Source organism: Microbacterium sp. F2, assembly GCF_052274505.1.
Taxonomy (GTDB): Bacteria; Actinomycetota; Actinomycetes; order Actinomycetales; family Microbacteriaceae; genus Microbacterium.
This window is the reverse complement of record NZ_JBNVBV010000002.1, coordinates 189,667-247,337: the sequence shown is the minus strand read 5'-3', so window position 1 is coordinate 247,337 and position 57,671 is coordinate 189,667. Positions and strand designations below refer to the sequence as shown.

At 68.0% G+C, this 57,671-nt stretch carries 46 protein-coding genes and 1 pseudogene (1 of these 47 running past the window's edge); 27 read left to right on the top strand and 20 right to left on the bottom strand.

Features of this window, described 5'->3' with window-relative positions:
- A protein-coding gene (locus ACQVDU_RS06250; protein ID WP_443476562.1) for an Lhr family ATP-dependent helicase crosses the window boundary here: on the bottom strand, positions 1-2,880 show its 5' portion. It extends 1,881 nt beyond the left edge of the window; 2,880 of the gene's 4,761 nt are visible here — the first part of the coding sequence; its start codon is at positions 2,878-2,880; its stop codon lies off the left edge, out of view.
- A 272-nt stretch (positions 2,881-3,152) separates the two neighbouring features.
- Between ACQVDU_RS06250 and ACQVDU_RS06245 the strand changes: the two genes are divergently transcribed.
- On the top strand, positions 3,153-3,632 hold the full coding sequence (locus ACQVDU_RS06245; protein ID WP_331790775.1) for a cupin domain-containing protein: 480 nt from the start codon (positions 3,153-3,155) through the stop codon (positions 3,630-3,632).
- A gap of 80 nt (positions 3,633-3,712) precedes the next feature.
- Positions 3,713-5,191, top strand: a complete 1,479-nt coding sequence (locus ACQVDU_RS06240) for a thioester domain-containing protein (RefSeq protein WP_443476561.1) — start codon at positions 3,713-3,715, stop codon at positions 5,189-5,191.
- 112 nt (positions 5,192-5,303) lie between these two features.
- Here the strand turns inward: ACQVDU_RS06240 and ACQVDU_RS06235 are convergent, their stop codons facing one another.
- From ACQVDU_RS06235 to ACQVDU_RS06215, 5 genes are all read right to left on the bottom strand, one after another.
- Positions 5,304-6,326: a zinc-binding metallopeptidase family protein gene (locus ACQVDU_RS06235; protein WP_363497440.1), complete on the bottom strand. Its 1,023-nt coding sequence runs from the start codon at positions 6,324-6,326 to the stop codon at positions 5,304-5,306.
- Positions 6,327-6,508: 182 nt separating this feature from the next.
- Positions 6,509-7,387 (bottom strand): transglutaminase family protein, encoded by an 879-nt coding sequence (locus ACQVDU_RS06230; RefSeq protein WP_443476560.1) that lies wholly within the window; start codon positions 7,385-7,387, stop codon positions 6,509-6,511.
- A 10-nt stretch (positions 7,388-7,397) separates the two neighbouring features.
- Entirely contained in the window at positions 7,398-9,914 is a 2,517-nt protein-coding gene (locus tag ACQVDU_RS06225; protein ID WP_443476559.1) for a circularly permuted type 2 ATP-grasp protein, read from the bottom strand.
- Entirely contained in the window at positions 9,911-13,183 is a 3,273-nt protein-coding gene (locus ACQVDU_RS06220; RefSeq protein ID WP_443476558.1) for a transglutaminase family protein, read from the bottom strand. Before ACQVDU_RS06220 ends, ACQVDU_RS06225 begins: the two co-directional genes overlap by 4 nt.
- 72 nt (positions 13,184-13,255) lie before the next feature.
- Positions 13,256-13,912 carry an alpha/beta hydrolase gene (locus tag ACQVDU_RS06215; protein WP_300591394.1) on the bottom strand — a complete coding sequence of 219 codons (657 nt, stop codon included), beginning with the start codon at positions 13,910-13,912 and terminating at the stop codon, positions 13,256-13,258.
- Between the two features lie 22 nt (positions 13,913-13,934).
- On the opposite strand from ACQVDU_RS06215, the gene ACQVDU_RS06210 reads away from it, so the two are divergent.
- From ACQVDU_RS06210 to ACQVDU_RS06195, 4 genes are all read left to right on the top strand, one after another.
- Entirely contained in the window at positions 13,935-14,603 is a 669-nt protein-coding gene (locus ACQVDU_RS06210) for an NUDIX hydrolase family protein (protein ID WP_443476557.1), read from the top strand.
- A 13-nt stretch (positions 14,604-14,616) separates the two neighbouring features.
- Positions 14,617-15,459, top strand: coding sequence for an AlbA family DNA-binding domain-containing protein (locus tag ACQVDU_RS06205; RefSeq protein ID WP_363497427.1), 843 nt, complete (start codon positions 14,617-14,619; stop codon positions 15,457-15,459).
- A gap of 68 nt (positions 15,460-15,527) precedes the next feature.
- Positions 15,528-16,799: a cell division initiation protein gene (locus ACQVDU_RS06200; protein WP_443476556.1), complete on the top strand. Its 1,272-nt coding sequence runs from the start codon at positions 15,528-15,530 to the stop codon at positions 16,797-16,799.
- Positions 16,800-16,829: 30 nt separating this feature from the next.
- Complete coding sequence (locus ACQVDU_RS06195) at positions 16,830-17,321, top strand: bifunctional nuclease family protein (protein WP_443476555.1); 492 nt, start codon at positions 16,830-16,832, stop codon at positions 17,319-17,321.
- Here ACQVDU_RS06195 and ACQVDU_RS06190 read toward each other — a convergent pair.
- Positions 17,275-18,339, bottom strand: a complete 1,065-nt coding sequence (locus ACQVDU_RS06190) for a LacI family DNA-binding transcriptional regulator (RefSeq protein WP_443476554.1) — start codon at positions 18,337-18,339, stop codon at positions 17,275-17,277. The genes ACQVDU_RS06195 and ACQVDU_RS06190 overlap by 47 nt on opposite strands.
- 90 nt (positions 18,340-18,429) lie before the next feature.
- Here ACQVDU_RS06190 and ACQVDU_RS06185 point away from each other — a divergent pair, with 90 nt between their 5' ends.
- Genes ACQVDU_RS06185 through ACQVDU_RS06170 form a run of 4 tightly spaced genes read left to right on the top strand, consistent with a single transcriptional unit; the run spans position 18,430 to position 22,892 of the window.
- Positions 18,430-19,614: a Gfo/Idh/MocA family protein gene (locus ACQVDU_RS06185; protein WP_443476553.1), complete on the top strand. Its 1,185-nt coding sequence runs from the start codon at positions 18,430-18,432 to the stop codon at positions 19,612-19,614.
- Positions 19,611-20,318: a ThuA domain-containing protein gene (locus ACQVDU_RS06180; RefSeq protein WP_443476552.1), complete on the top strand. Its 708-nt coding sequence runs from the start codon at positions 19,611-19,613 to the stop codon at positions 20,316-20,318. Before ACQVDU_RS06185 ends, ACQVDU_RS06180 begins: the two co-directional genes overlap by 4 nt.
- Entirely contained in the window at positions 20,291-21,373 is a 1,083-nt protein-coding gene (locus tag ACQVDU_RS06175) for a Gfo/Idh/MocA family protein (RefSeq protein ID WP_443476551.1), read from the top strand. The genes ACQVDU_RS06180 and ACQVDU_RS06175 overlap by 28 nt, the downstream gene beginning before the upstream one ends.
- Before the next feature lie 4 nt (positions 21,374-21,377).
- Positions 21,378-22,892 (top strand): alpha-N-arabinofuranosidase, encoded by a 1,515-nt coding sequence (locus ACQVDU_RS06170; protein WP_443476550.1) that lies wholly within the window; start codon positions 21,378-21,380, stop codon positions 22,890-22,892.
- Positions 22,893-22,912: 20 nt separating this feature from the next.
- Here ACQVDU_RS06170 and ACQVDU_RS06165 read toward each other — a convergent pair whose 3' ends face one another.
- Positions 22,913-23,977 (bottom strand): threonine aldolase family protein, encoded by a 1,065-nt coding sequence (locus ACQVDU_RS06165; RefSeq protein WP_443476549.1) that lies wholly within the window; start codon positions 23,975-23,977, stop codon positions 22,913-22,915.
- 42 nt (positions 23,978-24,019) lie between these two features.
- On the bottom strand, positions 24,020-25,435 hold the full coding sequence (locus ACQVDU_RS06160; RefSeq protein WP_443476548.1) for a DUF6421 family protein: 1,416 nt from the start codon (positions 25,433-25,435) through the stop codon (positions 24,020-24,022).
- Between the two features lie 110 nt (positions 25,436-25,545).
- Here ACQVDU_RS06160 and ACQVDU_RS06155 point away from each other — a divergent pair, with 110 nt between their 5' ends.
- Positions 25,546-26,028 (top strand): Lrp/AsnC family transcriptional regulator, encoded by a 483-nt coding sequence (locus ACQVDU_RS06155; RefSeq protein WP_443476547.1) that lies wholly within the window; start codon positions 25,546-25,548, stop codon positions 26,026-26,028.
- A gap of 70 nt (positions 26,029-26,098) precedes the next feature.
- Here the strand turns inward: ACQVDU_RS06155 and ACQVDU_RS06150 are convergent, their stop codons facing one another.
- The 7 genes from ACQVDU_RS06150 to ACQVDU_RS06120 form a co-directional block, all read right to left on the bottom strand.
- Positions 26,099-27,271 carry an ABC transporter substrate-binding protein gene (locus ACQVDU_RS06150; RefSeq protein WP_300590378.1) on the bottom strand — a complete coding sequence of 391 codons (1,173 nt, stop codon included), beginning with the start codon at positions 27,269-27,271 and terminating at the stop codon, positions 26,099-26,101.
- Between the two features lie 68 nt (positions 27,272-27,339).
- Positions 27,340-28,131, bottom strand: a complete 792-nt coding sequence (locus ACQVDU_RS06145; RefSeq protein WP_363498732.1) for an ABC transporter permease — start codon at positions 28,129-28,131, stop codon at positions 27,340-27,342.
- Entirely contained in the window at positions 28,128-28,940 is an 813-nt protein-coding gene (locus ACQVDU_RS06140; protein WP_443476546.1) for an ABC transporter ATP-binding protein, read from the bottom strand. The genes ACQVDU_RS06145 and ACQVDU_RS06140 overlap by 4 nt, the downstream gene beginning before the upstream one ends.
- Complete coding sequence (locus ACQVDU_RS06135) at positions 28,937-29,830, bottom strand: ABC transporter permease (RefSeq protein ID WP_443476545.1); 894 nt, start codon at positions 29,828-29,830, stop codon at positions 28,937-28,939. The genes ACQVDU_RS06140 and ACQVDU_RS06135 overlap by 4 nt, the downstream gene beginning before the upstream one ends.
- A 46-nt stretch (positions 29,831-29,876) precedes the next feature.
- Entirely contained in the window at positions 29,877-30,893 is a 1,017-nt protein-coding gene (locus ACQVDU_RS06130) for a TIGR03842 family LLM class F420-dependent oxidoreductase (protein WP_443476544.1), read from the bottom strand.
- Between the two features lie 53 nt (positions 30,894-30,946).
- Entirely contained in the window at positions 30,947-32,383 is a 1,437-nt protein-coding gene (gene hydA / locus ACQVDU_RS06125; RefSeq protein WP_443476543.1) for a dihydropyrimidinase, read from the bottom strand.
- On the bottom strand, positions 32,380-33,228 hold the full coding sequence (locus ACQVDU_RS06120) for a nitrilase-related carbon-nitrogen hydrolase (protein WP_443476542.1): 849 nt from the start codon (positions 33,226-33,228) through the stop codon (positions 32,380-32,382). Before ACQVDU_RS06120 ends, hydA begins: the two co-directional genes overlap by 4 nt.
- A 199-nt stretch (positions 33,229-33,427) precedes the next feature.
- Here ACQVDU_RS06120 and ACQVDU_RS06115 point away from each other — a divergent pair, with 199 nt between their 5' ends.
- The 5 genes from ACQVDU_RS06115 (at position 33,428) to ACQVDU_RS06095 (ending at position 39,178) form a co-directional block, all read left to right on the top strand.
- A complete protein-coding gene (locus tag ACQVDU_RS06115; RefSeq protein WP_443476541.1) occupies positions 33,428-34,846 on the top strand; it encodes an MFS transporter in 1,419 nt (472 codons plus the stop codon).
- Between the two features lie 70 nt (positions 34,847-34,916).
- Complete coding sequence (locus ACQVDU_RS06110) at positions 34,917-36,137, top strand: sensor histidine kinase (RefSeq protein ID WP_443476540.1); 1,221 nt, start codon at positions 34,917-34,919, stop codon at positions 36,135-36,137.
- Positions 36,134-36,802 carry a response regulator transcription factor gene (locus tag ACQVDU_RS06105; RefSeq protein ID WP_300594964.1) on the top strand — a complete coding sequence of 223 codons (669 nt, stop codon included), beginning with the start codon at positions 36,134-36,136 and terminating at the stop codon, positions 36,800-36,802. The genes ACQVDU_RS06110 and ACQVDU_RS06105 overlap by 4 nt, the downstream gene beginning before the upstream one ends.
- Positions 36,803-36,911: 109 nt before the next feature.
- On the top strand, positions 36,912-37,709 hold the full coding sequence (locus ACQVDU_RS06100) for an ABC transporter ATP-binding protein (protein ID WP_300594961.1): 798 nt from the start codon (positions 36,912-36,914) through the stop codon (positions 37,707-37,709).
- On the top strand, positions 37,706-39,178 hold the full coding sequence (locus ACQVDU_RS06095) for an FtsX-like permease family protein (RefSeq protein WP_443476539.1): 1,473 nt from the start codon (positions 37,706-37,708) through the stop codon (positions 39,176-39,178). The genes ACQVDU_RS06100 and ACQVDU_RS06095 overlap by 4 nt, the downstream gene beginning before the upstream one ends.
- 14 nt (positions 39,179-39,192) lie before the next feature.
- Here the strand turns inward: ACQVDU_RS06095 and ACQVDU_RS06090 are convergent, their stop codons facing one another.
- Complete coding sequence (locus ACQVDU_RS06090; protein WP_300594432.1) at positions 39,193-39,720, bottom strand: hypothetical protein; 528 nt, start codon at positions 39,718-39,720, stop codon at positions 39,193-39,195.
- Between the two features lie 40 nt (positions 39,721-39,760).
- Between ACQVDU_RS06090 and ACQVDU_RS06085 the strand changes: the two genes are divergently transcribed.
- The gene (locus ACQVDU_RS06085) at positions 39,761-40,288 is read left to right on the top strand and encodes a 2-phosphosulfolactate phosphatase (protein ID WP_300594429.1); all 528 of its coding nucleotides are present in this window, start codon (positions 39,761-39,763) and stop codon (positions 40,286-40,288) included.
- A gap of 6 nt (positions 40,289-40,294) precedes the next feature.
- Here the strand turns inward: ACQVDU_RS06085 and ACQVDU_RS06080 are convergent, their stop codons facing one another.
- From ACQVDU_RS06080 to ACQVDU_RS06070, 3 genes are all read right to left on the bottom strand, one after another.
- Entirely contained in the window at positions 40,295-40,783 is a 489-nt protein-coding gene (locus ACQVDU_RS06080; RefSeq protein WP_300594426.1) for a SprT-like domain-containing protein, read from the bottom strand.
- 36 nt (positions 40,784-40,819) lie between these two features.
- Positions 40,820-41,353: a tetratricopeptide repeat protein gene (locus ACQVDU_RS06075; RefSeq protein ID WP_300594423.1), complete on the bottom strand. Its 534-nt coding sequence runs from the start codon at positions 41,351-41,353 to the stop codon at positions 40,820-40,822.
- A 133-nt stretch (positions 41,354-41,486) separates the two neighbouring features.
- Complete coding sequence (locus ACQVDU_RS06070) at positions 41,487-42,362, bottom strand: spermidine synthase (protein WP_443476538.1); 876 nt, start codon at positions 42,360-42,362, stop codon at positions 41,487-41,489.
- A 33-nt stretch (positions 42,363-42,395) separates the two neighbouring features.
- Between ACQVDU_RS06070 and ACQVDU_RS06065 the strand changes: the two genes are divergently transcribed.
- The 10 genes and pseudogenes from ACQVDU_RS06065 to ACQVDU_RS06020 form a co-directional block, all read left to right on the top strand.
- Positions 42,396-43,151, top strand: a complete 756-nt coding sequence (locus tag ACQVDU_RS06065; protein WP_443476537.1) for a 5-oxoprolinase subunit PxpA — start codon at positions 42,396-42,398, stop codon at positions 43,149-43,151.
- Complete coding sequence (locus ACQVDU_RS06060) at positions 43,148-44,812, top strand: 5-oxoprolinase/urea amidolyase family protein (RefSeq protein ID WP_443476536.1); 1,665 nt, start codon at positions 43,148-43,150, stop codon at positions 44,810-44,812. The genes ACQVDU_RS06065 and ACQVDU_RS06060 overlap by 4 nt, the downstream gene beginning before the upstream one ends.
- A gap of 238 nt (positions 44,813-45,050) precedes the next feature.
- Entirely contained in the window at positions 45,051-48,545 is a 3,495-nt protein-coding gene (gene rpoB / locus ACQVDU_RS06055) for a DNA-directed RNA polymerase subunit beta (protein WP_443476535.1), read from the top strand.
- A gap of 46 nt (positions 48,546-48,591) precedes the next feature.
- Positions 48,592-52,464 (top strand): DNA-directed RNA polymerase subunit beta', encoded by a 3,873-nt coding sequence (gene rpoC / locus ACQVDU_RS06050; RefSeq protein WP_443476534.1) that lies wholly within the window; start codon positions 48,592-48,594, stop codon positions 52,462-52,464.
- A 292-nt stretch (positions 52,465-52,756) separates the two neighbouring features.
- Positions 52,757-53,497, top strand: coding sequence for a hypothetical protein (locus ACQVDU_RS06045; protein WP_443476533.1), 741 nt, complete (start codon positions 52,757-52,759; stop codon positions 53,495-53,497).
- A 132-nt stretch (positions 53,498-53,629) separates the two neighbouring features.
- Complete coding sequence (locus tag ACQVDU_RS06040) at positions 53,630-54,550, top strand: ABC transporter (RefSeq protein ID WP_443476532.1); 921 nt, start codon at positions 53,630-53,632, stop codon at positions 54,548-54,550.
- A gap of 15 nt (positions 54,551-54,565) precedes the next feature.
- A complete protein-coding gene (locus tag ACQVDU_RS06035) occupies positions 54,566-55,024 on the top strand; it encodes a hypothetical protein (RefSeq protein ID WP_443476531.1) in 459 nt (152 codons plus the stop codon).
- 67 nt (positions 55,025-55,091) lie between these two features.
- Positions 55,092-55,748, top strand: coding sequence for a spermidine/putrescine ABC transporter substrate-binding protein (locus tag ACQVDU_RS06030; protein WP_443476530.1), 657 nt, complete (start codon positions 55,092-55,094; stop codon positions 55,746-55,748).
- Positions 55,749-55,805: 57 nt separating this feature from the next.
- Positions 55,806-57,203, top strand: coding sequence for a DUF5684 domain-containing protein (locus ACQVDU_RS06025; protein WP_443476529.1), 1,398 nt, complete (start codon positions 55,806-55,808; stop codon positions 57,201-57,203).
- A 258-nt stretch (positions 57,204-57,461) separates the two neighbouring features.
- Positions 57,462-57,671, top strand: a pseudogene (locus ACQVDU_RS06020) (30S ribosomal protein S12); the annotation flags it as partial.

The window sequence follows — 57,671 nt, the reverse complement described above, 5'->3', positions numbered from 1 at the left end:
CTCGAGCCCGCGGACCCGGCGATCCGGCGCGAGGTGCTGCACCTCGGCTTCGAACTGGGCGATGACGTCGGGGTCGAGGAGCTCCCGCATCTCGACCGTGCCGAGCAGCTCCGCCAACAGGGCAGGGTCAACGGCGAGGGCGGCGGCCCGACGCTCGGCGAGCGGGGAATCCCCCTCGTACATGAACGCACCGACATATCCGAACAGCAGGTCGCGGGCGAAGGGTGAGGGCTGCGGCGTCTCGACCTCGATGAGGCGGATGCGGCGGTCAGTGATCGAGCGGGTGATCCGCAGTAGAGCGGGGACGTCGTACACGTCCTGCAGGACTTCGCGCAGCGTTTCGAGGATCACCGGGAACGTCGGATGCCGACGGGCTACCTCCAGCAGCTGGGCTGACCGTTGGCGCTGCTGCCACAGTGGGCTGCGCCGGTTCGGATTCGTCCGCGGCATAAGGAGTGCCCTCGCGGCGCATTCGCGGAAGCGTGACGCGAACAGCGCAGAGCCGCCGACCTCCTGCGTGATGAGCGGTTCGAGCTCATCCGCGTCGAACACGAAGAGCTCGGCGCCCGGAGGTTCACCGGTGGTGTCGGGAACGCGCGCGATGATACCGTCGTCGCTCGCGACAGCGGACCCTTCCACGCCCAACCGCTCTCGGATCCTCGCGTTGACGGCAAGGGCCCACGGCGCATGCACTTGCATGCCGTAGGGGGAATGAAGAATGACCCGCCAATCGCCGACCTCGTCGCGGCCACGTTCGACAGTGAGGCTTCGATCGGTCGGCAATGTCCCGGTGGCTTCGCGCTGTTCAGCAAGGTACGCGAGCAGGTTGGTCTTCGCATTCGCGTCGAGTCCGGCATCCGTCAGCCGCGCGTCGGCGGCAGGCGGTGTCGCGGTGGCGATCTCCCGAGTGAAGGCGCCAAGGGCCTCGCCGAGTTCCGCGGGCCTGCCGATCCCGTCGCCGTGCCAGAACGGCACGCGGCCCGGTTGGCCGTATGCGGGAAGCACGTTGACGCGATCGTGGGTGATCTCGACGATGCGCCAACTCGTCGTGCCGAGCGTGAAGACGTCGTTGACGCGCGACTCGTAGACCATCTCTTCGTCGAGTTCGCCGACTCGGGCATTCTGGCTCTCGCCGGCGACGAACACGCCGAACATCCCGCGGTCGGGGATCGTCCCGCCGCTCGTGACGGCGATGCGCTGGGCACCGGGGCGGCCTGTGAGGGTTCCGGCATCCCGATCCCACACGACGCGCGGGCGGAGCTCTGCGAACTCATCCGAGGGAAATCTGCCGGCCAGCAGGTCGAGCGTGGCTTCGAACGCCGACCGCGGCAGCGCGCGGAACGGAGCACTGCGCTTGACGGTCTCGAACCACTCCTCGACGCGGAGCGGGGCGAGGGCTGCGGCTGCGACGGTCTGCTGCGCGAGGATGTCGAGCGGATTCTGAGGCACCTGGATCGCCTCGATCTGACCCGCCAGCATCCGTTCGGTCACGATAGCGGTGTGCAGCACGTCGGAGCGGTGCTTGGGAAACAGCGAGGCGCGGCTGATTTCGCCGACCTGGTGGCCGGCGCGGCCGATGCGTTGCAGGCCGGATGCTGCGCTCGGCGGCGCCTCGACCTGGATGACGAGATCGACGGCTCCCATGTCGATGCCGAGCTCGAGACTGCTCGTGGCGACGACGCAGCGCAGTATGCCGGACTTGAGTTCCTCTTCGACGAGGGCGCGTTGCTCCTTCGAGACGGAGCCGTGGTGTGCCTTAGCTAGCACGGGCTCAGCCCCCGCGGTCTGGCCGCTCTGTGCGGGCATCGCTGCCGCGATCGACGGTTCGGGGAGGTCGATACCGAGCCGCTCGGCGTAGATCTCGTTGAGTCTCGCGGTGAGGCGCTCCGCCAGGCGCCGAGAGTTGGCGAAGACGATCGTCGAGCGGTGCTCGAGGACCCGGTCGACGATCGCCTCTTCGACATGCGGCCAGACCGATCCGGTCATCTCGGTGTTCTCGGGGCGCGCGGCGGCGCCGCCCGAGGGGGCGAACCAGTCCTCGCCTGGCCCGGAGGTCGGTGCTGTGGCATCCGTCGACCGCACGCCTGGCCCACCCGTGGTGGATGCCGCGGCCGGCGGTGGGTTGAGCATGTCTTCGACCGGGACCGTGACCCGCATCTCGAAGGTTTTGGATGCCGGCGGCGCGACGATCTCGACCGGGGCTGCGCCCCCGAGGAACCGGGCAACCTCGTCGATCGGCCGTACTGTCGCAGACAGTCCGATGCGCTGCACGGATGCCGCTTCCGGTCGCTCGGCGCGGATCATGGCGTCCAGGCGCTCGAGGCTGACGGCCAGGTGCGCGCCGCGCTTGGTCGCTGCCACGGCGTGGACCTCGTCGACGATCACGGTGTGAACTCCCGTGAGGGTGCGGCCCGCCTGACTCGTGAGCATGAGGTAGAGCGACTCGGGAGTCGTGATCAGGATGTCGGGCGGTGTCGCGACGAGCTTGCGCCGCTCCGCCGACGGCGTGTCGCCGGATCGGACACCGACCGACACCCCGGGAAGGCTGAGGCCACGGCGTCTCGCCGCCTGGTCGATGCCGACCAGCGGCGAACGGAGGTTCCGTTCCACGTCGACGCCCAGGGCCTTGAGCGGCGAGATATAGAGGATGCGGGTGCCCGCGGCATCCTTCGGGGCCTCCGCCTTCTCGCGGAAGACACGGTCGATTGCCCAGAGGAACGCCGACAGCGTCTTGCCGGACCCGGTCGGTGCGACCACGAGTGCGTGGCGACCCGCCGAGATCGCCTTCCACGCGCCGGATTGGGCGGGGGTCGGTGCGGTGAACGCGCCGCGGAACCAGTCCTGCGTGGCAGGACCGAATCTCTCGAGCACATCCGCCATCCCCCTATCTTCGCCCGCCCCACCGACATCCGGGGCGGTCTCGGTCCCAGCCCGCAGCGAACTCCTCAGGACGGGCGACGGATGCTGCGCGGGGCGCCTGCGGCCACGGTAGGTGGCCCGATCTTGAGGAGTTAGCGACGCTGTGCATCGCGGGGTTCGTCCCGGCCCCGACACAGAACGTCGACGCGAACGGGGCTGCCCCAGCGAGTTGACAGACGAACCGGGCGGCGCCGCCCCGAGGGAGTACCGTGACGGTGAGCAAAGGAGCGACCATGGCATTCGACCAGGTGGTGCACGGACGGCAGGACGATTTCGAGGCCCGGCACGGCGACCGTGGCCGGTTCACGTTCGCCAAGCACGTCGTTGTTCCCAAAGAGGGCACTCAGCTACAGGTCTCATTCATGGAGATCCCGCCGGGTCAGTCGGCGTACCCATATCACTGGCACGCTGGCGTCACCGAGGCCTACGTCATCCTGTCGGGAACGGGTCGGGTGCGTACCCCGGGTGCTGAATTCGACATCGGCCCGGGGGAGGTCGTCGTCTTTCCACCCGGGCCGGCGGGCGCGCACCGGATGACGGCTACCGGCGGTGAGCCGCTCCGGTACGTCGACCTGGACACGACAGCCGAACAGGACGTGATCGGCTACCCGGACTCGCGAAAGACGATGGCGTACACGACCGCCCGCCCCACGATGCTCTTCCGTGACGACGACGCCGTGGACTACTACGACGGTGAGCCTGACGCTGGGTGAGGGGCGAGACCGGGTGAGCGGGTGACGCGGAGCGCACACATGTGAGCGCGGACGTGCGAGAGTGACGTACGGAGGATCCCATGCGTACCACCCCAACCGTCCTCGCCGCGACTCTTCTCACCGCGTTCCTCGTCGGCCTCGGCGCCGCACCCGCCCTCGCGGAGCCCGGAACCGGCCCCGGCGTCAGCGATCCCCCGCGGGCTTCGACCGAAGCCACGGTCGTCGCGATGCGGCACCAGGGCGGCCTGTTCGGAGCCCAGGAGACGGCGATCACCGACCCGCAGACGCCCTACCCGACGACGATCACCGGCACCGGCAGGACGTTCTCGACGGCTCAGATCGTGCTCAACGACCCGAGCTCGAGCAGCCCGGGCGACATCCTCACCTACTGCATCGATCTGACTACCGAGACCGAGATCGGTGTGCACTATGAACTCGGCGACTGGTCCTCGGCGAACGTCCCGAACCTCGACTACGTCACCTACATCCTCAACAACTACTACCCGGTGGCGTCTGGAGCGCCGGCGCTGTCGACGGATGCCGAGAAGGTAGCCGCCGTGCAGGGGGCGATCTGGTACTTCACCGATCAATTCGTCGTGCCGCGTTTCGGCTATCCCGCGCAGCACGATGCCATCGCGGCGATCGTGGCGGCCACCCAGGCTGCCCTGGCCGGCGGATCGACCCCCGCGCCACCGCTTCCCACCCTGACGATCACGCCCGACACCGCGACGGCGCCGACGACCGGTGATGTGGTGGGTCCGTTCGCGGTCGGTGGGTCAGTGAGCTCATCGACGCTCTCGACACGGGGCATCGACGTGTTCTCGGATGCCTCCGGCACGGTCCCCGTCCCCGACGGCTCCTCGGTCGCGCAGGGCTCGTCGCTCTGGGCTCGCTACGCCGCGACGGTCGCCGATGAAGGATTCAGCCTGGAGACATCCCAGACCGTCGAGGCCGGAAACGTGTTCCTGTACGACGGCGGGAATCCCGGACGCACGAGCGCCCAGAAGCTGATCCTCGCCGCACAAGCCACGATCCCGATCCGCGCCAACGCGGCGATCACGCCGATGGCCGCCGGCCGGTTCGCCGCCGACGTGACAGTCACCGGTGCGGCCGCCGGCCTGCAGGGAGCCATCTCGGTGACGGCGCGGTGCGATGACGGAACGACGGTCGTCGAGGACTCGGGAACGCTCGCCGCGGGCACCCCGGCGGGAACGACCCGGGTGGTGACCCTGTCGGCTGTGCCCGCCGGCGCAACGTGCACCGTCACGCAGACCGCAGACGGGCACACCGCCGATGCGGTGCTGACCTCCACCACGACGGTTCCGGCATCCATTGTTGCTGTGGCGAACTCCACGGTGTCGGCGACGGTCACCGACACGTTCGCACACCCGACGCCCACTCCCACCCCGACGCCTACCCCGAGTCCCACCTCGACCCGGCTTCCCGACACCGGAGCCTCGGCGCCGCCGTCCTGGGGGATGCCGGCGGCTCTGCTCACCGCGGGGCTCGCCGTCATGGTTCTCGACCACGTTCGCCGGCGCTCGCGCGCATCACGCTAGCCAGGGTCGCCGGTGGCGAACTCAGCATGATCGGTGTCGTACAGCCGCCGCAGGAGCGGGAGAGCGGCGTCCTCGCGCCGAGATCGAGGAGTTAGCGACACGCCAGCGCCGGTCAGCTCTCCGGTGCCGCCGAGTCCTCGGCTGATCCGGGCGCTGCGGAGACTGCCGCAAGCTCCGCGACGAACTCGAGTTTGTCGAGCACGGGCGTGGACAGCACGAACGGATAGAGATCGTCGTAACCCATCGAGCGGTTCATCATGTTGAGAGCGGTCGACAGCGGCATCCACGTCTTCGCGACCCGTTCGCGGAACGAGGCGGTCGGTGCGGGGCGCAGCAGGCCGAACTCCTCGGCGGTCTGGATGCTGTCACTGATGTGCAGGTAGTGGGCCCAGGTTTCGGCGAAGTCCTCCCACGGGTGCATCGTCGCGTACTGCGAAATGAAGTGCTGTTGCCAATCCGCGGGAGCACCCTCGGCGTAATGGCGGTCGATTGCCGCCTGATAATCCTCGGACTCGTCGCCGAAGAGTTCCCGCGCCCGGGCGCGAGTGTGGTCATCCGTGACCAGGAAAGACTCGTAGTAGTGCCCGATCTCGTGCCGGAAGTGACCGAGCATCGTGCGGTATGGCTCGTCGAGCATCGCGCGTACCTTTTCGCGGTGCGCGTCCTCGGCCTCGGCGAGGTCGATCGTGACGACGCCGTCAGCGTGCCCGATCGTGACCGGTTCCGCGACGCTCGACAGCAGGTCGAAGGCGATCCCGCGAGGGTCCTCGGTGCGATCGAGAATCGGGATGCCGAGCTCGTCGAGCTCCGCGATGAGGTGACGTTTGGCCCGCTCCGCGGGAGCGTAGTTCGAGATCCCCTTGAGGTCAGCGTCGTTGGGCCGGGTGCGGGTCAGGCCGCAGCTGAAGCACAGCCCGCCGGCATCCGTCGTCAGCCACGTGCAGCCCGACAGCCCGAGGTTCGCGCACACGTGCCACACGGTGCCCGCGGCATCCGTGTAGGTGCGATCGTCGGCATCCAGCGGCACGATGTCGCGCTCGGCGCGCGAGTAGCCGAGGGGCGTTTCGCACGAGACGCAGACCGAGTTCTCGAAGAACAGGCGATTGCCGCAGACCCGGCACGTATAGGACTTCACGGGCGAATCCTCGCACACGAACGAGTCATCTCCGGAGGGGTTGCGCTCGCGCGATTCACTCTCGCGCGAATGTCGCAACGGCGCACGGATTCGGCGGCGCGCCGGGCGGAGGGGCTTGCTGCCGGGGCGTCGCGCACGATCTGCGCCGTTGCGACACGGCATCGGGCGGGGCGGGGCGGAGATCAGGATGCGGGGGCGACGTCGACGGAGACGCGCAAGGTCGAACGCTTCGCGGTGGTGAAGATAATGCCCTTGACGGGGGAGACGTCGCCGTAGTCCCGACCCCAGGCGACCGTGACGTAGCGGTCGTTCGCCCACTGGTCGTTGGTCGGGTCGATCGCGAGCCACTCGTCCGATCCCGGCAGCCAGACCGCGAGCCACGCGTGCGACGCGTCGGCACCAACGATCCGCTCGCGTCCGGGCGGCGGCTGGGTGGCAAGATACCCGCTGACGTAACGTGCCGCGACCCCGTGGCTGCGCAGGCAGGCGAGGGCGAGGTGCGCGAAGTCCTGACAGACTCCCGCGCGCGTTCGGAACACTTCGGCGACCGAGCTGGTGACGGTCGTTGCCGTCTTGTCGTAGTCGAAGTCGGCCTTGATGCGGTGCATGAGGTCGGTGGCAGCGTCTCCGATCGGCCGGCCCGGGCCCAAGGATGCCGCGGCGTAGGCATGGGCCTCGGCGACGTGTTCGGCCTTGGGAGAGGCCACGGCGAACTCCGCGGCGGCCCAGGCGCCTGGCGCATCCGGATGCTGCAGCGGGCGCGACAGCTCCCACGGCAGCTCCAGCGCCGCACCGTCGTAGCGGGGCGCCTCGACGGTGACGTCGGTGCGAGCGTCGACGACCAGACGGGTGTGGGGGGAGGTGACGTGGAAGTACGTCACGACATTGCCGAAGGCATCCCGTTCGTGGCTGACGTCGTTCGGCTCGGGATCGATGGTCACGGCGTGCGAGGCGATCTGCTGCCACGCGACCGGTCTCGGGGCGACGTGCGCGAGCCCGAGGCTGTTGCGCACATCGTCGCTGTACTCGTAAATCGTTCGGTGCGACACCGCGTACTTCATGCGTCGCTCCTCACGAGAGTGCCCCGGTGAGCTCGGTCAGCGATAGTGACGCATAGGTCTGCAACGGCGGACCCGCGGAGAAGTGCAGCGCCTCGATGGCCCGTGCAATCTCGCGCAGCTGAGCGTCGGCATCCGTGAGGGTGTCGTGCAGCACGGACCGGCGATCATCGACAGCCATCGAGAGGTCGGCAACCTGCACTTCCGCGAGCTGCGCCTCGAGCTGATCGAGCAACCGCTCGGGACGTGTCGATCCGGTCGACAGCGGCTGGGTGGCGAGGTGCTCTCGGATGCGCGCGACGGCGAACCGCAGCGAACGCGGGTTCTCGGGATCACGCACCAGAAGATCGATCACGCCGCTCGCGTAGAGCGCGCCGCGGTACCGGCGGCGGTGTGTGACGACGCTTTCGCTCGCGCGCAGCACGGCTTCGAGCACTTCCTGTTCGACGTCGCCGACGAGCCGGTCGACCATCGTGGCACGAAGCAGGATGCCGATCTGCAGCGCCCGCTCAATCGCCCGTCCGGTCTCGATCATGTGCCAGCCGGCATCACGGATCATGTTGGCCGACGTGCCCTGCAGGGCCAGAAGCGCCGTGAGCATCTGCCCCGCCGCCTCGCCGATGCCGTGGGCGTGCGGGGTGATCCGCAGGGCGGCACCTGCGCGATCGGTGACGGCGAATACCCGCCACGTGTCGGCAGAAAGCTGGTCACGCACCCCCTCGAGGGTTGTGCGCAGGCGCGAGAGTGAATGCGCCACCGAACCGGGGCGCGTGCCATCGAGCAGCACGGACCGGAACTCGTCGTCGAGGTCGAGCCAGCGCGTGCCGCACAGCCGCTGTGTGGCACCCACGAGCACCTGCGTGCTCTGCGCCGCGGTCAGTCCCGGTGCGGTGAGTTGGTCGGCATCCGAGCGGATCGCGAGGACGAGCCGCAACAGGTCTTCGGCCCGTTCCGCGTAGCGACCCGACCAGAACAGGTCGTCGAGTGCCCGCGGGGCTACCTCGGGCACCGACTGGACAACGGCAACGGTTGTTGCGTCCGGCAGCCCCTGGTCGAGGTCTGACGGATCCGCCTTCAGGACCCAGACGTCCTTTGACGCCGTCGGCAGCGCGCCGTCGGCGACGGCGGTGGCAAGCCCGCCGATGAGCGGGCGGTAGGTCGACTGGTGCCGCAGCGCAAACGTCCGCAAGACCACGGGCCTCGCGTCCACCTGGCCCGGTGAACGCCAGGTCGGTGCCTGCGAGAGCGGAAGGAGCTCCTGCACCGCGAAACGGTGGGGGCTCTGTCGGATGCGCTCGACGAGCCGGGCAGGGTCGGATGCCTGCAGCGGCGTCCGTGGCCCGTCAATGGCCCGCACGACAAGTGTCGGGTCTGCTCCCAGCAGACGGGGCGTCACCTGGTCCAGCGCGCCCGGATCGCCGCACCACCAGGTCGGTGTCGACGCCAGGCGCAACTGTTCGCCGAGGAGGCGCTCGCAGAGGGCGGGAAGGAAGGGGAGCAGTGCGGGGTTCTCAAGTACGCCGGCGCCCAGGCCGTTCACGAGCCGCACACCGCCGCGGCGAACCGCCTCGGTCAGTCCGGCCACACCGAGCTGCGAGTTTCCCCGCAGCTCGAGGGGGTCGCACCATTCGGCATCCACGCGGCGCAGGATGACATCGACGCGCTCGCGTGGTGCCACCTCCGGCCAGCCCGCGGGCTTCATCCAGACCTTCCCGTCGCGCACCACGAGGTCCGCTCCCTGCACGAGCGGAAACCCGAGCATGCCGGCAAGGAATGCCTGATCGTAGGCGGTTTCCGACAGTGCGCCAGGGGTGAGGACGACGACGCGGGCATCGGGCCGGGCATCCGGGGCTGCCGCGATGAGCGCTTCACGCAGGGCATCGAAGTAGGGCTCGATGCGGTGAAGCGCGGCGCCGTGGAACAGTTCGGGAACGACCTGCGACACGATCCGGCGGTTCTCCATCGCATACCCGAGGCCCGAGGGAGCCTGCACGCGGTCGGAGATGACCCGCCACTCGCCATCGCCGTCGCGCCCGAGGTCGGTGGCGCTGAACAGCAGCGGGTGCGGGTCGGTGGAGCCGGTCCCGGCGACGGCCCGGATGTAGCCGGCGTGTCCCAGCACAGTCGCTGCGGGCAGGATGCCTTCGCGCAGCATCCGACGCTCGCCGTAGACGTCCACGAGCAGCGCGTTCAGGAGCTCGGCGCGCTGGGCCAGCCCGACATCGAGCTTCGCCCACTCGGCGCCGTCGAGCACGAGCGGAACCGGGTCCAGCCGCCACGGCTCGGGGTCGGAGTCGGCCGGGTTGTAGGTCACTCCCTCGTCGGCCAGGAGCCCTTTGACCTCGCGATTCAACCTGGACAGGTCATCGATCGTGAGAGTCAGGGCTCCGGGCGCCATCGCGCGCCATGCGGGCCGCAACGTGCCGTCGGGCGCAATGACCTCGTCGAAGCGCGCCGACGATCCCCGGGGTGAAGCGAAGGGCAGCGTGGGTTGGGTGACCGCGGCGGCATAGTCGCGGAGGACGCTCACGCCGGGGCGATCCTGCGCAGGTCGAGGGTGTGCGGGTAGTCAGCGGATGCCGCGCGGCGGCCGCGCTCGCGGAGGGCTCCGACGTCGACGCGGCCGGGGGTGTGCCCGTGGGCCTCGAAGCGGCTCGCGCGTCGCGCTTCGGCCTCGAACGCGTTCACGGGCGGGTGCTCGTAGGCGCGTCCGCCCGGGTGCACGACGTGGTAGGTGGCACCGCCCAGGCTCGCTTCGGCGCGGGTGTCGATCACGTCGAAGGTCAGCGGAGAGTGCACCTCGATCGAGGGATGCAGCGCCGACCACGGCTGCCAGGCGCGATAGCGCACGCCCGCGTAGAACTCGCCGGGCGTGCCGGTCGATGTGAGAGGCACAGGTACACCATTGCACGTCACGAGGTGTCGGCGCTCGTCGACGCCGCGCACCGTGACCTGAATGCGCTCGACCGAGGAGTCCACATAGCGGGCGGTGCCCGATCCGGTGGCCTCCTCGCCGAGCACGTGCCAGGGCTCGATGGCCTGGCGAAGCTCGAGTTCGATGCGGGCTCCGGGGGCAGAGATCCTCGTGAGACCGACGCGCGGGAAGCGGAACTCCGCGAAGGCGTCGAGCCACGACTGCTCGAACGGGATGCCGGCGCGATTCAGGTCGTCGACGACGCCTTCGATATCCACGAGAGTGCCGTGGGGGAGGAGGAACTCGTCGTGCAGCCGCGTTCCCCACCGCACGAGAGGCTCGTCGTAGGGCGTGTCCCAGAACCGTGCGATGAGACTGCGCACTAGGAGGGCCTGGACGAGGGCAAGCTCGGGATGCGGCGGCATCTCGAACCCGCGCAGTTCAAGCAGGCCGAGCCTCCCGCGGCTGGAGTCGGGGCTGTAGAGCTTGTCGATGCAGAACTCGGCCCGGTGGGTGTTACCGGTCATGTCGGTGAGCAGGTGGCGGAGGGCCCGGTCCACGATCCAGGGGCGGGCGGTGCCGCCGGATGCTGCAGCCTCGGCATCCAGCCGCCGCAGCTCCCGCAGCGCGACCTCCATCTCGTACACGGCCTCGGGTCGACCCTCGTCAAAACGTGGAGCCTGGCTCGTCGGTCCGATGAACCGACCCGAGAAGAGATAGGACAGGCTCGGATGCCGCTGCCAGTAGGTGATGAGGCTCGCCAGCAGGTCGGGGCGTCGCAGCAGTGGCGAGTCGATCGGCTGGATGCCGCCGATCGTGATGTGGTTGCCACCGCCGGTGCCGGTGTGCAGGCCGTCGAGGTCGAACTTCTCGGTGGACAGGCGAGCGCGCCGCGCGAGGTCGTAGAGCGTCGTGGTCAGCTCGCGCTGCTGCGCCCACGATGACACCGGCTGCACATTCACTTCGATGACGCCGGGGTCGGGGGTCACGACGAGCTGCTCGAGGCGGGTGTCAGGCGGGGCCGAGTATCCCTCGATCACGAGACGGATGCCGGTCGCCGACGCCGCCTGCTCCAGGACGTGCAGGAGGTCGGCATAGTCCTCCAGGTGTGCGACCGGTGGCAGGAACACGTGCACCTGGCCATCTCGTGCCTCGAACGCGATGGCGGTAGTCGCTGTAGCTGCGACGCCCTGCAGGGACACGTCGGGCACCGCCGGCTCACGAAGCGGGACCTCTTCGAGATAGGACGGTTCCGCCGTCAGCTCCTGTGGTGTCCACGACACCGAGTCCAACGGCAGGCGCAGGCCGATGGGGCTCGTGCCGGGGCTGAGCACGAGCCTGCCGCGGCGGAAGGTCCACACGGGGCTCGTCCAGTGCCCGTCGGTTGTGAGGGGTAGTACCCACCCGGTCGGGGTGTCGATGTCGCGGTCGAGCGCTGCGAGGTCGTGTTCGTCGAAACCCTCGACGTCGGTCGGTTCGCCGACGGGTTTGCGGACCTCTGCAGCCAGTGCCGCGAGCGGGTCTTCATAGGCGGGGAGGAGCCTGCTGTTCGGGATGCCGAGAGTCTGGGTGACGCGCCGCGCCAGGGTCTCGGCATCCGCCTGCGCGGTCGGCCTGGCCTCGTCAGACCACGGGTCGGCAAATAGCGACGGGTCGTTCCACAGCGGCACACCGTCTTTGCGCCACTGCAGCGCGATGTTCCAGCGGGGCAGCGGCTCGCCCGGATACCACTTGCCCTGGCCGCGATGCACGATGCCGCCGCCGGCGTAGCGCTCGCGGAGCTTCTCGGCGAGGGTGTCGGCGAGCTCTCGCTTCTGGTCGCCGTCGGCGTCGGTGTTCCATTCGGGTGCTGTCGCGTCATCGACAGAAACGAAGGTCGGTTCGCCGCCCATCGTCAGGCGCACATCTGCCGCCGTGAGCCGCTCGTCGACCGCCTCGCCGAGCGCGTCGATGCGCTGCCACTGGTCCTCGGTGTAGGGGCGGGTCGTGCGCGGGTCCTCGTGGATGCGGCGCACCTCGTTGTGGAACGAGAACTCGACCTCGACGGGCTCGGTGGCTCCCGAGATGGGTGCGGCCGAGGACGGCTCAGGTGTAGCGCTCAGCGGAATGTGCCCTTCGCCGGCGAACAGACCGCTCGTGGCATCCAGTCCGATCCAGCCGGCACCTGGCACGTAGACCTCGGCCCACGCGTGCAGGTCGGTGAAGTCGGCGGCAGGCCCACTCGGACCGTCGAGGGACTCCTGGTCGGGGGCGAGCTGGACGAGGTAGCCCGAGACGAAGCGTGCGGCCAGGCCGTACTGACGCAGCAGGCTTACGAGCAACCAGGCGCTGTCGCGGCACGAGCCGATACCGCTGCGCAGCGTGTGGTTCGGGGTCTGCACTCCCGCCTCCATCCGCACGCTGTATGCGACCCGCTGCTGCACCGCGCGGTTGAGGTCGGCGAGGAACGTCACTGTCGGTACCCCGTCATCGGGCAGCGCTGGCAGCGTCTCGCGCCACCGTTCCGCGCGCCCGCTGCCGGGAACGGGCCGGAGGTACGGGGCGAGGTCGGATGCCAGGTCGGGGCGGTAGGCGAAGGGGAACCGCTCCGCGTACTCCTCGATGAAGAAGTCGAGCGGGTTGATCACCATCATGTCTGCGACCAGGCCCACCGTGATCTCGAGCCGGTCGACCTTCTCGGGGAAGACCAGGCGAGCCACCCAGTTGCCGAAGGGGTCCTGCTGCCAGTTGACGAAGTGGTTCTTCGGGTACACCTCGAGCGAGTAGGCCTCGATCGGGGTTCGCGAGTGCGGGGCCGGCCTCAACCGAACGAGGTGCGGGGCGACCGAGATGGGCCGGGCGAACTCGTACGCGGTGCGGTGCTCGAGAGCCACCTTGATCGACATGCACACAGCGTGTCGGAGAACTGTTGCGTGCGGGTTACGGTTTGCCGACCAGTCGGACTCGACCCCGATCCTCTAGAGCGCAGCGAGCTGGGCGTCGAGGAACTCGCGAACGTCGGCCAACTCCTGCTCCGAGACGCTGTGGGTGAGCCCCGGGTACGCGCCGCCCGAGAGGGTGGCGTGGCCGGGAAGCCACTGCATCGTGTGCTCGACGAGCGCCGGGGGGATGACGTCATCGTGCGTTCCGCGGCCCCAGAACACCGGCGGCCGGCGCTCTGCCATCGCCGCATCGCCCTCGAGGTCGCCCGGGGCGACGTACCCGCTGAGGTTCACGGCGAAGGCGAACCGGTGCGGCTCCAGGCGCAGGGCTTGCATCGAGACGGCGGCGCCCTGGGAGAACCCGAGGAGCCCGACGGGGTCGTCGCCGGGGAGTGCGTCGACCCAGTCGATGAGGCGGCGCGCGGCATCCGTCACCCGCGACGGGTCGCGGCCATCCAGCCCCTCGATCGGGTACCAGGAGTATCCCGGGGCCGGCCATGGCGGTGTGAGGGGTGCGCGAACAGCGGCGATCGTGACATCGGCGGGCAGGTACGGCCTCAGCCCGAACAGGTCGCGTTCGTCGGAGCCGTAGCCGTGCAGCAGCACCAGCAGCGGCCGTCCTGTGCGGTCCTCGGGCTCGGTGGACCAGAGGACCGTGTCGTCGGCGAGTGCCGGCGTGTCGATGTCACTCATGGCCTCAGGGTATACAAGAGACATGCCGGTACGGACCCCAGACCCCGACCCCAACGAGCGTGACGACGAGGGAACGCCCCGCGATCCGCTCGGCGGGATCGGCGCTTCGTTCGGTCGCGCCGGGCATCCCGTCGGCGACGGGAGCTTCGGTTCTCCCGCACCCGACAGTGCCTCGAACCCGGGATGGCTCACCGACATCGAACTCGCCGAAGCGCGTCGGCGCCTGCCCATGCTCTACGTCGAGGCGCTCCCGGTACGGACGGATGGCGTTGGCCTGGTCACCGAGGTCGGCATCCTGCTGCGCGCCACCCCGCTCGGTGAGATCACCCGCTCGCTCGTCTCGGGGCGCGTCCGCTACGGCGAGACGGTTCGCGATGCGCTGTTCCGTCACCTCGAGAACGACCTCGGACCGATGGCGTTCCCGCTGCTGCCGCCGCAGCCCGTGCCGTTCACTGTCGCCGAGTACTTCCCGATTCCCGGCGTGAGCCCGTTCTTCGATGACCGACAGCACGCGGTGTCGCTCGCGTTCGTGGTTCCCGTGACCGGCACCTGCGAGCCGCGTCAGGATGCGCTCGAAGTCACGTGGATGTCGCCGGAGGAGGCGGCATCCGACTCCCTGGCCGCCGAGATGGAAGGTGGCAGGGGAACGCTCGTGCGCCTTGCGCTGGCGAGCGTCGGCGCGCTGCGCTGACGCGGGAGTGCCGATGCCCACCAACGTCCAGCTCGTCGAGTTCGCCGTCGGGCTCCCGATCGCTCTGGGAATCTCCTACCTCATCGCGCTCGCGATGCGGCGGCTGTTTCGAGAACGCCTCCCTCTGTCGCTCTCGGTCATGATCCTCACCTCGGTCGTGGGAACCGCGATCGGGCTGTTCATCGCCGGGTGGTTTGTCGTGGACGCGCGCCTGTGGACGCCGCTGACGTTGCTGATCGCGTTCGGCTCCAGCATCCTGGTCGCCTTCGCCGTTTCTGGGCTGTTCGTCGGTCTTCGACGCGACCCGGGGAAGGTCGACATCGCAGCGCTGCTGGCTGCCGGAGAGTCCGACCGTGTCGAGTTCAAAGAGACCGCGCGCTGGAACATCAGGGAGAACAAGAAGGACCCGCGGATGGAGCAGGTGGTCGCCAAGACCATCGCTGCTTTCCTCAACAGCGGGGGCGGAACGCTCGTGGTCGGCGCGAGCGACGACGGCGAGGCGTTCGGTCTGGATCGTGACCTCGCGACCCTTCGAACCCCGGATGCCGACCGCTTCGAGCTGTGGCTGCGCGACATGCTCTCCACGCTTCTCGGGCGCAACGCCGCGGCATTGCCGATGGTTCGATTCCCCACGGCACCCAACGGGGCGATGGTCTGCGCGATCGTGTGTCCGCCTTCTCCGCGACCCGTTTTCGTGACGCAGGCGAAGGACGGAGCCTCGACGGAGCTGTGGGTTCGGGTAGGTAATTCGACCCGATCTTTTGCAGTCGACGAAGCCGTCGAGTACGTCGCGCGGCACTGGGGTCGGGGGCGCGTACGGCAACGCTCGGCCGATCCCAAGCCTCCCGCTACCTGATCGTCATCTGAGCGCGGTATGGTGTGTGCGCTCGGGGGAGATTGATCCCGCATGTCCCGGAGGACCGGATGCCCGACAACGCTCCATCTGCTCACACCGACGCATCGCTCTCGACGCCGTTCGATGAGCTCATGAATGCAGCGCCGGACGCCAGCTTCTCGCCGTCGCAGGGCGCCGGCTTCGCGACCGTGTTCCGTGGCTATGACCGCGACGACGTGGATGCCGCGGTCTCGCGGCTCACCACGAACCTCGCCGCCGAATCGCAGCGTGCCGCCGAGAGTTCCGCGCGCGCTGACGCCGCCGCAGAACGCCTCGCCAGGCTCGAGGGAGACCTCACGGCGGTTCGCGCCCAGCTTGCAGAGGCCGAGGGGCGTATCGCCGCGCTCACGGAGGAACTCGCCGACGGCTCGGCTGCATCCCCGAACCGCCGCCACTTCGAAGAGGTGCTCCGGGTCGCCGAGGAGCAGGCGAGCACCATCATCCACAACGCCACGAACCAGGCCGACAAGCTGCTCCAGGCTGCCAGTGCCGAGGGTGACAGCCGTCGGGTCGAGGCCGAGGCTGATGCCGCACAGATCATCGCGCGCGCGAACAGCGACGCCGAGCAGGTCCGGCTTCGGATGCAGACGGAGTTGACGGCGCACACCGCTCGCCTCGAGCGCGAGGCAGCGGCGTCGGCGGATGCTGTCGTCCAGGCCGAGCAGGAGGCAGCCGCGATCCGCACCGAGGCCGAGAAGGCCGCCGCGACGACCCGAGCGACTGTTGCGCGGGAGACCGAGCAGTCCCGAGCCTCGGCTGAAGAGGCGGTGCGCGAGCTGCGGATGCGGGCTGCGGAGTTCGAGGAGTCGCTCACGCGTCGTCAGGATGACGCGCAGCAGGAGTTCCTGGTGCTGCACAATCAGGCTGTCGCGCACGCCGAGCGCATCACGACTGACGCGAACGCTCAGGTGGCTGCGGCGCTCGAGCATGCGCAGCGGATCACCGCGAAGGCTGACGACTTCGACAAGCTCATGCGCTCGCAGGCGCAGCAGATCGAGGCTGACGCGCGGATGCGAGCTGCCGAGCACCTCGAGCGCGCACGCGAGAAGGCGCAGCGCATCATCGACGCGGTGACGACCCAGGCCGATAGCGTGCTCCGCGACGCTGAGGATCGCACACGGCAACTGCGCTGGCAGCAGCATCAGCTCACGAGCTTCATGGCCGAGGTCAAGGAGATGATCCGTCCCGACGGGCTGAGCGCGCAGTCGGAAGCACCCGCGCTCGAGGCATCCGACGACGAGGGTGCGGCTGCGGAGACGGATGTCGCCCCCACCGGAGACGGCGGCGCCGAGCACGCGTAGTCTGGCCGAAGCCCGCGAGGGAGGTTCGGCATGGTCCAGGTACGCGTCGCCGGGGTGGCGATGGACTCGATGGGGCAGCACGTCATCCTGCTCAAGCCTCTGGATGATCCGCCCGGAACCGGCTCGATCGTTCCGATCTGGATCGGCGCTCAGGAAGCGACCTCCATTCTCGTCGCCGTCGAACACGCCGTGACACCGCGACCGCTTGCCCACGACCTCATGTCGGTGATGATCCAGCAGCTGCACGCCCGAGTGACGCGCGTCGAGGTGACGCGGATCACGGACGGCACGTTCTACGCCGAGATCACCATCATCCACGGCGACCAGGTTCTCGTCATCGACGCGCGACCCTCGGATGCCATCGCGCTGGCGTCGCGGGTCGGGGCGGCGATCTGGGTCGCGGACGCCGTCCTTGAGGAAGCAGGCATGCCCGACATGCTCGACGAGGATGACGCCGAGGTATCAGTCGACGAATTCAAACGCTTTCTCGACGAGGTCGATCCCGAAGACTTTCGCGGCTGAGCCCCTCGGGGCCGGCGGCCGGCATCCCTGTCGAGCCGCGCACCACCAGGGTCGTCGGCAGCTCGATGATGCGCGGCTGGGGGTCTGCGCCGGCGGCGATGGCGACGAGCTCATCGATCGCGGCTCCCGCCATGTCGCGGATCGGCTGGCGAACAGTTGTCAGGGCAGGCTGGACCCACTTCGCCCCGCGCACGTCGTCGAACCCGACCACGAGCACGTCCTGCCCCACGCGCAGGCCGAGGTCGGCGGCGGCGCGATACACGCCGATCGCCATCTCATCCGAGATCGCGAAGACGCCGATCGGCGCGGATGCCGCAGCCTCGCGCAGCGCCGGAACACTCGCGCGCCACGCGCCCGGGGAGCTCCAGTCCGCCCGAACCCGGTGGATGACGGCCGTCGGATGCCGCGAACGCACCGCGGTCTCGAAGCCCTCCACGCGCGCGCGTCCGAAGCGGTAGGACGGCGCTGCATCGACGACGACGAACCGCTCGGCTCCCGCCTCGTGCAGATGCTCGGCTGCCGCAGCGCCCCCGGCGCGGTCGGTCGTGCGCACGCTGGTCAGCGATGTTCCTGCCTCGGCCCGCGGATCCATCAGCACGATCGGGATCCCCGCGTCCCGCAGGACCGCGAGCTGGGCGGCGGTGGGCAGGATAAGGCCGAGCACGACACCCGCTGAGCCGCGAGCCCGGATCCGCAGGGGCCAGTCGTCGTCGGGAGTGTCTCGCTCTGCGGTGAGGACGAGATCGAAGTGGTGGCGGGCAGCGGCCAGGTGCGCGCCGGCGGTGACCTCGTCGGCGTAGGGGTCATGGAATCGCCCCAGCACGAGATCGAACAGGCGCGATGTTCCCGTTCGTGGGCGACCTCGGCGGACCCCGGTTGCGGAGTACCCGTGCCGCTGTGCCGCGGCGAGAACCCGCGCTCGCGTCTGCGCCGACATTTCGCCCTTGCCGCGCAGCGCGCGCGAAGCCGTTGAGACGCTGACCCCGCTCTCGGCGGCGATCTGGGCGAGAGAGCTCACGCTCCGATTTTTGCGCAAAAGTGAGAGCGCGCGCCACGACGCCTGGCATCGTGGTGCGCGGATCGCGAGAGAAGGGCGATGTCGATGGGGATGTCGAGTTCACCCGTCCTGAGGGTCGCCATTATCGGCACGGGTTTCATGGGCAGGATGCATGCCCATGCGTGGCGCACCGCGCATCGCTTCTTCAGCCTGGATGCCACCCCCGAGATCGCCGTCCTCGTCGGGCGGGACGCGGCACGCACTGCCGATGCCGCCCGTGAGTTCGGGGCGCTCGCCGCGTCGACCGACTGGCGAGAGGTCGTGGAGCGATCCGACATCGACGTCGTCGACATCTGCACGCCCGGTGATACCCACGCCGAGATCACGCTCGCGGCACTTGCCGCTGGAAAGCACGTGCTGTGTGAGAAGCCGCTTGCCAACAGCGTCGCCGACGCCGAGCGGATGGTCGCGGCGGCAGAGTCGGCATCCGACCTCGTTGCGATGTGCGGATTCAGCTATCGCCGCACTCCCGCGCTGTCGCTCGCGCGTGAGCTCATCGCGGCTGGGCGGCTGGGCGAGATCCGGCACGTGCGCGCGCAGTATCTGCAGGATTGGCTGAGCGACCCCGACGCACCCTTCACCTGGAGATTGGACAGGGGACGCGCCGGATCCGGCACCCTGGGTGATATCGGCGCTCACAGCATCGACACCGCCCAGTGGCTCACGGGTGAACCGATCACTGCCGTCTCGGCACTCACGCGAACCTTCGTCACCGATCGCCCCGAGCTCACGGAGCAGGTCGGGCTCGGGGGTCGCGCAGCCGACGGCGCGGCGCGACGTGAGGTGACCGTCGACGACGCCGCCGCGTTCACCGCTACCTTCGCAGGCGGGGCCATGGGGGTGTTCGAGGCAACGCGGATGGCGACCGGCAGGCGTAACGCCAACCGCATCGAGATCAACGGATCGCTCGGGGCGATCTCTTTCGACTTCGAGCGCATGAATGAGCTCGAGTTCTATGACGCCACCGATCCGGCTGGCGAGCAGGGCTTCCGTCGCATCCAGGTCACCGAGCCCGAGCATCCGTACGCGGCTGCGTGGTGGCCGGCGGGTCATGGCCTCGGATACGAACACGGGTTCACACACCAGATCGTGGACGTCGTGCGGGCGATCACCGCCGGCACGACGGCATCGCCCTCGTTCGCCGAGGCCGCTCAGGTCCAGCGTGTGCTCGCCGCCGTGGAAGACAGCGCGGCGCGAGGCAGCATCATGACGGCTGTGGAAGGAGCACCCTCATGACCACCAGACAAGCGCTCGTCGTCCGCGGCGGGTGGGACGGGCACCGGCCGGTCGAAGCCACGGACCTGTTCATCCCGTTCCTCGAGTGCAGCGGATTCGCGGTGCGGGTCGAGGACTCGCCCGAGGTCTACGCCGACCAGGCGACGATGCGGGCCACCGACCTCGTGCTGCAGTGCGTCACGATGTCCGAGATCTCGCAGGATGCCCTGAGCGGGCTGCGTGCGGCCGTGGTCGCAGGGCTCGGGCTTGCCGGCTGGCACGGGGGGATCGCGGATTCCTACCGCAACAGTTCGGACTATCTCCAACTGATCGGCGGGCAGTTCGCGACGCATCCATCCAAGAGTCCGAACCTGTGCACGGGCGATCAGAGCGACAACTACCTGCCGTACACGGTCGAGATGACAGCGCTCGGGCGCGAGCACGAGATCACAGCGGGAATCGCTGACTTCGAGCTGACCACCGAGCAGTACTGGGTGCTGCACGATGATCTCAACGACGTGTTGGCGACCACGACGCATCCGACCCAGCCCTACCACCCCTGGCATCGGCCGATCACCTCGCCCGCGGTCTGGACGCGGCTGTGGGGAGCGGGGCGCATCTTCGTCGCGACGCCCGGCCACAGCCTCGATGTCCTCGAGCACCCGGAGGTTCGCACGATCATCGAGAGGGGACTGCTGTGGGCAGCACGCACGGCGTCGGAGTAGTCGGACTCGGAGTCATCTTCGCGCAGTACCGGGAGACCCTCGTCGGGCTCGACGACATCGCGGTCGTGGCCGTGGCCGACCTCGATCGGGCCCGCGCTGAGGAGGTCGCCGCCACGATCCCCGGATGCCGCGCCCTGAGCGTCGCGGAACTCACGACAGACCCCGCCGTCGACACCGTGCTCAACCTCACGATCCCCGCCGCTCACGCCGAGATCGCGCTGGCCGCGCTCGCCGCAGGCAAGAACGTCTACGGCGAAAAGCCCCTCGCGGCGACGCTGGCGCAAGCCCAGCAGATCATGGCGGTCGGTGGGCAGGCGTGGGTCGGCGGTGCACCCGACACGGTGCTCGGCACCGGCATCCAGACAGCCCGCGAGGTGGTCGACGCGGGCCGGATCGGCCGGCCGCTCGCGGCGACGGCAACCTGGGTAGCTCCGGGGCACGAGGCCTGGCATCCGAACCCCGACTTCTACTATCGCGAGGGCGGCGGGCCGCTCATGGACATGGGTCCGTACTATCTGACCTCGCTCGTCCACCTCCTCGGGCCCGTCGAGAGTGTGAGCGGAGCCTCCTCACGCAGCCGTGGCACGCGAACCATCGCGTCGGGCCCTCGGGCGGGGGAAGAGATCCCCGTCGAGGTCGACACGTACGTCACCGGCACCCTGCGGCACGCCGGTGGCGCGATCTCGACCGTGGTGTTCAGCTTCGACAGCGTCGCCACGCACGCCGCACCCATCGAGGTCCACGGCGAGACCGGCTCGATCGCGGTTCCGGACCCGAACATGTTCGAGGGCGACGTGCAGGTACGGATGCTGGGAGCCCCCGACTGGGAGAGCGTTGCCCCGTCGGCCGGCTACGGCGACGCGGGGCGCGGCATCGGACTCATCGACCACGTCCGCACCGGCGCAGACCGCGCGAGCGGGGCCCTCGCCCTGCACGTCCTCGAGATCATGACCGGGCTCCTGCGATCTGCGCGAGAGAACAGTCCTTTCACCCTCACAACAACGGTGCAGCGACCGGCGCTGGTTCCGCTGACCCCCGCATCCGACTGGAGATGACCCCATGACCGAAACCGCACGAGCCGTCGTCGACCTCGACGTCACCGGCGCAACGATCAGCAGGCACCTCTACGGCCATTTCGCCGAGCACCTCGGCCGCTGCATCTACGACGGGTTCTGGGTCGGCGAGGACTCGCCGATCCCCAACGAGCGCGGCATCCGTCTCGACATCGTCGAGGCCCTGCGCGCTGTGAACATCCCGAACCTGCGGTGGCCGGGCGGATGCTTCGCCGACGAGTACCACTGGCGCGACGGCATCGGTCCGCATGATCAGCGTCCCCGGATGGCGAACACCCATTGGGGCGATGTCATCGAGAACAACCACTTCGGTACTCACGAGTTCATGGACCTGTGCGACATGCTCGGCGCGGAGCCCTACGTCAACGGGAACCTCGGCAGCGGCACGGTTCAGGAGATGAGCGAGTGGGTCGAGTATTTGACGCGCGACGACGACAGCCCGATGGCGCGGCTGCGGCGCGAGAACGGCCGCGACGAGCCGTGGAAGGTGCCCTTCTGGGGCCTCGGCAATGAGGCATGGGGATGCGGCGGCAACATGTCGCCGGAACACTACGCGCAAGAGGCCCGCCGCTACGCCACCTTCTGCCGCAACCACGGCGGCAACGAGCTCACGCGCATCGCCGCCGGCGCCAACGAGGGTGACTTGCGCTGGACCCGCGCCCTCATGGAGGCGGTGAACTGCCTCGGCTGCACGAAGGACGACAATCCCGTCTACCAGGCGATCTCGTTCCACTACTACACGCACTCGGGAACGGGCATCAACACCGAGGATGCCGCGGGCTTCACCGATGACCAGTACTACCGGACGATGGCGTACGCCGCACGCATCGAGCGGATCCTCGCTTCCCACGTCGCACTCATGGACGCCTACGACCCTCGCGGGCGCATCGACCTCGTCTGCGACGAGTGGGGCACGTGGTGGAACGTCGAGGAGGGCACCAATCCCGGATTCCTCTTCCAACAGAACACCGTGCGTGACGCCCTCGTTGCGGGCCTGCACTTCGACATCTTCCACCGGCACGCGCGCCGGCTGACGATGGCCAACATCGCTCAGACCGTCAACGTGCTGCAGGCGATGATCCTCACCGACGGCGAGAGCCTCGTGCTGACACCCACCTACCACGTGTTCGAGATGAACAAGGGACACCAGGATGCGCTGCAGCTGGGAACTCACATCCTCGAGGTGCCGAGCGAGAGGGTGGGGGATGAGGACCTGCCGTTGCTGTCGCTCTCGGCATCCATCAAGGACGGGGCAGCCCTGATCTCGCTCACCCACCTGGCGGCACACGACGACCTGGACGTCAGTATCGATCTGCGCGGCCGTGCAGCCTCGGTCGCCCGCGCGCGGGTGCTCACCGCCGAGACCGCATCGGACTTCAACGACCCGAGCGCGCCCGACCGGGTCGCGCCGGTGCCGCTGGAAGCGCGAATTGCTGACGGCGTGCTCTCGGTGCGGCTTCCGGCTCACTCCTTCGCAACCGTCGAGCTCGACCTCGCCTGACCGGCCCCGCGCGACGCGTCTCAGGCGTTCGTGGCGCGGGCGATTGCCTCGATCAGGGTGTCGATGTCGGACTCGGTGGTGTCGAAGCTGCAGACCCAGCGCACCTCGCCGACTGAGGCATCCCAGTCGTAGAACCGGAAGCTCTCGCGGACGCGGTCGGCGGCTCCCGCCGGCAGGGTCGCGAAGATTCCGTTTGCCTGGGTCTGCTGGGTGAACCCGACTCCGCGGATGCTTCCGGCGGCGATGGCCTCCTCGAGCCCACGCCGCAACCGCGCCGCCATCGCGTTGGCGTGCCGTGCGTTTCGTAGGAACAGATCGGCCTCATACAGCGCGATGAGCTGGGCCGAGACGAACCGCATCTTCGAGGCCAGCTGCATGTTCATCTTGCGCAGGTAGTGGAGCCCCACTGACGCCGAGTCGTTGAGCACCACGATCGCCTCGGCGGCAAGCGCTCCGTTCTTGGTGCCCCCGACGCTGACCACATCGACCCCGACATCCGTCGTGAAGGCGTGTAAGGGGAGGTCGAGGGCCGCAGCGGCGTTCGAGATGCGAGCGCCGTCCATGTAGAGCAGCATCCCGCGCTCGTGGACGTGGTCGGCGATCGCCCGGATCTCGGCCGGCGAGTAGAGCGTGCCGAGCTCGCTCGACTGGGTGATGGCGACCACCAGCGGCTGGGCGCGGTGTTCATCACCCCACCCCCAGGCCTCGGTGTCGATCAGCTCGGGTGTGAGCTTTCCGTCGGGAGTCGGGATCGTGAGCAGCTTGATGCCGCCGACCTTCTCGGGTGCTCCGCCCTCGTCGCTGTTGACGTGTGCCGTGGATGCCGCGATCACCGCTCCCCACCGGGGCAGCATCGACTGGAGCGCCGTGACGTTCGCGCCCGTGCCGTTGAAGACGGGGAACACCTCGACGGGCTTGCCGAAGTGACCCGCGAAGACGCCGCGGAGCCGCTCGGTCACCGAGTCGGCACCGTACGCGGGCTCGTGGTCGACGTTCGCAGCGGCGATCGCCGTGAGCACCTCGGGGTGGATGCCGGAGTAGTTGTCGGAGGCGAAGCCGCGGGCGTGGACGGGTGTGCTGGTCACCGTCTCAGCCTACGGTTCGCGCGGACAGGCCCGGTGAGTCGGTCATGCGTCGCCAGCCCGGATGCCGGCGGTGGACGCGATCACCGGGTGCATCTTCTTCTCGAGCGCCTCAAAGAACATCGACAGCGGGAATTCGTCGTCGAGGACGGCATCCGTGTAGCCCGAGAGGGGGCCGGCGAGGACGTCGTCGGGGAGTCCCCGGTTCCACTTCGAGGCGGGGTGCGGCGGGAGCGTCTGGCGGATGAGGTCGTAGGCCGCCAGCCAGTGCACCGGCTTGGGGCGGTCGATCGAGGCCCAGTAGAGCTCGTCGATGCTGTCGGCCAACGCGACCACCGCGGTGGGGACCGCGTCCCAGTCGATCGTGAGGGCGGTATCGGTCCAGTGCAACACGCCGCGCTGGTGCAGCCACGCGAACAGCAGCTGCCCGCCCAGGCCGTCGTAGTTGCGCACCCGGTTCCCGGTGATCGCGAAGCGGAAGATGCGATCGAACACGACGGCGTACTGCACCAGCCGCGCGTGTTCGAGTGTCTCCTCCTGGGTCGCGCTGAGGGATTCACCGCTCTCGCGGCGGCCCCGGAGTCGGTCGTGGATCCGCACACTCTCGCGGAAGGCGGTCAGATCGCAGCGGAGCTCCTCGAGGGCGTACAGGAAGTACGGCATCCGCTGCTTGATCATGAACGGGTCGAACGGCAGATCTCCGCGCATGTGTGTGCGGTCGTGGATGAGGTCCCACATGACGAAGGTGCGCTCGGCGAGCGCCGCGTCATCGAGCATCCGAGCCGCATCGGCGGGGAGGTCGAGCTTGGTGATCTCGGCAGCCGCGCGCACGACCCGGCGGTAGCGGGCAGCTTCGCGGTCCTGGAAGATCCCGCCCCAGGTGAAGGTCGGAATCTCGCGCATCGCGACGGTCTCAGGAAAGAGCACTGCTGAGTTTGTGTCGTAGCCCGACGTGAAATCGATCAGCCGCAGCGAAACGAACAGGGCATTGCCGTAGTCGGTGCTCTCGAGCTCGGCCACGAACTCGGGCCAGATGGCCTCGACGAGCACGGCCTCGACGTGGCGCTGCCTCGATCCGTTCTGTGTGTACATCGGGAAGACGACGAGGTGACGGATGCCGTCGACGCGCTGCTGCTGCGGCTGGAACTCCACGAGCGAATCGAGGAAGTCGGGAACGCCGAAGCCGCTCTCGCTCCAGCGGCGAAAATCGCCGGTCACCGCCTGAAGGTAGGCGGCATTATGCGGGAAGGCCGGGGCCAGCTCATCAATGGCGCGCACGATCGTCGCGACCTGCTCGCGGGCGGCAGCGTGGTGCGCGGCATCCGGAATCGAACCGTCGGTGACCTGCAACGGATGCAGCGCCTCGGCGGCGGTCTTCAACTGGTGCCAGGCCGGCCAGGTTTCGATCGACGCGGCCAGCTCGGGAGGAGCGAGGGGTGCGGGGGACGACAGGGTCGACATGAGGCCTCCGAACGGTTGGTCCTGACGATCCTAGATATTTCTCCGCATTCTCTGCCTGTGCGCAGGAATATTTCCGGTTTCGGAGGGTTGCGACGGCTAGTGTTGCCACTATGGTTGCGGAATCACTTCCCCCACGTCTGGATGACGACACCGATGCCCGCATCCTGCGCGCACTATCCGCTGATGCGCGTGCGACCCTCGCAGACCTTTCGGCGGCCATCGGACTGTCGGTGTCCGCGGTGCAAGCGCGGGTGCGCCGGCTGGAGAGCCGCGGCATCATCACGGGATACCGGGTCGTCGTCGATCCCGAGGCTGTCGGCAAGCCGCTCGCCGCCTTCGTCGAGATCACGCCACTCGACCCAGCTCAACCCGACACGGCACCCGAGATGCTCGCTCACCTGGAGGAGATCGAGGCGTGTCACTCCGTCGCCGGTGCGGCGAGCTACCTGCTGCTCGTGCGGGTCGCGACGCCCCGCCACCTCGAGTCCCTGCTTCGCGACATTCGGTTGGCCGCCAATGTCAGTACGCGAACGACCGTGGTGCTGCAGACCTTCTACGAGCATCGTCCGATCGCGCCGGCAGCCCGAGGCTGACGGGCGCGACATGCTCGACGCGAGAGGGGATGCCGGACCGACCGAGCGCCCTCGGCCGGTCCGGCGGGGACTACTGGCCGCCCTCAGTGAGCGTGACCTCGATCGGGGTGTACGTCGCTGAGACGTCGTACCCTTCCTCGACGAGCTCCGCGAGAGCTTGCTCGATGTACTCGTTGGAGTACGCCGACGCCGGCGGCTCAGCCGTGATGAGGTTCAGTCCGTCCTGGTTGACCGCCGAGAGGGCGCCGGCGACAGTCTTGTCCCAGGCTGCCGGGTCCATCACGCCGAACTCCGAACCGTTCCAGATGAGCTTGTTGACCTCGTTCATCATCCACTCCTGGTGAACAGGTCCGACCGGGAAGGCAGCTTCTGCGTTGATCGCGTAGTCGTAGGTGATCGCGGCAGCCTCGACGGGATTGTCGCGAGCGTAGATCCAGCCCTTCGCGATGGCCTTCAGGAACCGCACTGCCGCGTCGGCGTATGCCGGGTCGGACGCGAGGCGCTCGGTGTCTGCCCAGATCGCGTCCTGCAGCATCGCGCCCTCGGTCTCCTCGTACGAGATGACGTTCAGATCGTCGAGTGTGTACAGCTCGCCTGTCTCAGGGTTGACGGTCTCGAGCACCTGCGCGAGCTCGTTGTAGGTCATCGCCTGGGCCGCGTCCACATCGCCATCCAACAGCGCGTTCATGCTGAAGTCCTGCGTCGTGATCGACACCGTCGTGGAGTCGAGGTCATCGGCTGCCATCGCCGCGAAGATCTCCCACTCGTTGCCAAAGCCCCACGAGCCGATGCGCTTACCTTCGAAGTCGGCAACCTCGGTGATACCCGAGTCGGCCCAGGAGACCTGCGTCGTGCCAGATTCCTGGTAGACCTGCGCGATGTCGGTGAGTTCGACGCCGGTGGCCTCGAGGCTGCCGAGCACCTTCGGAACCCAGGCGATCGCGAAGTCGACGTCTCCCGCGATCAGGGCGTCCTGGGGGACGATGTCGCCGCCGGACGGGATGATCTCGACATTGTCGAAGCCCTCCTCCTCGAAGTAGCCCTGGTCGAGGGCGACGTAGTAGCCGGCGAACTGCGCCTGCGGGAGCCACTGCAGCTGCAGGCTGACGGTGGTGAGCGGTTCGAACTCACCGCTGTCTTCTGTCGTGGCTGGATCGGACGAGCCCGCGCACGCCGCCAGTGTGAGCGCGGCGACGGTGAGGGTGGATGCGGCGACAAGGCCGCGTCTGGTGCTGTGTCTCACGGTGTTCCCTTCTTCGGTGGGGGTGCTCTCTCGGTGGTGCGGGTGGTGCCGGTGGTGCTCGATGCCGGTCAGACCGGCATCCTTCGGGTCGCCAAGCGCTCCAAGAGCGAGGTGACCAGGAAGAAGACGAGGCCGATGATGATGCCGCCGAGGACGAACGCCCACGCCAGGGCCGCGCGCCCCGATTTCGCGTACGTCGCGATCGCGGTTCCGATGCCGTCGGCTGGCCCACCGAAGTACTCGGCCACGAGTGCCGCGATGACCGCGAGGGAGCTTGCGATACGCAAGCCCGTCATGAGGTACGGCAGGGCTGTCGGCAAGGTCAGCAGTCGGAAGGTCTGCCCGGGCGTTGCCGCCGAGGCCCGGAACAGGTCTCGGTGCACGGGCCGGCTCTGGCGCAGCCCGCGCAGCACATTGATGAAGACGGGGATGAACGCGGCAAGCCCCGCCACGGCCTGCCTGCCGAACTGGCTGGATGCTCCGAACATCGTGTTGAGCACGGGGGTGATCGCGACGATCGGAATGACCGCGAGGGCTGCAACGATCGGCGCAAGCATCCCGTCGAACTGTCGGATCGCCGCGGCCAGCGCCGCCAGCGCGATCGCGATGAGCGAGCCGACGAAGAGTCCGATCAGGGCGTTGGTGGCGGTGACCACCATCGCCTCCGTGATGATGTCGGCGTGTGCGATGAACTCTTGCACGATCGCGACCGGGCTCGGCAGCATCCGGGGCGCTGCAGCTGCCACATCCACATAGAGAATCCAGGCGGCAAGGCCGAGGATCCCGACACCGACGGGTGCAGCGATCCGTGCCCACCCCGGCAGGGGGCGGGCCGACATCGTCGTGTCGCGCAGACTCATCTCTCGTTCGCTCTCTCGACCTTGGCGCCGTGGAGGGCCTCCCGCACCGCCGTGACGCGCTCGAAGTACGCGGGTGACTCGCGGAGGTCCTCGCCTCGCGTCGAGTCCAGCCCGATGGGGACGATCTCGGTGATGCGGCCGGGCCGGGGACTCATGACAACGACCCGATCCGAAAGGAAGACGGCCTCGGGGATCGAGTGCGTGACGAACACGACGGCAGCGCCCGTCTCGCCGGCGATGCGCGTGAGTTCGGACTGCAGGTACTCGCGCGTCATCTCATCGAGCGCTCCGAACGGTTCGTCCATCAGCAGAAGCTTCGGACGTGCCGCCAGCGCCCGCGCGATGGCGACACGCTGCTGCATGCCGCCGGAGAGCTGGTCGGGATAGCGGTTGATGAAGTCCGAGAGCCCGACCAGCTCGGCAAGGTCCTTCACCCGCGCGTCGCGAGAGGACTTGGCGGTTCCGTGCAGCTCGAGGGGGAGTGCGATGTTTCCGGCTACCGTGCGCCACGGCAGGAGGCCTGCCTGCTGAAAGGCGATGCCGTAGTCCTGATCGATGCGGGCCTGGTGGGCGGCTTTGCCGAAGATCTGCAGCTCGCCCGTGGTCGCGACATCCAGGTCGGCGATCAGGCGCAGCAGGGTCGACTTCCCGCATCCTGATGGTCCGATGAGCGAGACGAACTCGCCCGGCGCGACATCCAGGTCGACCCCGGTAAGGGCGGTGACGTCTCCGCCCGAGGTTGGGAAGACCTTCCCCACGTCGCGGGCGAGGACGGCGGGTGTGTCTGGTGTTGTCGAAGGCGTACTCATGCGGTGGCCTCTCCTCGTCGGTAGCGGTGCAGACCCACGCCGATCAGCGCGACGGAGCCGGCAGCGATCAAGCCCAGCGCGACCGAGCCGAAGATGGGCCCCCACGGGGCGGCAGGGTCGCTGGATGCTTGACCGGCGAGCTGGATCAGCATCCGCCCGATGCCGCCGCGCATGCCGATCGAGACCTCCGCGACGACGACCCCGAGTACGGCGTTGGCAGCCGCGAGGCGCAACGCGGGAAGCAGATGGGGGACCGCTGCAGGAAGGCGCAGGTGACGGAGGGTCGCCCAATAGCCGACGGCGTAGGTGCGCATCAGGTCGACGTGGATGCGGTCGGGCGCTTCCAGGCCCCGCAGAGCCCCGATGGCAACGGGAAAGAATGCAAGATACGACGCGATGACGGCTACCGAGAGCCACTGCGGCCAACTCGTTCCGCCGCGATCGATCTGGTTGCCGATCGCGTTGATGACGGGCGCGAACGCGATGAGGGGGACCGTTTGGCTCACGACGATCCACGGCAGCAGGCCCCACTCAAGAAGCTGCCACCGTTGCATGACAAGAGCCAGCGCTCCGCCGACGGCGACGCCGAGCACCCACCCGACTGCGGCGATCCCGAGGGTGGTGAACGCGGCGATCGCGACGGTGGCGATCAGGGGCGGTGTGTCGCCGCCGCTGGTCGGGGCGAAAAGTCGCGCGACCATGTCCCACACGTGGGGCATCGCGCGATCGTGGGTGCGCGGCAGGATCATGAATCCAGAGCCGGTTTGCCCCTCGACAGCGCCGATCGTGACGCCGTCAGCGGGCCCGAGGAACTTGTACCCCTCCCACAGCAGGATGATCGCAAGAACGCCGAGGATGCCCCACCCGAGCCCCTCGATTCGTCCCCGCATGTCAGGTCGCCTCATTCGGCCGCGTCTATCTGATCCTGCCGGGCCGTCACGACTTGGCCGTGACCTTCTCGCGCAGGGCCGGGATCACGGTCTCGCCGTAGACGCGGAGCGTCTCCTCTTTGTTGTCGTGCTGCAGGTACCCCGCGAACTGCGTGACCCCGAGTGCCCGCAGCGCCTTCAGCTTGGCGATGTGCTCGTCGGGGGTGCCGAGGACGCAGAACCGGTCGACGATCTCGTCGGGAACGAAGTCCACGTGGTCGTTGTGGCTCTTGCCATGCGAGTTGTAGTCGTAGCCGGTGCGGCCGGCGATGTAATCGGTGAGTGCCTGCGGCACAGCACCATCGGTGCCGTACTTCGCGACGATGTCGGCGACGTGGTTGCCGACCATCCCGCCGAACCAGCGGCACTGGTCGCGCATGTGCTCCCGGTCCTCTCCGATGTACATGGGAGCGGCGACACAGAACGCGATCGACTCCGGGTCGCGGCCAGCTGCAGCGGCGGCATCCTTCACCGTCTGGATCATCCACGCGGCGATGTCGAGGTCCGCCAGCTGCAGAATGAACCCGTCGGCGACTTCGCCGGTGAGCTTGAGCGCGAGTGGACCGTAGGCGGCGACCCAGACATCCAACTCCGACCCTGTACTCCACGGGAACTGCAGCGTCGCGCCGTTGTATTCGACGGCGCGGGAGTTGGCGAGCTCCCGGATGACGTGGATCGACTCGCGCAGCTCCTTCAGCGTCGAGGGCTTGCCGTTCGTCACCCGAACCGCGGAGTCGCCGCGACCGATGCCGCAGATCGTGCGGTTGCCGTACATCTCGTTGAGCGTCGCGAACACGGATGCCGTGACAGTCCAGTCGCGCGTCGCGGGGTTCGTGACGAACGGACCGACGGTGACCTTGCGGGTCTCGGCGAGGATCGCCGAGTAGATGACGTAGGGCTCTTCCCAGAGCAGATGCGAGTCGAAGGTCCAGACGTGGCTGAACCCGTGGGCCTCGGCGAGCTTGGAGAGCTGGATCACCCGCGAGGCGGGGGGATTGGTCTGCAGGACGACGCCGAAATCCATGAGTTACCCCTGTTCCCGGTCGTTGAGTGAGCGAAGCGAAACGAAACGCATGATCACACCAGGTACTGGCTGAGGCCGCGCTTGACGAAGCTGCCGTCGCCCTTGCGGCCGAGGTACTGGCCGTCATTGACGATGACCTTGCCCTTGGAGATGACGGTGTCGACGTGTCCGTCGATCTCGAACCCCTCCCAGGCGGAGTGGTCCATGTTCATGTGGTGGGTTTTGTCGTAACCGATGGAGGTGTGACCGTTCGGGTCGTAGACGACGATGTCGGCATCCGCCCCGGGCTGGATGACGCCCTTCTTGCCGTACATCCCGAACATGCGCGCGGGGGTCGTGCTGGTGAGCTCGACCCAGCGCTCGAGGGTGATCTCGCCGGTGACCACGCCCTGGTACATGAGGTCCATGCGGTGCTCAACAGAGCCGATGCCGTTGGGGATCTTGCGGAAGTCCCCGAGGCCCAGGGTCTTCTGATCCTTCATGCAGAACGGGCAGTGATCGGTGGAGACCATTTGCAGGTCGTTGGTGCGCAGGGCCTGCCACATGTGGTCCTGGTGGCCTTCGGCGCGGGAGCGCAGCGGCGTCGAGCACACCCACTTGGCGCCCTCGAACTCTCCCCACTGCTCGCTCGATGCCCCCAGCTGTTCCTCGAGCGAGAGATAGAGGTACTGCGGGCAGGTCTCGCCGAAGACGTTGAAGCCGTTGTCGCGGGCCGCGGCGAGCTGTTCGACCGCTTGCTTGGCCGAGACGTGCACGACGTACAGGGGTGCTCCGGTGATGTTCGAGAGCATGATCGCGCGGTGGGTGGCCTCCTCCTCGGCCTGCCACACGCGGGCCTTGCCGTGGAAGTAGGGCGAGGTCTTGCCGGCGTCGACCAGCTGCTGGGCCAGGACGTCGATGACCGGCCCGTTCTCGGCGTGCATCATCGTCAGCAGCCCGGTGTCGGCGGCGACCTGCATTGCCTTCAGGATCTGGGCGTCATCCGAGTAGAAGACGCCCGGGTAGGCCATGAACAGCTTGTAGCTCGTGATGCCTTCATCGACCAGTTTCGGCAGGTACGCGAGCGAGTCGTCGTCGATGCCGCCGACGATCTGATGGAAGCCGTAGTCGATCGCGCAGTTGCCCGCGGCGAGCTCGTGCCACGCCGCGAGACCGTCGGGCACCTTCGTGCCGTACGTCTGCACGGCGAAATCGACGATGGTCGTCGTCCCGCCCCAGGCCGCAGCCCGGGTGCCGGTCTCGAACGTGTCCGAGGCTGACGTGCCGCCGAAGGGCAGCTGCATGTGGGTGTGGGCGTCGATGCCGCCAGGGATGACGTACTTGCCTCCCGCGTCGACGACGGTGTCGACGGATGCCGCCAGGTCCGTCCCGAGCAGTTCCGAGCCGGGCGTGAGAACGGCGACGATCTTCTCGCCGTCGACGAGAACGTCGGCTGCTGCCCGCCCCGTCGCGGAGACGACGGTGCCGCCGGTGATCAGTGTCGTGCTCATGGTGCGGAGATCCCTTCGTAGCTGTCGGGGCGGCGATCGCGATAGAACTGCCAGTCGTCGCGCATCTCCTGAACCATGTCGAGGTTCAGATCACGGATGAGGACCTCTTCGTGCTCGCTCGAGCCCAGCGCTCCGACGACATTGCCACGCGGGTCGATGACCTGGCTCGTCCCGTAGAAGGTGACCGCCTCGTCGCCGTACTCGTTGTCTTCCCGGCCGACGCGGTTGGGCTGAAGAACGAAGTAGCCGTTGGCGACAGCGGCGCAGGGCCCCTCGACTTCCCACAGGCGGTTGGACAGGCCGGGCTTTGTCGCGTTGGGGTTGAAGACCATGTGCGCGCCGTTCAGGCCGAGCTCGCGCCATCCTTCCGGGAAGTGTCGGTCGTAGCAGATGTACATGCCGACCTTGCCGACCGCCGAGTCGAAGACGGGGTAGCCGAGGTTGCCGGGACGGAAGTAGAACTTCTCCCAGAACTTCTCGACATGCGGGATGTGGTTTTTGCGGTACGTGCCGAGCACCGTGCCGTCGGCATCCACCAGAACCGCCGTGTTGTAGTAGACCCCGGTCTGCGCTTCCTCGTAGATCGGGAGCACCATCACGGTGCCGAGCTCCTTTGCGACATCCGCGAATCGCTGCACGATCGGGCCGTCGACCGGCTCGGCATAGCGGTAGTACTTCTTGTCCTGCGTGATCCCGAAGTAGGGGCCGTAGAACAGCTCTTGGAAGCACACCACCTGCGCGCCGTCGGCTGCTGCATCCCGAGCGAACTGCTCGTGCTTGTCGAGCATGGATGCCTTGTCGCCAGTCCACGTGGTCTGCGTGATGGCCGCTCTTACCGTCGTCATATCGGGTACTCCCTCCGTATCGGCGGGCGAGCCGACCGGCCCACTTCTCGCCATCCTGGGTCCTCGACGTTTCCCCACCGTTTCGTGTCATGTCGGGGTGGTAACCGTTCGGCTCGACGAGGTTGTCCTCGATCATGCGCCGTTCCGGGGCGGAAGGCGAGGGTTTTGGATGTCGGGGCCTCGCAGTACGCTTCCCGGCATGACGACTCCCGCCCCGGCGGACCCCACCGACGCCGCGCGCACGCGCCCGTTCGGCACCGCGAACGAGCGGACGTTCCTGCACGTGCTCGTGAATACGGCGGCCGCGAACATCACGACGAGCTACCTCTGGTTCGCCCTCACGTTCTGGGTGTACCTCGAGACCCGCTCCGTCCTGGCGACGGGGATCATCGGCGGCACGTACATGCTGCTGTTGGCCGTCTTCGCCATGTGGTTCGGCACGCTCGTCGACCGTCATCGCAAGCACCGCGTCATGGTCTTCTCCGCTGCGGCGACGCTGGTGGCTTTTCTTGTCGCCGGGGCCCTCTACCTCGCTCAGCCAGAGTCCGCACTCGTCGACATCACCGGACCGTGGTTCTGGATGTTCGCGGGCATCATCCTGCTCGGCTCGATCGTCGAGAACATGCGCAACATCGCGCTCTCGACGACCGTGACGCTCCTCGTCCCCGAAGAACGGCATGCGAACGCCAATGGACTCGTCGGAACCGTCCAGGGCATTGCGTTCATCATCACGAGCGTGTTCAGCGGACTGTCGGTCGGCCTGCTCGGCATGGGCTGGACGCTGCTTATTGCCATCGTTGCGACAGTCATCGCGGGTGTTCACCTGCTCCTACTCCGGATTCCCGAAGACCAGCCGACGGCATCCGTCGGGCGGGGTGTCGACCTGCGCGGCGCCATCGCGGCGGTGAGACTCGCTCCTGGGCTCTTCGCACTCATCATCTTCTCGACGTTCAACAACCTGATCGGCGGGGTCTACATCGCGCTGATGGACCCGTACGGACTGACGCTGTTCAGCGTCGAAACGTGGGGAATCGCGTTTGGGGTCGCCGCGACGGGGTTCATCGTCGGCGGTATCGTGATCGCCCGGTTCGGGCTCGGCCGCAATCCCATTCGCACGATGCTGCTCGTCGTGGTCGGGATGGGGATTCTCGGCGCTCTGTTCACGATTCGCGAGTGGTGGTTGCTCTACGCGGTTGGTATTTGGCTCTACATGGCTCTCGTGCCGGCCGTTGAGGCGTCCGAGCAGACCGTCATTCAGAAGGTTGTGGACTACGGATCGCAAGGGCGCGTCTTCGGCTTCGCCGCCGCGTTCGAATCGGCGGCGGCGCCCGTCACGGCGTTCCTCATCGCACCGATCGCCGAGTTCTGGATCATCCCGTACATGGAGTCGCCAAGCGGTCAGCAGACGTGGGGATGGCTCCTCGGCGACGGAGAGGCGCGGGGCATCGCGCTCGTTTTCGTCTTCGCCGGGCTTGCCATGGTCGTGATCGCCCTCCTCGCGTTCACGACGCGGTCGTACCGCCTCATCACCGAGCAGTATCGGGCCGCGCCCGATGCTGCGACCTCAGAGGCTGAGGAGCCCGAGCCTGAGGTCGCGGGACCGACGCCGTCGCCGTAGGCGGTCAGGCCCGAGCACATACATCTCGAGATGGACGCGGCCGAGGGGCCCGTTCCGTAGCGTGGGAGAGGTGAAGCGCCCCGGACTCTTTCGCGAACTCCTTCCCTACCAGGTGGCGACGGATGTCACCGTCGCGGGAGTCTTCGGGCTGCTCTGCATTCCGCTGGAGCTGACGGTCGGCGGCTGGGCAGCCGAGTCGGCGTTCGCGACAGTGGTTATGTGTGTCCTCTTCGCGGCGGCCCTCGCGCTGCGTCGGCTCTCGCCGCTTCTCGCGCTCGGTACGGCGTGGATCGCGGCGATCGTGCAGATGCTCCTGCTGCGTCCGCCATCCTTCGTGGATGTAGCGATCTTCGCGGTGCTCTACGCGACGGCGGCCTACGGGACTGTGCTGGTGTATTGGCTCGGGTTCTCGTCGGCGATCGTCGGAGCGGCAGTGATCACCGCGTACCTCTTCGGCACGCAACTGCTGAGTGTGTCCTCGTGGAGCGTTCTGCCCTTGGCAGCCGCTGTCTTGGTTGCGGCCGGGTTCGCACTGCTTCTGGCCTGGACCGTGGGAGCTCTCGTCCGAACGTCGTTGCGTGCCCGGCGCACGCAGCGCGAGCGCGAGCGCGCGGAACGGGAACGCGTCGAGGAGCAGGAGCGCGGCCGGATCGCCCGGGACATGCACGACGTCGTCGGTCATTCGCTCGCCGTCATCATCGCCCAGGCTGACGGGGCTCGGTACGCCGCCGATGCCGATCCGCAGGCGGCCAAGGATGCCCTCACGACAATCTCGACAACGGCACGCAGTGCACTCTCGGACGTTCGGCTGCTGCTCACGCAGATGCGCCACAGCGAAGGTGTGGCACCCCAGCCGATGCTGAACGATCTGGAGAGTCTGTACGCCCAGGTGCGAGCTGCAGGGCTCGCGGTTCGCGTGGATGTCGAGCCGATGCCTCCCGCAACCGTGCCCGCGGCTGTGCAGCTGGCGATCTACCGTGTGCTGCAGGAGGCTCTCACCAACGCCATCCGCCACGGCAACGGAGATGTCGAGGTGACGATGCGCTGGCTCCCGGACCGCCTGCACCTGTGGGCGTCGAATCCGGTCGATCGGCCGGTCGGTATGCCAGAGGCGGACGCACCTCGTCCGATCGAGTCGGCCGAAGTGCGCCACGGTATCGTCGGCATGCGCGAGCGTGCGCGGCTGGTCGGTGGGGCAGTGGAGGCCGGGATGGTCGGGGAGATGTGGGTCGTGCGTGCGACCTTCCCCTTCGCTGTGGAACCGGAGCGTCGAGAGTCGGCGGCACGATGACCGACCAGAGCAGTGCGGGTCGCGCCGTCATCCGCGTCGCTCTCGTGGATGATCAGGCGCTCTTTCGGGCCGGCATCCGCATGGTGATCGCCTCACAACCCGACATGGCAGTCGTCGGCGAGGCGGGAGACGGCCAGACGGCCCTGTCGATGGTGCGAGACACACGGCCGGATGTCGTGCTCATGGACATCCGGATGCCGGTCATGGACGGTCTCGAGGCGACGGCGCATCTGCTGCAGGACCCTGACGCGCCGCGCATCGTCATGCTGACGACCTTCGATCTGGATGAGGCGGCGGCTCGAGCGATCCGTGGCGGCGCGAGCGGCTTTCTGCTCAAGGATGCCGAGCCCGAGTTCGTCCTCGCCGCGATCCGCAGTGTCCACGCCGGTTCGGCGGTGATCGCGGCGGCGGCTACCGCACAGCTGTTCGCGCACTTCCGCGATGAGCAGACCCGACCCACGCCGCGGGCGTTCGGCGAGCTGACCGACAGGGAGCGCGAGATCTTCGCCCTTGCCGCCCGGGGGCTGTCTAACGCCGAGATCGCCACCCGCGAGTACCTCTCGGAGGCGACGGTGAAGACGCACATCAGTCGCGTCCTGGGCAAGCTCGGGCTGCGCGATCGCGTTCAACTGGTTGTCTTCGCCTACGAGCACGGGCTCGTCTGACCGTTCACACCTCGTGCGAGACGGATGCCGCGGAATCATCCTTCCGACGGATGACGGCGCGACTTCGGGCTGACGCGGGGGTCGGGGCCTGATTCCTAGCGTCGGAGACATGAAGATCACCACGACGCAGATGGGCTTGGCGGCCCGCGTAGAGAACCTCGACAAAACCTACGGCACCGGAAGCGGAACGGTCAGGGCGCTCGATGACGTCACTGTCGGCATCCGTCGCGGGGAGTTCACCGCGATCATGGGCCCCTCCGGTTCGGGCAAGTCGACCCTCATGCACATCATGGCCGGGCTCGATGCGCCGACCGCCGGACGGGTCTGGATCGGCGACACCGACATCACCGATCTCGGCGACCTTGAGCTCACAATCTTGCGTCGTCGCCGCGTCGGCTTCGTGTTCCAGTCCTTCAACCTCGTGCCGACTCTCGACGCCCTGGGGAACATCCTGTTGCCGTTCGACCTCGATGGCCGTGCGCCGAGCGTGCTTGAGAAGGCCCGCATCGACGGGCTCATCGACACGCTCGGGCTTCGATCGCGCTTGAGTCACCGGCCGCACGAACTCTCGGGTGGTCAGCAGCAACGCGTCGCCATCGCGCGAGCCCTGGCCACCGCGCCGGATCTCCTCTTCGCTGATGAGCCGACGGGTAACCTCGATTCGCGCTCGGGCCGTGAGGTGCTGGCGCTGCTGGCTGAGGCAAGCCGCACGCGCAGGCAGTCGATTGCCATGGTCACGCATGACCCCGTCGCTGCCAGCCACGCCGACCGCGTCCTGTTCCTCGGTGACGGGCGCCTCGTCGCCGACAAGCCCGCGCAGACCGCCGAGCAGATCTCGGCTCACATGCTCGCAGCTGACGCGGGCGACGCCCTCGTGCAGACGCGACGTGCGGAGGTCGGCGCATGAGCACCGTCACGGCATCCGTCGATCAGGCGCCGCTGCGCATGCCGCGCGCCGGCACGAGCTTCGCGTGGCTCCGTGAGCGCGGGATGGGGGCGAGCATCCTGGTCGCTGCAATCTCGACGGTGTTCGGGGTCGTGCTGATCGCCACCACCGACTTTCTGGCGGCGATGCTGCGCGCGGACCCCTACATCGGTGACAGTGGAACCCTCGCCTTCATCCTCGGATTCCTGACGCTGCTACTCGTCGCGCTCGCGGTCTATGTGGCCGGCATCGTCACGGCCAACACGTTCGCGACCGTCGTTGCCGGACGATCGCGCCAGATCGCCCTGCTGCGTCTGATCGGCGCGTCGGCGAGGTCGCAGCGAGCACGCGTGGCCTCCCAGGGGCTGATCGTCGGCGTGCTCGGCGCGGTGATCGGTACGGTACTCGGCATCGTCGTCTCTGCCGCGGGAGCGCAGATCGCGATAGTCCGACTCGGGTTGGATGCCGTCCCCGTGGCGCCGGTCACACTGTCGATGCTGCTGCCCGCCGTGATCGTGGCGCTCACCACGTGGCTCGCGGCGTGGATCGGTTCCCGGCGAGTTCTCACCGTCACCCCGCTGCAGGCAGTGTCGGGCTCGGTTCCCCTCGCCACCGATGAGGTCGTCGCCCGAAGGGGGAGACATGCTGTCGCCGGCATCCTGTTCGCCCTCGGGGCGGCCGCGCTTGCCGCGGGAATCCTGCTGGGACTCGTCTCACCGCTCGGTGTCGTGGTCGCCTTCGTCGGTGGAGCCCTCTCGTTCACCGGCATCACGATGGCAGCCCCGCTGGTCATGCCTCCGGCGCTGCGCCTGGTCGGCCGGGCGTTCGGTCGCTCCGCTCCTGCGCGGCTCGCGGTGCAGAACGCCTATCGGAATCCCGAACGCTCAGCTCGGACATCGATCGGCATCGTCATCGGCGTGACTCTCGTGACGATGTTCGCGGTGGCGATCGAGTCGGTGAAGGCGGTGCTCACGGCCAACGCGGGGGGCGAGCTCGACCCGGAGCTTGCGAGCATCATGGACACGTTCGCGGCGATCATGATGGGGCTCGTTGCGATCTCGGCAGTGATCGCGGGAGTCGGGCTCGTGAACCTCCTGACCCTCGGGATCATCCAACGCACCCGGGAGCTGGGGCTCCTGCGCGCCCTCGGCGTTTCCATCGCGCAGATCCGCCGCATGGTGCTGCTGGAGGCAGTGCACGTAACGGTGACCGCGACTGTCCTGGGAGTTCTGCTCGGTATCGCCTACGGCTGGGCCGGTGCGCAGTCGCTGCTCGGCAGCGTTCCCACCAACCCCGACGGGGTCACGCCGGCGGGCATCGTTTGGCCTGCCGTGCCGCTGGGGCCCCTCCTGGTGATTGTCGCGGCAACGGCGATCCTCACTGTCGCCGCATCGGTTACCCCCACACGCCTGGCGACCCGCGTCGCGCCGGTGGCGGCGCTGAGCGAGTAGCCGGGGCGTGGAGGTCAGGCCGTGGCGGCCGTGTCAGTCTCGGCTGGCTCGGCTGTCGCGGCATCCGGATCGTGCGCCCACGACGGCGCGATCTGACGGAGGCGGGCGGCCCGCCACTGCCAGACTGCCCACAGGCCAGGCCATAGCGCGGGTGCAGCGGCGCCACCGATCACGAGGCGCTCTCGCCACAGGGTGCGGCCGTCCGGCAGAGGAGACACCGCCATCTGGTGGTCCCAGACGTCGAGGACTGCGAGCGGGCCAGTCAGCGGCATCCCGGAGTCGCGGATGATCCGCACGCGCACCCCGTCCACCTCGCGTTCGGCATCCGTGATCGAGATGAGCTGACGGCCGACCGGGATAAGCCCGGCGACACTGAGCCCGACTGCAGCATTCTGGCCGTGCTCCCACTGTGTCGGCATCGCTTCCAGCGGCTGCATGTCGAGGAACGGGCCGTACACCTCGGCCAGCACCCGCGGCGAGTGCAGAGCGCGCCAGGCGGCGTCGGTGTCGCAATCGATCGTGAACTTGCTGAGCACGCGCATGCGGCAAGTCTCGCATCCGGTCTCGTTCTACGCTGGACGGATGCCGACACCGTCCGATCAGCATCGATACCAGGTCCGCTTCGACTGGGGAACTGCCGGGTTGGATCGGCTCGCGTCGGGTGAGATCACCATCGTGGTCGACGTCCTTCCCGACGCAGACTCTGACGCTGACGCCATCTCGGCTCAGGCCACGGCTGCGGGAAGTGTCGTGCTGCAGGGCGGGCTTCGTTCGGCGAGTGTCACCGCAGACGCCGCTCTCGCGGAGCAGCATCGTCGGGGTGCGCGAACGAGCATCGTCGTGATCGCGTGCGGGGCGACCGATGCAGCCGGGACCCGGTTCGCTGTGGAGGATATCCTCGGCGCTGGTGCTGTGATCGACGCGCTTGCGGTGCGGGGGATCGACCACACCTCGCCCGAGGCTGCCGCTGCCTGCGAGGCGTTCCGGGGGCTGCGGTCAGCCGCTCGCCACCTGCTCACCGCCAGCGCTACCGGGCAGGCCTGGCTTGAAGCTGGACGGCGTGACGACGTGCTCGCCGCTGCGTCGGTGGATGCCGATTCCCCGGTCTAGCGAACGTCAGCGCGGAGTCATCGCGGCGAGCCGTACCGACGCCGTGATCTCGCGCCTGGACCACGTGAGCAGGTAGCGCTCGTCGAAGCGGGGAGCGCAGCGGGCGCAGGATGTCTGACGGCTCGCGCGTCGGTGCCGGTAGGCGACGTGACCGGCAGGGCATACCCCCACCCAGGGCGCGAGCTCGGTCGCGGTCTCTCCGTGGTGCGTGGTGCCACCCACATAGCCGAGGTCTCGCGCGATGGCTTTCCAGCGCGGACCGTGCCCTGCTGCCGCGCCGGCGAGGGCGTGTGCCACTTCGTGAAGCAGTGTCTGGTGGTTGGTGTCATCGTCGTGGCGGGCCGCGAGGTACCGGGAAACCGTGATGCGCTTGCGAGTGAAGTCACACAGGCCTGCGCGCCGCTTTGCGTTGTCGAAACCGAACGACCACTCCGGGCTCAGGTGCACCGAAAGCAGTGCCTCGGCCCAGTGGCGAACGCGGTGCAACTCGGACATGACGACAGCGTAAGCGGGGCCTCAGACACCGACCGGTCAGCTGGCGACTGCCGCGCCGTTCTCGGCGCGGCGACGCTCGGCAGCGTCGATTGCGAGAAGAGTCGACTCGAGCTGGTCGTCGGGTGTTGCCGTGCTCTGGCGCGCGAAGAGTGCGCGCTTGAAGTCAGCGCGGGCCGCGTCGAAGTCTCCCGCGTCGTAGTGCACCTTGCCGCGGTGCTGATAGGCGAACGCGGCGATCGAAGCCCAACCCGCGCCCTCGGCCTCGAGAGCACAGGTGGTCAGCTCCTGCGCGGCGGCAGCGAGCGATCCGCGAAACTGCAGCACTGTGGCGTGAAGGATGCGCGCGCGCAGCAGATCTTTGCGCGTTCCCGCCATCCGCGCGGTGCGCACCGTCTGGTCGGCGATCTCGAGCGCGTCATCGAGCCGGTCGAGCACCTTCAACAGCCACACCCGTTCGAGGAGGGCGGGAAGCGAGCGCTGGTCGCCCAGCTCGTCGAGGCGTTCGCGGCAGTCGCGGGGGTTGACCACTTCGCGCAACGTGACGGGGTCGTAGCCGTGGATATAGCTCACTCGCGCTCCTTCCCGCAGAGCGGTGATCGCCGGGGTCAACCCGCCAGATCCCGCATCCTCGCCGCACCTCGCCCCATACGCGGTGCGCTCTTATTGTGGCGGCGCCGGCGAGCGGTGCCGACTTCCCACGCCGTCAGCGCTCGAACAGTGTTGCCGATGGCGCCGGGGATGGCGCTGCGTCGGCATCCGTGACGATGCGCGAACCCGCGATGAATGCGTCGATCTCTGCGCCCTGAGCAACCTTGGCCGGATGCGGTCCCGCGGCCATCAGCCGGGGGAGCCACGCGGTGGGAAGCGGATTGCGGGATGCCGCGATCACGATGTTCCCGAAGCGCCGGCCCTTGAGCACTTGAACCTCGGCAAGCAGAGCGACGTGGGGGAGCTCGCTGCGCACGGTAGCGGCTTGGCGGCGGGCGAAGGCGAGTCCCGCCCCGTCGGCGACGTTGACCAGGAGCACGCCGGTGTCGCTGAGGTAGCGTGCCGCGAGGCTGTAGAACTCGATGCTGGTTACGTGCGCGGGAGTGCGCGCGCCGTGGAAGATGTCGGAGACCATGAGGTCGGCCTGACCGCGCAGACCCGCGGGCAAGCGTTTCAGCACGGCGCGGGCATCGCCCGTCCGTGTGCGGATCGAGCCGCCGGCTCGTGCACTGGAGGGCAGCGGCAGATGTTCGCGGACGAGAGTCACCAACGCGGGTTCGAGTTCGATGACCTGCTGCCGTGATCCGGGCCGCGTCGCCTCGACATAGCGGGGGAGTGTGTATGCACCGGCACCGAGATGGATGGCGGTCACGGGCTCTCGGGGCTCCCCGAGCTGGTCGATCACGGCGCCCATCCGCGCGACGTACTCGAAGTGCAGGTGCGTGGGATCAGCGAGATCGACGTGCGACTGCGGCGTGCCGCCGACCTCGAGCTCCCAGCCGCTCGCAAATGCCGAGGGCACGATGCGCGCGAGAGATCCGTCCGACAGCCGCACCTGCGGCGGCGGGGCTTCGACGTGCGCTCGGGCCACGCTTCCACCGTAGACCGGGCGTACCGTGGTCGCATGACGACCATCGACCTGAACGCCGACCTCGGCGAGACTGTCGACGGCGTTCCGACAGCTGACGACGAGGCGCTGTTCGCCGTGATCTCCAGCGCGAATGTCGCGTGCGGCGGCCACGCCGGGGATGCACGGTCCATGGCCGAGGCCGTCGAGCGGGCTGCACGGTTCGGTGTGGCGATCGGCGCCCACCCCTCCTACCCCGACAGGCCGGGATTCGGCCGGCGGCCCCTGGCGATCGCCGCTGCCGAACTCCGTGCCGCGGTGTCTGCACAGCTGGATGCTCTCGTCGATGTCGGTGCCGACATCCGGTACATCAAGCCCCACGGTGCCCTGTATCACGCCGTCACGACGGATGCCGCGCACGCGACTGCGCTCGCCGAAGCCGTGTCGGATCTGTCCCACCGGCTGGGCCGCGGGCTGCCGATCCTTGCCATGCCCGGCGAGATATCCGGGGCGGCGCGCGAGCACGGTCTAGAGGTCGTGGCCGAAGCGTTCCTCGACCGCGGCTATACGCCCAGCGGCGAGCTCGTCCCCCGCGGCGAACCCGGCGCGGTCATCGAGGACCCTGACGCCGCAGCCGCGCGGGCCGTGCGCCTAGCACGCGAGCGCACCGTCGTCGCGGTCGACGGATCGAGCGTCGCCGTGGCAGCAGGCTCCCTTTGTCTCCACGGCGACTCGCCGGGGGCGGTGGCGGCCGCGCGGGCCGTGCGCGCCGCGTTGGACGCGGCATCCGTGTCGGTGCGGGCGCCGTGGTGACAGACACCCGGGTCCGAGCCTTCGGCGACACGGCTCTGCTCGCCGAGGTCGCCGAAGAACTCAGCGCCGCCGAGGCCTTGCGGGTGGTCATCGCGCTTCGCGAGCGCCTCGCGGACTCTCAGCCGGTGGGCGTGGTGGATCTCGTCCCCGCCGCGCGCACTGTGCTGGTGCGGTTCGCACCCCGCGAGGTCGCTGCCTCGGTCGTGCGGGCCTGGATCGCGAAGAACCTCGCCGCCGCGTTCGCCGCCGCGACGCCCCAGGCGGTGCTTCATCGTGTGTCGCCCGCTGACACGGATGTCGAGATCGGCATCCGGTATGACGGACCGGATCTCGACGAGACCGCCGCGCTGCTCGGCATCCGCCCCGCCGAGCTCGTCTCGGCTCACCTGGCGGCTACCTGGACCGTCGCTTTCACGGGGTTCGCACCAGGATTCGGGTATCTCGTGAGCGAGGACTGGCCCTTCGACGTGCCCCGCCTCGAGTCGCCTCGCACGCGGGTTCCGGCGGGGTCGGTGGGACTTGCGGGAAGCTTCTCGGGCGCCTACCCGCGATCGACGCCGGGAGGGTGGCGGCTGATCGGGGCCACCTCCGCGCCGCTGTTCGATCCGGATGCTGCATCGCCCGCGCTCCTGCGCCCCGGCATGCGCGTCCGATTCCGCGAGGTCGCGGACCTCCCCGCGGCAGGCCCCTCCCTCGTGCGCGGCAGTTCCGTGCATCCGCTGCGCTTACATGCGCCGCGCGTGCACGAAATCGCCGCGCACGCGGTAATGGCTGAGGAGACGGATGCCGCACTCCGGCCGCTGTTGCGGGTCGAGGCTCCCGGGCTGCTCGCGACGATCCAGGATGCCGGGCGTCGGGGAGCCGGCTCGGTGGGAGTCTCGGTTTCAGGTGCTCTCGATCGCACCGCCCTGCGCACGGCCAATCGGCTCGTCGGAAACCCCGAGGATGCGGCAGGGCTGGAGATCACCGCGGGTGGATTCGAGGCCACTGCGCTCGCTGACGTATGGATCGCCGTGACCGGCGCGTGGGGCGAGCTCACTCTCGACGGGCGCGACATCGACCACGGTGCGGCGCACCTGTGGCGGCGCGGGACACGCCTGCGGATGGGGTGGTTCACGGCCGGCGTTCGCGCGTACCTCGCCGTTCGCGGCGGCATCGAGGCCCGGCGCGTCCTGGGCTCGGCCGCTACCGACACCCTCGCCGGCCTCGGGCCAGAACCCCTCCGCGCCGACGCAGTCCTCTCCGGCGGGGCGCTCGCGGTCGACGAGATCCCGGCATCCGATCTGGCGCCCTGGAGTCCACCGCCGGCCGATCTGGTCGTCCGACTCATGTCCGGGCCGCGCGACGATGCCTTCACGCTGGCCTCGAGAAGGGCGCTGTTCGAGGCGACGTGGACGGTGGGTGCTGCGGCCGACCGGGTCGGCATGCGGCTCGAGGGCCCGCGCCTGGAGCGCAGCGACGCCGGAGAGCTGCCGAGCGAGGGAATGGTCCCGGGGGCGATCCAGGTGCCGCCGTCGGGCTCGCCGACGATCCTGCTCGCCGATGGGCCCGTGACCGGCGGCTACCCCGTGATCGCCACGGTTCTGGATGCCGATCTCGACCTGCTCGCCCAGGCGGGGCCGGGTGCGACCATCCACTTCCGGCACGCGCCTCAGCGCTGAGTCCGCCGGTTATACCGCACGAATTTGGACTCGTCAAGAATCCGGGTGGACACGGCGTGCCGGAACGCGTATAGTTGGTGGTTGCGCTCTTGGATTCCCCCTGCCCTCATATGGTGGTCGGCTGTGCCTGCGTGTCCCCGCTCGATGCGGTGCGAGACGCGTGGGTTTTCGGGGAGGACCGAACGCTTCACCTGACGACAAGGATAGTGCCCCGCCCGGGCCCACGGAGGTAATCCCCTTGGCTGCTGCGCGCAACGCAACCACCACCACATCCCCCAAGAACGGCCGCGGAGCTTCCCGCCTCTCGTTCGCCAAGATCTCCGACACGCTGACGGTCCCTGACCTGCTGGCGCTGCAGACCGAGTCCTTCGATTGGCTCGTCGGAAACGACGCATGGAAGGCCCGCCTCGCCGAGGCTGAGGCAGCCGGCCGCAACGACATCTCGGTCAAGAGCGGCCTCGAGGAGATCTTCGAGGAGATCTCGCCGATCGAGGACCTCAGCGAGACGATGCAGCTCTCGTTCACCAACCCCTACCTCGAGCCCGAGAAGTACTCGATCGAAGAGTGCAAGGAGCGCGGCAAGACCTACGCCGCCCCGCTGTACGTCGAGGCCGAGTTCATGAACCACCAGACCGGTGAGATCAAGACCCAGACGGTCTTCATGGGCGACTTCCCGCTGCAGACCGACAAGGGAACGTTCATCATCAACGGCACCGAGCGTGTCGTCGTCTCCCAGCTGGTGCGTTCGCCCGGTGTCTACTTCGACAAGACTCCCGACAAGACCTCCGACAAGGACATCGTCTCGGCGCGTATCATCCCGAGCCGCGGCGCCTGGCTCGAGTTCGAGATCGACAAGCGCGACCAGGTCGGCGTTCGCATCGACCGTAAGCGCAAGCAGTCCGTCACCGTGTTCCTCAAGGCCCTGGGTTTGACCAGCGAGCAGATCCTTGAGGAGTTCGCCGGTTTCGACTCCATCGAAGAGACCCTGTCGAAGGACACGATCCTCACGAAGGAAGACGCCCTTCGCGACATCTACCGCAAGCTCCGTCCGGGCGAGCAGGTCGCCGCTGAGGCTGCCCGTGCGCTGCTGGACAACTTCTACTTCAACGCCAAGCGCTACGACCTCGCCAAGGTCGGTCGCTACAAGATCAACCAGAAGCTCGGCCTCTCGGGTCCTCTTAGCGACTCGGTGCTCACCGTCGACGACATCGTCGCGACGATCAAGTACCTCGTCCGCCTGCACCGCGGTGACGCGACTTTCGAGGGCGTTCGTGGCGGCAAGCCGGCGACCATCCGCCTGGATGTCGACGACATCGACAACTTCGGCAACCGTCGCATCCGCGCCGTGGGCGAGCTCATCCAGAACCAGGTCCGCACGGGTCTGTCGCGCATGGAGCGTGTGGTTCGCGAGCGCATGACCACGCAGGACATCGAGGCGATCACCCCGCAGACCCTGATCAACGTGCGCCCCGTCGTGGCGGCGATCAAGGAGTTCTTCGGAACGTCGCAGCTGTCGCAGTTCATGGACCAGAACAACCCGCTCGCGGGTCTGACCCACAAGCGTCGCCTCTCGGCGCTCGGCCCCGGTGGTCTCTCTCGTGAGCGCGCCGGCGTCGAGGTCCGTGACGTCCACCCGTCGCACTACGGCCGCATGTGCCCGATCGAGACGCCGGAAGGCCCGAACATCGGTCTGATCGGCTCGCTCGCCTCGTTCGCGCGCATCAACGCGTTCGGATTCATCGAGACCCCGTACCGCAAGGTCGTCGCCGGTCGCGTGACCGACCAGATCGATTACCTCACTGCCGCCGAGGAGGACGACTTCATCGTCGCCCAGGCCAACGCGCCGCTGAAGGCCGACGGGCACTTCCAGGAGACCCGCGTCCTCGCCCGCAAGAAGGGCGGCGAGGTCGACCTGTTCCCGGCTGAGGACATCGGCTACATGGATGTCTCGCCGCGCCAGATGGTGTCGGTGGCTACCTCGCTCATCCCGTTCCTCGAGCACGACGACGCGAACCGCGCCCTCATGGGTGCGAACATGCAGCGTCAGGCCGTGCCGCTGCTACGCAGCGACTCGCCCGTCGTCGGAACCGGTATGGAGGGCTTCGCCGCGATCGACGCCGGTGACGTGGTCACCGCCAAGCGCGCCGGTGTCGTCATCGAGGTCTCGGCCGATGTCGTGGCCGTGCAGACCGACGAGGGTGGGATCGACGAGTACTTCCTGCGCAAGTTTGACCGCTCCAACCAGGGCACGTCCTACAACCAGCGCGTCATCGTCTCAGCAGGCGAGCGGATCGAGGCCGGCGAGGTCATCGCCGACGGTCCTGCCACCGAGAACGGTGAGCTGGCACTCGGAAAGAACCTTCTCGTCGCGTTCATGACCTGGGAAGGCCACAACTTCGAGGACGCCATCATCCTGAGCCAGGACCTGGTGAAGGACGACACCCTCTCGTCGATTCACATCGAGGAGTACGAGGTCGACGCCCGCGACACGAAGCTCGGCAAGGAGGAGATCACCCGTGACCTCCCCAACGTCAGCCCCGACCTGCTGAAGGACCTCGACGAGCGCGGCATCATCCGCATCGGCGCCGAAGTTCGCCCCGGCGACATCCTCGTCGGCAAGGTCACGCCCAAGGGCGAGACCGAGCTATCCGCCGAGGAGCGACTGCTCCGTGCGATCTTCAACGAGAAGAGCCGCGAGGTTCGCGACACGTCGCTGAAGGTTCCCCACGGTGAGCAGGGCACGATCATCGCCGTCAAGGAGTTCAACGCCGAGGACGGCGACGACGAGCTCGGCTCGGGCGTCAACCGCCGTGTCGTGGTCTACATCGCCCAGAAGCGCAAGATCACCGAGGGTGACAAGCTCGCCGGTCGTCACGGCAACAAGGGCGTCATCGCGAAGATCCTCCCCGTCGAAGACATGCCCTTCCTCGCTGACGGCACGCCGGTCGACATCATCCTGAACCCGCTCGGTATTCCTGGCCGCATGAACTTCGGCCAGGTGCTGGAGCTTCACCTCGGATGGATCGCCAAGCAGGGCTGGAAGGTCGAGGGCAACCCCGAGTGGGCGGCTCGTCTGCCCGAGATCGCTCGAGAGGCAGCGCCCGGTACGAAGGTCGCGACTCCCGTGTTCGACGGTGCGTACGAGTCCGAGCTGGCGGGCCTGCTCGACTCGACGCTGCCCAACCGTGATGGCGTCCGCCTGATCGACTCGACGGGTAAGACGCAGCTGTTCGACGGGCGTTCGGGTGAGCCGTTCCCGGCTCCGATCTCGGTCGGCTACATGTACATCCTGAAGCTGCACCACCTCGTCGACGACAAGATCCACGCGCGTTCGACCGGTCCGTACTCGATGATCACGCAGCAGCCGCTGGGTGGTAAGGCGCAGTTCGGTGGCCAGCGCTTCGGTGAGATGGAGGTGTGGGCCCTCGAGGCCTACGGCGCCGCGTACGCGCTCCAGGAGCTCCTCACGATCAAGTCCGACGACATCCTCGGCCGCGTCAAGGTGTATGAGGCGATCGTCAAGGGCGAGAACATCCAGGAGCCCGGTATCCCCGAGTCGTTCAAGGTCCTCATGAAGGAAATGCAGTCGCTCTGCCTGAACGTCGAGGTCCTCTCGGCTGATGGCACCGCGGTCAACCTCCGCGACACCGACGACGACGCCTTCCGTGCTGCCGAGGAGCTCGGCATCAACATCTCCAGCCGCTTCGAGTCCTCGTCCATTGACGAGATCTGACCCGGCCAGGCAACACAGAATTCCGATACAGGAGAACTGAGAACTCGTGCTCGAATCAACAACTTTCGATCAGCTGCGCATCGGCCTGGCCACCGCTGACGACATCCGTCGTTGGTCTTTCGGTGAGGTCAAGAAGCCCGAAACCATCAACTACCGCACCCTGAAGCCCGAGAAGGACGGTCTGTTCGGTGAGCAGATCTTCGGCCCCTCGCGCGACTGGGAGTGTGCGTGTGGCAAGTACAAGCGTGTGCGCTTCAAGGGCATCGTGTGTGAGCGCTGTGGCGTGGAGGTCACCAAGTCCTCCGTGCGGCGCGAGCGCATGGGCCACATCGAGCTCGCCGCACCCGTCACGCACATCTGGTACTTCAAGGGTGTTCCCTCGCGCCTGGGCTACCTGCTCGACATGGCACCGAAGGACCTCGAGAAGGTCATCTACTTCGCCGCGTACATGGTGATCTCGGTCGATGAGGATGCTCGTCACCGCGACCTCGCGACGCAGGAGAACAACATCCGTCTCGAGCTGAAGACGCTCGCCGACCGCCGCGACGCGCGGATCGCCGCACGCCTGGCGAAGCTGGAGGAGGAGCTCGCCGCGCTCGAGGCCGAAGGTGCGAAGTCCGACCAGAAGAAGAAGGTCAAGGACGCCGCCGAGAAGGACATGTCGCAGGCCCGCAAGCAGGCCGACGACCAGATCGCCAAGCTCGAGCGCGTGTGGGAAGAGTTCCGCACCCTCGAGGTCGGCTCGCTCAAGGCCGAAGACGAGATCTTCCAGGAGCTGCAGGACCGGTTCGGTCAGTACTTCGAGGCCCACATGGGTGCCGAGTCGATCCAGCGGCGTCTTGCCGCCTTCGACCTGGCAGCTGAGGCTGAGAGCCTGCACCTGCAGATCGCCGAGGGCAAGGGCCAGCGCAAGATCCGTGCGATCAAGCGACTGAAGGTCGTCAACTCGTTCCTCCAGACCGGCATGAGCCCGGCATCCATGGTGCTCGACGTCGTCCCGGTCATTCCGCCGGAGCTTCGCCCCATGGTTCAGCTGGACGGCGGCCGCTTCGCGACCTCCGACCTCAACGACCTGTACCGTCGCGTGATCAACCGCAACAACCGTCTTCGCCGACTGATCGACCTCGGTGCCCCCGAGATCATCGTCAACAACGAGAAGCGGATGCTGCAGGAGGCCGTCGACGCGCTGTTCGACAACGGCCGCCGTGGTCGCCCCGTCACCGGCACCGGCAACCGTGCCCTGAAGTCCCTCAGCGACATGCTGAAGGGTAAGCAGGGTCGGTTCCGTCAGAACCTGCTCGGTAAGCGCGTGGACTACTCGGGCCGTTCGGTCATCGTCGTCGGTCCCCGCCTGCAGCTGCACCAGTGTGGTCTTCCCAAGCAGATGGCTCTCGAGCTGTTCAAGCCGTTCGTGATCAAGCGCCTCATCGACCTCGGTCACTCGCAGAACATCAAGGCAGCAAAGCGTGCCGTCGAGCGCACGCGTCCCGAGGTCTGGGACGTGCTCGAAGAGATCATCCGCGAGCGTCCGGTGCTGCTGAACCGTGCACCCACCCTGCACCGCCTGGGTATCCAGGCGTTCGAGCCGCAGCTCGTCGAGGGCAAGGCCATCCAGCTCCACCCGCTCGTGTGTGCAGCCTTCAACGCTGACTTCGACGGTGACCAGATGGCTGTTCACCTGCCGCTGTCGGTCGAGGCTCAGGCCGAGGCTCGCATCCTGATGCTTGCCTCGAACAACATCCTCAAGCCCTCGGACGGACGCCCCGTGACCCTGCCTTCGCAGGACATGATCATCGGCCTCCACCACCTGACCACGGTCAAGGAGGGTGCGCTCGGTGAGGGCCGCGTGTTCGGCTCGGTCGGCGAGGCGATCCTTGCCAAGGACGAGGGCACCCTCGACCTGCAGGCCAAGGTCCGCATCCGTGTGCCCGGCCTGACGTTCCTCGAGGGCGATGCCCCCGAGGGCTACGAGCGTCACGGGCTGCTTGACGCTTCGCTCGGCCAGGCGATCTTCAACGACGCCCTCCCCAAGGGATACCCGTTCGTGCGTGAGCAGGCCGACAAGGGCAAGCTCAGCCAGATCGTCAACAAGCTCGCCGAGGAATACCCCAAGGTCGAGGTTGCCGCGACGCTGGACCGCATCAAGGATGCCGGTTTCTACTGGGCCACGCGCTCGGGTGTGACAGTTGCCCTGAGCGACATCCTCACGCCGCCGAACAAGGCCGAAATCGTCGCGGGCTACGAGAAGCAGGCCGCGAAGGTCCAGGCACAGTTCGAGAAGGGTCTCACCACCGACGCCGAGCGTCGTCAGGAGCTCATCAAGATCTGGACCGAGGCCACCGACGAGGTCCAGAAGGCGATGCGCGCCCACTTCCCCGAAGACAACACCATCAACCGCATGGTGAGCTCGGGTGCTCGTGGTAACTGGCTGCAGATCCGGAACATCGCCGGTATGCGGGGCCTCGTGAACAACCCGAAGGGTGAGATCATCCCCCGTCCGATCATCTCCTCGTACCGCGAGGGTCTGTCGGTGGCGGAGTACTTCATCGCGACGCACGGTGCCCGTAAGGGTCTGGCCGACACGGCCCTCCGTACCGCAGACTCGGGATACCTCACGCGACGCCTCGTGGATGTCTCGCAGGACGTCATCATCCGTGAAGAGGACTGTGGCACATCGAAGGGTCTCGAGTTCACGATCGCTGCCCCCGGCGCCGACGGCAAGCTCGTCCGCGACCCGAACGTCGAGAACTCGGTGTTTGCGCGGACTCTCGCCGCTGACGTCATCGGCGAGAACGGCGACGTTGTGGCTGAGGCCGGCGAGGACGTGGGCGACGTGCTCATCGACAAGCTGGTTGCTGCCGGTGTCACCTCGATCAAGGTGCGCTCGGTCCTGACCTGTGACTCGGCCGTCGGCGTCTGCGCGACCTGCTACGGCCGCTCGCTTGCCACCGGCAAGATCGTCGACATCGGTGAGGCAGTCGGTATCATCGCCGCCCAGTCGATCGGTGAGCCCGGAACCCAGCTGACGATGCGTACCTTCCACACCGGTGGCTCGGCCTCGGCGGAAGACATCACGCAGGGTCTGCCCCGTGTGCAGGAGCTCTTCGAGGCCCGTACCCCCAAGGGTGCGTCGCCGATCGCCGAGTTCGATGGTCGCATCACGATCGACGAGACCGACAAGTCCAAGAAGATCATCCTCACGCCCGACAACGGCGACGAGGCTGTCGTGTACCCAGTCCTCAAGCGCGCGACGCTGCTTGTCGAAGACGGTCAGCACGTCACTGTCGGTCAGCCCCTGCAGGTCGGCACGCTCGACCCCAAGGAGGTCATGCGTGTCCAGGGTGCTCGCGAGGTGCAGAAGTACCTCGTGAACGGCGTCCAGGGTGTCTATCGCTCGCAGGGTGTTCCGATCCACGACAAGCACATCGAGGTCATCGTCCGTCAGATGCTGCGCAAGGTCACGGTCGTCGACCACGGCGACACGAACCTGTTGCCCGGTGAGCTGGTCGACTTCCGTCGCTACCAGGACATCAACCGCCAGACGGTCGCTGAGGGCAAGCGCCCGGCATCCGGCCGCCCGGAGCTGATGGGTATCACCAAGGCGTCGCTCGCGACCGAGTCGTGGCTGTCGGCCGCTTCCTTCCAGGAGACGACCCGCGTGCTCACGCAGGCTGCGATGGAGGGCAAGAGCGACCCGCTGGTCGGCCTCAAGGAGAACGTCATCATCGGAAAGCTCATCCCCGCCGGAACCGGACTTGCGAAGTATCGCAACGTCGCGGTCGAGGCGACGGAAGAGGCCAAGAGCGAGCGGTACCCCAACCGCATCTTCGCCTCGGACGGCGCGTACAGCGACGCCGACCTGAGCTTCGTCGACTTCGACAGCTTCTCGACCGACGACTTCACGGGCAACTACAACTGACCCACGTCGTAGCACGCAGGGCCTCGGGATATCCCGGGGCCCTGCGTCGTTCCCGGCATCCCCCCCGCCGACTTGCCCTCTTTCGCGCCCGGTTGTCCTTCGCGTCCGGCTCCGCCGCGTTCCCTGCGCGGGGACATGCCCTCGCCGGCTGCGCCGGCTCCCGCCAGACCCGGTGCCAGCCCCGCGCAGGGCACGCCGCTGCGCCTCTGGCCTCTGCGCCGAGTGGTCCTTCTTGGCGTCGAGTTGTCCTTCGCGTCCGGCTGCGCCTGTGCTCCTGCTTGGGCTCGAAAAGTTGACGCATATCGTCGCGTTCGGCGCGGGATGCCGACGCTTTGCGCCAACTTTTCCTGGCTCTGCGAGCGTCCCGACCAGCTTCTCGGTCGTCGGCGTCGTACGGTTGCTGGCGGAGGTCACCATGGCTCGCGTTCCCGGTCGCGACAACCGCATCGCCATTCCCGCAATCGTGCTGTCTCTGGCCATTGTCGGGGCGCTCGTCTGGTTCGCCGTACCCGCCATGCCGCTGGTCATGGCGTGGGCGGGAGGAACCGCGGGAAACGCAGCGACGATGCTCGCCGCAACCCCGACACTGCACGCCGTCGTCGCGGACGGATTGGACGTCGCCGAAGCTGATTGCCGCGAGCTGTACCCGACCGACCTCTGGAACGAACTCACCTGGACGTCGGATGCGATTCTGAGCCAGTCCGCGGCGGGACCCACGACAGCGATGGCCGACCTCATCTCGGCGCTGGCGCCGACGGCAACGCGTACCTGCACCTGGACCGACAGTTCCGGGCAGGCGGTGGTCACAACGTTCGCGACAGTGTCAGCGGATGCCGCCGGGATCGCGGAGGCTTCCCTACGTGGGCAGGGGTTCTCCTGCGCGACGGCAGACGGCACACTGGAGTGCTCCTCGACGACGGATGCCGGCAACGAACACCAGTCGGTGCGGGGAGCGCTGTGGGTCGCGACGGTGTCGCGTGCGTGGTACCCGGACGACTACGACCAACGCATCGCCATCCACCTCTGGCAGTGATGCCCGCGAGCTCGGATGCCTCGGGGGCGTCGCCGAGAATCGATATCGGCGTCCGCACGGCCTCGTTCCGCGGATCTGAACCCGGGTCGGGGTAGTCTGCGAGCCGAGGATCTACCTCGGGAGGAGTTTCGCATGAGTGACGACAAGCCCACGCCCGGCGAGCCCGTGGAGCAACCGGTCGGCGAGCCCGTCGCCGAGGAGCCATCCGTCGACGATGTCGTCGGCAGTGCTCGCGAGAGCCTTGCTGATGCCGAAGCCGCCGGATCGTCGTCATCCGAAGCTGAGGCTCCCGCGGCCGAGCCGGTTGTCGTCGAGCCGGTTGTCGTCGAGCCAGTGGCGGAGCCTGCGAATGTCGAGTCGGCCGCCGAGACTGTCGTGGTTGAATCCGCGCCCACCGAGGCTGCCGCACCCACTGACGCGTACGAGGCCACTGTTATCGCCCCGGTCGTGACGGCGAGCGAGCCGACCGCAGGTGCCTTCGGCCCGCAGCCGATCTTTGTTCAGGCCCCCGAAGCTCCGCGTCCTCGAGGCAACCGCGCAGCCGCGGGTGCAATCGGCCTGCTTGCGGCGCTCTCGTTCGGCGTTCTGTACCTTGCAGTCGGGGTCGGTCTCGGCCTCATCGACGGTTCCGTTACCGTCAGCAGCATCGGCACGGCGCTGCTGGCCGCGCTGTCGACCTGGGCGCTGTGGGTACCGGTCGTCGTGTTCTTCGTCGCCTTCTGGCTCCTCGGCGCAATCATCAACCGCGGCCGCTGGGCGGCATGGGTGATCTTCGGCCTCATCGTCGGCGTTGCAGCCTACGGCGGTCACCTCCTTGGGCAGCTCTTCCAGGCGCCGTTCTGGAACCTCACGGCCAAGGAGGGCGCCGAGCTTGTCGAAGGGCAGTTGCTTGCGCCGCTGGCAATCGCGGCATTCATCATCGGCCGCGAGCTCACGATTTGGTTCGGCTCGTGGGTTGCCGCCCGTGGCAAGCGCATGACTGAGCTCAACGTCGAAGCGCGCCGCGAGTATGAGCGCACCCTCGAGGCGGGCCCGCAGCTGCACCAGTACTGACGCGCGGCGAGGGTCATGAGCCGCTCAGGTCGGGCCGCAGCGACGGCGGTGGGAGCCGTGGTCTTCGCGGCAGTGCTCATCGCAGCCTTCGGTGTTGTCAGCCTGCTCGTGAACGAGGACGTCATCGTCACGCCGGGCCTGGGTCAGGTGCCGGGCATCATTGGGGTGGCAGCGTCGCTCGGGGCGGTGGCGGTGACGCTCTGGGCTCGGATACCGGCGCGGGGCGTATGGGGAACTCTGGGATGGGTCGCGCTAGCTGCCTTTCTTGGCTACCTTGCGGGGCTGGGCGTGGCATCCGTGTTCGCAACGGCGGATGGCGTCCTTGCTCTGTCGGCCGTCGGACGAGCTGCAACCACGTGGCGGGGGCTCGTCGTCATCGCCGCGGCGATCCTGGGAGCGGCGATGGCTCTGGCGATCGCGCGTGGTGCCGGCGAGAACGCGCGGTGGCCGTGGGAACGGGATGACGATGAGTAAGCGACCCGACACGCGCGTTCTCTAGCGGAGCCTCGGCGCACGAGGACTCCGGCGCTACCGTAGAGGGGTGGAGCGCTCGCTCGAAACGGAAGTGAGCCAGGCCGTTGATGCCTGGCTACGCTGGCTTCCGCGCTGGGAACCCGCGACCCACCGCGGTCGGGTTGCCCCGTGTCGGCGGTGCTTCGGGTCGCCGATCCTCTCGGCCGCGGGTCTCGGCTCCGATGTGCCCCACGGTGTGCAGCACGGCCTCTCGACCCGCATTAAGACGATCGTCGACCATGCGGTTGCCGATTACACGGCACAAAATCTTCCAATGCTGCAGGCGGAACTCGACCAGCAGGCCGCCCGTAACCGCGCCCGGAGCTATCGCCCGGCCGAAGGTCTCGAGCCCGAGTTCGAGGGTCTGCCGCTGGATCCCGACCCCGTACCCGGTGCTCCGTTCCTGTTCACGATCTCGGGCCTTGCCGATGAGGCTGACGCCGATGTGCCGGCCCTCCCACCCCTGAGCGCTGAGGCCAAGGCAGCGTTGCGTCAGGAGGTCGGCCTCGCCGACGACTACGCCAACATGATCGGACGGGATGTCTGCACGATCCTGCTCCACCATCGACTGCGCATCCAGCAGGGGGTGAGTCAGTACGTCGAACCGCAGATCACGGCGATGCTCGACGACCTCGCCCGGTCGCTGGACGCGCCCTTCGATCCGCGTGATGCCATCGGGGAGTGATGGCCCCGCGGAGACCAGGGGCGTCGTTGCGCCGGGCTGCGCCCTAGGGTGGATGCCATGACCGACGGAACCGCGGTGAATCAGGCGCTGATTCTGTTGATCCCTGTCTCGGTGACGGCGATCGCGCTCTATGTCTGGTGCGGCCTCGCCCTCGGCGCTGTCTTCGCGAAGTCGGGTGAGCCGCGCTGGAAGGCGTGGGTGCCGTTCGTGAACATCGCCGCGCTCCTCGCTCTGGGAGGGATTTCCGGGTGGTGGGTTCTGCTCCTGCTGATCCCAGGCTTCGGCGCTGTTGTCGTCTGGATCCTCGTGATCGTCGCCGCGCATCGCATTGGACTCTCGTTCGGGTACGGCGGGGGCATGACGGTGCTGGCTGCGCTGCTGTTTCCGGTGTGGGCGACGGTCCTCGGCTTCGGCTCGGCGCGCTGGATTGGGCGAGAAGGACGCCGCCGCCGCGGCACGGGAACGGATGTCGGGGCCTTCGGGGGGCCCGACACAACCGGGACAGCAGCGCCCCCGCCGCCACCGGCACCTCCCGCCGTCTCACCGTTCGCCCCACCGCCCCTCCAGCCATCCCCACCTGCAGGCGACGTCGGCGCGTCATCCCGTGCGGCGGAGTCTCGCCCCGACGACGGGTGGGACATGCGTGGGGCGTCCACCGGGCTTGAGGAGAGTGCAGCGGTTCAGGCTCCGCTCAGCGAGACCGGCCCCGCGCCAGAGCTCGACCACGCGGAACTCGCGGCCGTCACCGACGAGCCGCCCGCGGCATCCGAACCTTTTGCTCCGCCGACCCGGGCAACGCGGCCGCCGGAGACCGGGGCAACCGGTCTGGCGCCGTCGGGGGAGCCGATCGATGACGCGACGGATGCCGTGCCCGGCGCGCCGGCGCCAGTGTCAGCAGCCAGCGGTCGGTCGTCGTACGAGGACGCTCCCTTGTTTCCGCCTGTCGGGGACGGCGAGCACTGGGCGACGGGGCCGGATGCCGAGCCTTTCCCCGAGGCCTCGGGCGCGGTCTCGGCGATCGTCGGCTCCCCGGTGGCGGGAGCACCACGAATGGCACGGTCGGCGGTCTCGGCATCCGCTGATGATGAGGGCGACTTCGACGCGACGCTGTTGGCCCACCGCAATCGCCCGCGGTGGTCGCTCGTAACGGCAGCGGGCGACGAGTTCGAGTTGCGCGCGCAGGTCGTCATCCTCGGGCGGCGCCCGTCACCAGACCCTGCGCATTCGGGCGCGCAGCTCGTGGCCCTCGATGACGTCACGGTTTCCAAGACCCATGCTCGTCTGGAATTGCGTGGCGACCAGTGGCATGTGGTCGATCTCGGCTCGACCAACGGCGTCGTCGTGATCTCGGTCACGGGAAGCGAGATCGAACTTGCGCCCGGCGGCGAGGCTCCGGCGGGCGAGAGATTGCTGCTCGGTGACCTCGAGTTGCGGCTGGTCCGCGCGTCGCGTTGACAGCGGGACCAGCACGGGTCCACGTTTGACCGCCCCCCGAAAACCCGCGTATCATTGACCGGGTGTGCGCCTGCACGCCACTTGTGCTGCGCCTCGGCGTGTCGCAAGGCAAGCAGGGTTCGCACATCAGGGAACGGCCTGCGAACAGGCCACCCCCACGGCATATCCACCACACGACTCGCGACAGACTTCTGGCGCGCCGGTGGATCTGTGGTGAAACCACGAGCTGTCACCGTGCAGCACAATCAAGGAGAGAACGTGCCAACCATTCAGCAGTTGGTTCGCAAGGGACGGTCGCCGAAGGTCAGCAAGACCAAGGCTCCCGCACTGAAGTCGAATCCGCAGCAGGCCGGGGTCTGCACCCGCGTCTACACCACCACCCCCAAGAAGCCGAACTCGGCGATGCGCAAGGTCGCTCGTGTGAAGCTGCGCAACGGCACCGAGGTCACCGCCTACATTCCCGGCGAG

Bases quoted from the DNA above. Each gene is read 5' to 3' on its own strand.
- ACQVDU_RS06040 (WP_443476532.1), top strand. From the start codon at position 53,630: ATGAGTGACGACAAGCCCACGCCCGGCGAGCCCGTGGAGCAACCGGTC.
- ACQVDU_RS06105 (WP_300594964.1), top strand. From the start codon at position 36,134: ATGACCGACCAGAGCAGTGCGGGTCGCGCCGTCATCCGCGTCGCTCTC.
- ACQVDU_RS06230 (WP_443476560.1), bottom strand. From the start codon at position 7,387: ATGAAGTACGCGGTGTCGCACCGAACGATTTACGAGTACAGCGACGAT.
- ACQVDU_RS06155 (WP_443476547.1), top strand. From the start codon at position 25,546: ATGGTTGCGGAATCACTTCCCCCACGTCTGGATGACGACACCGATGCC.
- ACQVDU_RS06170 (WP_443476550.1), top strand. From the start codon at position 21,378: ATGACCGAAACCGCACGAGCCGTCGTCGACCTCGACGTCACCGGCGCA.
- ACQVDU_RS06085 (WP_300594429.1), top strand. From the start codon at position 39,761: ATGCCGACACCGTCCGATCAGCATCGATACCAGGTCCGCTTCGACTGG.
- ACQVDU_RS06245 (WP_331790775.1), top strand. From the start codon at position 3,153: ATGGCATTCGACCAGGTGGTGCACGGACGGCAGGACGATTTCGAGGCC.
- ACQVDU_RS06220 (WP_443476558.1), bottom strand. From the start codon at position 13,183: ATGTCGATCAAGGTGGCTCTCGAGCACCGCACCGCGTACGAGTTCGCC.
- ACQVDU_RS06065 (WP_443476537.1), top strand. From the start codon at position 42,396: ATGACGACCATCGACCTGAACGCCGACCTCGGCGAGACTGTCGACGGC.
- hydA (WP_443476543.1), bottom strand. From the start codon at position 32,383: ATGAGCACGACACTGATCACCGGCGGCACCGTCGTCTCCGCGACGGGG.
- ACQVDU_RS06185 (WP_443476553.1), top strand. From the start codon at position 18,430: ATGTCGAGTTCACCCGTCCTGAGGGTCGCCATTATCGGCACGGGTTTC.
- ACQVDU_RS06210 (WP_443476557.1), top strand. From the start codon at position 13,935: ATGCCGGTACGGACCCCAGACCCCGACCCCAACGAGCGTGACGACGAG.
- ACQVDU_RS06215 (WP_300591394.1), bottom strand. From the start codon at position 13,912: ATGAGTGACATCGACACGCCGGCACTCGCCGACGACACGGTCCTCTGG.
- ACQVDU_RS06160 (WP_443476548.1), bottom strand. From the start codon at position 25,435: ATGTCGACCCTGTCGTCCCCCGCACCCCTCGCTCCTCCCGAGCTGGCC.
- ACQVDU_RS06180 (WP_443476552.1), top strand. From the start codon at position 19,611: ATGACCACCAGACAAGCGCTCGTCGTCCGCGGCGGGTGGGACGGGCAC.
- ACQVDU_RS06090 (WP_300594432.1), bottom strand. From the start codon at position 39,720: ATGCGCGTGCTCAGCAAGTTCACGATCGATTGCGACACCGACGCCGCC.
- ACQVDU_RS06145 (WP_363498732.1), bottom strand. From the start codon at position 28,131: ATGAGTCTGCGCGACACGACGATGTCGGCCCGCCCCCTGCCGGGGTGG.
- ACQVDU_RS06095 (WP_443476539.1), top strand. From the start codon at position 37,706: ATGAGCACCGTCACGGCATCCGTCGATCAGGCGCCGCTGCGCATGCCG.
- ACQVDU_RS06240 (WP_443476561.1), top strand. From the start codon at position 3,713: ATGCGTACCACCCCAACCGTCCTCGCCGCGACTCTTCTCACCGCGTTC.
- ACQVDU_RS06025 (WP_443476529.1), top strand. From the start codon at position 55,806: ATGACCGACGGAACCGCGGTGAATCAGGCGCTGATTCTGTTGATCCCT.
- ACQVDU_RS06120 (WP_443476542.1), bottom strand. From the start codon at position 33,228: ATGACGACGGTAAGAGCGGCCATCACGCAGACCACGTGGACTGGCGAC.
- ACQVDU_RS06205 (WP_363497427.1), top strand. From the start codon at position 14,617: ATGCCCACCAACGTCCAGCTCGTCGAGTTCGCCGTCGGGCTCCCGATC.
- ACQVDU_RS06035 (WP_443476531.1), top strand. From the start codon at position 54,566: ATGAGCCGCTCAGGTCGGGCCGCAGCGACGGCGGTGGGAGCCGTGGTC.
- ACQVDU_RS06080 (WP_300594426.1), bottom strand. From the start codon at position 40,783: ATGTCCGAGTTGCACCGCGTTCGCCACTGGGCCGAGGCACTGCTTTCG.
- ACQVDU_RS06135 (WP_443476545.1), bottom strand. From the start codon at position 29,830: ATGCGGGGACGAATCGAGGGGCTCGGGTGGGGCATCCTCGGCGTTCTT.
- ACQVDU_RS06115 (WP_443476541.1), top strand. From the start codon at position 33,428: ATGACGACTCCCGCCCCGGCGGACCCCACCGACGCCGCGCGCACGCGC.
- ACQVDU_RS06195 (WP_443476555.1), top strand. From the start codon at position 16,830: ATGGTCCAGGTACGCGTCGCCGGGGTGGCGATGGACTCGATGGGGCAG.
- ACQVDU_RS06200 (WP_443476556.1), top strand. From the start codon at position 15,528: ATGCCCGACAACGCTCCATCTGCTCACACCGACGCATCGCTCTCGACG.
- ACQVDU_RS06100 (WP_300594961.1), top strand. From the start codon at position 36,912: ATGAAGATCACCACGACGCAGATGGGCTTGGCGGCCCGCGTAGAGAAC.
- ACQVDU_RS06130 (WP_443476544.1), bottom strand. From the start codon at position 30,893: ATGGATTTCGGCGTCGTCCTGCAGACCAATCCCCCCGCCTCGCGGGTG.
- ACQVDU_RS06140 (WP_443476546.1), bottom strand. From the start codon at position 28,940: ATGAGTACGCCTTCGACAACACCAGACACACCCGCCGTCCTCGCCCGC.